Origin of the sequence: Streptomyces sp. 11-1-2 (genome assembly GCF_003595545.1) — a bacterium.
In the GTDB taxonomy this organism is placed as follows: Bacteria; Actinomycetota; Actinomycetes; order Streptomycetales; family Streptomycetaceae; genus Streptomyces; species Streptomyces hygroscopicus_B.
This window is the reverse complement of sequence record NZ_CP022545.1, coordinates 7,201,535-7,258,259: the sequence shown is the minus strand read 5'-3', so window position 1 is coordinate 7,258,259 and position 56,725 is coordinate 7,201,535. Positions and strand designations below refer to the sequence as shown.

Annotated in this window: 51 protein-coding genes, 2 tRNA genes and 1 riboswitch (2 of these 54 cut by a window edge); of the genes, 23 read left to right on the top strand and 30 right to left on the bottom strand. The window is 71.3% G+C overall.

Annotated elements, in window-relative coordinates; all coding sequences use genetic code 11:
* The 5 genes from CGL27_RS31250 to CGL27_RS31230 all read left to right on the top strand — a co-directional run.
* On the top strand, positions 1-547 hold the 3' portion of the coding sequence (locus CGL27_RS31250) for a helix-turn-helix transcriptional regulator (RefSeq protein WP_078643502.1). It extends 314 nt beyond the left edge of the window; the window shows 547 of its 861 coding nt (coding positions 315-861); its start codon lies off the left edge, out of view; its stop codon occupies positions 545-547.
* A gap of 1 nt (position 548) precedes the next feature.
* A complete protein-coding gene (locus CGL27_RS31245; RefSeq protein ID WP_119991406.1) occupies positions 549-749 on the top strand; it encodes a DUF397 domain-containing protein in 201 nt (66 codons plus the stop codon).
* A gap of 31 nt (positions 750-780) precedes the next feature.
* Positions 781-1,500 carry a DUF6333 family protein gene (locus CGL27_RS31240; RefSeq protein WP_119991405.1) on the top strand — a complete coding sequence of 240 codons (720 nt, stop codon included), beginning with the start codon at positions 781-783 and terminating at the stop codon, positions 1,498-1,500.
* A gap of 175 nt (positions 1,501-1,675) precedes the next feature.
* Positions 1,676-4,048, top strand: a complete 2,373-nt coding sequence (locus tag CGL27_RS31235; protein ID WP_119991404.1) for an LPXTG cell wall anchor domain-containing protein — start codon at positions 1,676-1,678, stop codon at positions 4,046-4,048.
* 434 nt (positions 4,049-4,482) lie between these two features.
* Positions 4,483-5,550 carry a serine hydrolase domain-containing protein gene (locus CGL27_RS31230; protein WP_240450699.1) on the top strand — a complete coding sequence of 356 codons (1,068 nt, stop codon included), beginning with the start codon at positions 4,483-4,485 and terminating at the stop codon, positions 5,548-5,550.
* Between the two features lie 227 nt (positions 5,551-5,777).
* Here CGL27_RS31230 and CGL27_RS31220 read toward each other — a convergent pair whose 3' ends face one another.
* On the bottom strand, positions 5,778-6,689 hold the full coding sequence (locus CGL27_RS31220; RefSeq protein ID WP_205587776.1) for an IPT/TIG domain-containing protein: 912 nt from the start codon (positions 6,687-6,689) through the stop codon (positions 5,778-5,780).
* 469 nt (positions 6,690-7,158) lie between these two features.
* Between CGL27_RS31220 and CGL27_RS31215 the strand changes: the two genes are divergently transcribed.
* From CGL27_RS31215 to CGL27_RS31200, 5 genes are all read left to right on the top strand, one after another.
* Entirely contained in the window at positions 7,159-7,446 is a 288-nt protein-coding gene (locus CGL27_RS31215) for a hypothetical protein (RefSeq protein WP_078643493.1), read from the top strand.
* A gap of 42 nt (positions 7,447-7,488) precedes the next feature.
* Complete coding sequence (locus CGL27_RS50280) at positions 7,489-7,656, top strand: hypothetical protein (protein WP_162953104.1); 168 nt, start codon at positions 7,489-7,491, stop codon at positions 7,654-7,656.
* Between the two features lie 84 nt (positions 7,657-7,740).
* Positions 7,741-8,247 (top strand): GNAT family N-acetyltransferase, encoded by a 507-nt coding sequence (locus CGL27_RS31210; RefSeq protein ID WP_119991402.1) that lies wholly within the window; start codon positions 7,741-7,743, stop codon positions 8,245-8,247.
* A gap of 196 nt (positions 8,248-8,443) precedes the next feature.
* Positions 8,444-8,587, top strand: a riboswitch (cobalamin riboswitch).
* Between the two features lie 137 nt (positions 8,588-8,724).
* Positions 8,725-11,139: a ribonucleoside-diphosphate reductase subunit alpha gene (locus CGL27_RS31205; protein WP_119991401.1), complete on the top strand. Its 2,415-nt coding sequence runs from the start codon at positions 8,725-8,727 to the stop codon at positions 11,137-11,139.
* Positions 11,139-12,155, top strand: a complete 1,017-nt coding sequence (locus CGL27_RS31200) for a ribonucleotide-diphosphate reductase subunit beta (RefSeq protein ID WP_203348521.1) — start codon at positions 11,139-11,141, stop codon at positions 12,153-12,155. The genes CGL27_RS31205 and CGL27_RS31200 overlap by 1 nt, the downstream gene beginning before the upstream one ends.
* A gap of 59 nt (positions 12,156-12,214) precedes the next feature.
* Here CGL27_RS31200 and def read toward each other — a convergent pair whose 3' ends face one another.
* The 8 genes from def to CGL27_RS31160 form a co-directional block, all read right to left on the bottom strand.
* Positions 12,215-12,844 carry a peptide deformylase gene (gene def, locus CGL27_RS31195; RefSeq protein WP_078643489.1) on the bottom strand — a complete coding sequence of 210 codons (630 nt, stop codon included), beginning with the start codon at positions 12,842-12,844 and terminating at the stop codon, positions 12,215-12,217.
* Positions 12,845-13,044: 200 nt separating this feature from the next.
* Complete coding sequence (locus tag CGL27_RS31190; RefSeq protein ID WP_119991400.1) at positions 13,045-14,031, bottom strand: hypothetical protein; 987 nt, start codon at positions 14,029-14,031, stop codon at positions 13,045-13,047.
* A gap of 233 nt (positions 14,032-14,264) precedes the next feature.
* The gene (locus tag CGL27_RS31185; RefSeq protein WP_162953332.1) at positions 14,265-15,500 is read right to left on the bottom strand and encodes an HD domain-containing protein; all 1,236 of its coding nucleotides are present in this window, start codon (positions 15,498-15,500) and stop codon (positions 14,265-14,267) included.
* An 833-nt stretch (positions 15,501-16,333) separates the two neighbouring features.
* The gene (locus tag CGL27_RS31180; RefSeq protein WP_119994630.1) at positions 16,334-17,794 is read right to left on the bottom strand and encodes an HD-GYP domain-containing protein; all 1,461 of its coding nucleotides are present in this window, start codon (positions 17,792-17,794) and stop codon (positions 16,334-16,336) included.
* A gap of 291 nt (positions 17,795-18,085) precedes the next feature.
* The gene (gene rsrA, locus CGL27_RS31175) at positions 18,086-18,403 is read right to left on the bottom strand and encodes a mycothiol system anti-sigma-R factor (RefSeq protein ID WP_078643487.1); all 318 of its coding nucleotides are present in this window, start codon (positions 18,401-18,403) and stop codon (positions 18,086-18,088) included.
* Positions 18,400-19,089 carry a sigma-70 family RNA polymerase sigma factor gene (locus CGL27_RS31170; protein ID WP_043235475.1) on the bottom strand — a complete coding sequence of 230 codons (690 nt, stop codon included), beginning with the start codon at positions 19,087-19,089 and terminating at the stop codon, positions 18,400-18,402. Before CGL27_RS31170 ends, rsrA begins: the two co-directional genes overlap by 4 nt.
* Positions 19,090-19,391: 302 nt before the next feature.
* Positions 19,392-20,060 (bottom strand): alpha/beta family hydrolase, encoded by a 669-nt coding sequence (locus CGL27_RS31165; RefSeq protein ID WP_119991398.1) that lies wholly within the window; start codon positions 20,058-20,060, stop codon positions 19,392-19,394.
* A complete protein-coding gene (locus CGL27_RS31160; RefSeq protein ID WP_119991397.1) occupies positions 20,060-20,878 on the bottom strand; it encodes an SOS response-associated peptidase in 819 nt (272 codons plus the stop codon). Before CGL27_RS31160 ends, CGL27_RS31165 begins: the two co-directional genes overlap by 1 nt.
* Positions 20,879-20,926: 48 nt before the next feature.
* Here CGL27_RS31160 and CGL27_RS31155 point away from each other — a divergent pair, with 48 nt between their 5' ends.
* From CGL27_RS31155 to CGL27_RS31140, 4 genes are all read left to right on the top strand, one after another.
* Positions 20,927-21,640, top strand: coding sequence for a M50 family metallopeptidase (locus CGL27_RS31155; protein WP_078643485.1), 714 nt, complete (start codon positions 20,927-20,929; stop codon positions 21,638-21,640).
* Positions 21,641-21,778: 138 nt separating this feature from the next.
* Positions 21,779-23,155, top strand: a complete 1,377-nt coding sequence (aroA, locus tag CGL27_RS31150; RefSeq protein ID WP_119991396.1) for a 3-phosphoshikimate 1-carboxyvinyltransferase — start codon at positions 21,779-21,781, stop codon at positions 23,153-23,155.
* Between the two features lie 12 nt (positions 23,156-23,167).
* Complete coding sequence (gene rsgA / locus CGL27_RS31145; protein ID WP_078643483.1) at positions 23,168-24,175, top strand: ribosome small subunit-dependent GTPase A; 1,008 nt, start codon at positions 23,168-23,170, stop codon at positions 24,173-24,175.
* A 213-nt stretch (positions 24,176-24,388) separates the two neighbouring features.
* A complete protein-coding gene (locus tag CGL27_RS31140; RefSeq protein WP_014054781.1) occupies positions 24,389-24,712 on the top strand; it encodes a multidrug efflux SMR transporter in 324 nt (107 codons plus the stop codon).
* Positions 24,713-24,735: 23 nt separating this feature from the next.
* Here the strand turns inward: CGL27_RS31140 and CGL27_RS31135 are convergent, their stop codons facing one another.
* Entirely contained in the window at positions 24,736-25,296 is a 561-nt protein-coding gene (locus CGL27_RS31135; protein WP_119991395.1) for a TetR/AcrR family transcriptional regulator, read from the bottom strand.
* 170 nt (positions 25,297-25,466) lie between these two features.
* Here CGL27_RS31135 and hisN point away from each other — a divergent pair, with 170 nt between their 5' ends.
* Both hisN and CGL27_RS31125 read left to right on the top strand, forming a co-directional pair.
* A complete protein-coding gene (gene hisN, locus CGL27_RS31130; protein ID WP_078643480.1) occupies positions 25,467-26,261 on the top strand; it encodes a histidinol-phosphatase in 795 nt (264 codons plus the stop codon).
* Between the two features lie 201 nt (positions 26,262-26,462).
* Positions 26,463-26,855 carry a CBS domain-containing protein gene (locus tag CGL27_RS31125; RefSeq protein ID WP_119994629.1) on the top strand — a complete coding sequence of 131 codons (393 nt, stop codon included), beginning with the start codon at positions 26,463-26,465 and terminating at the stop codon, positions 26,853-26,855.
* Positions 26,856-27,016: 161 nt separating this feature from the next.
* On the opposite strand, the gene CGL27_RS31120 is transcribed toward CGL27_RS31125, so the two are convergent.
* On the bottom strand, positions 27,017-28,483 hold the full coding sequence (locus CGL27_RS31120) for a catalase (RefSeq protein WP_119991394.1): 1,467 nt from the start codon (positions 28,481-28,483) through the stop codon (positions 27,017-27,019).
* Positions 28,484-28,645: 162 nt separating this feature from the next.
* Here CGL27_RS31120 and CGL27_RS31115 point away from each other — a divergent pair, with 162 nt between their 5' ends.
* Positions 28,646-29,059: a Fur family transcriptional regulator gene (locus CGL27_RS31115; protein ID WP_059149453.1), complete on the top strand. Its 414-nt coding sequence runs from the start codon at positions 28,646-28,648 to the stop codon at positions 29,057-29,059.
* A gap of 81 nt (positions 29,060-29,140) precedes the next feature.
* Here the strand turns inward: CGL27_RS31115 and CGL27_RS31110 are convergent.
* The 4 genes from CGL27_RS31110 to CGL27_RS31095 form a co-directional block, all read right to left on the bottom strand.
* A tRNA-Met gene (locus tag CGL27_RS31110) sits at positions 29,141-29,217 on the bottom strand.
* Between the two features lie 173 nt (positions 29,218-29,390).
* Complete coding sequence (locus CGL27_RS31105; protein WP_107439142.1) at positions 29,391-31,238, bottom strand: tetratricopeptide repeat protein; 1,848 nt, start codon at positions 31,236-31,238, stop codon at positions 29,391-29,393.
* Between the two features lie 181 nt (positions 31,239-31,419).
* Positions 31,420-31,493 (bottom strand) — tRNA-Met (locus CGL27_RS31100).
* A 70-nt stretch (positions 31,494-31,563) separates the two neighbouring features.
* Positions 31,564-34,509, bottom strand: coding sequence for a UPF0182 family protein (locus CGL27_RS31095; RefSeq protein WP_119994628.1), 2,946 nt, complete (start codon positions 34,507-34,509; stop codon positions 31,564-31,566).
* Positions 34,510-34,643: 134 nt separating this feature from the next.
* Between CGL27_RS31095 and CGL27_RS31090 the strand changes: the two genes are divergently transcribed.
* Positions 34,644-35,207, top strand: coding sequence for a PPA1309 family protein (locus CGL27_RS31090; protein WP_078643474.1), 564 nt, complete (start codon positions 34,644-34,646; stop codon positions 35,205-35,207).
* A gap of 21 nt (positions 35,208-35,228) precedes the next feature.
* Here the strand turns inward: CGL27_RS31090 and CGL27_RS31085 are convergent, their stop codons facing one another.
* From CGL27_RS31085 to CGL27_RS31070, 4 genes are all read right to left on the bottom strand, one after another.
* Positions 35,229-36,323, bottom strand: coding sequence for a PDZ domain-containing protein (locus CGL27_RS31085; RefSeq protein WP_119991393.1), 1,095 nt, complete (start codon positions 36,321-36,323; stop codon positions 35,229-35,231).
* 77 nt (positions 36,324-36,400) lie between these two features.
* On the bottom strand, positions 36,401-36,583 hold the full coding sequence (locus CGL27_RS52360; protein ID WP_078643471.1) for a hypothetical protein: 183 nt from the start codon (positions 36,581-36,583) through the stop codon (positions 36,401-36,403).
* A 225-nt stretch (positions 36,584-36,808) separates the two neighbouring features.
* Complete coding sequence (locus CGL27_RS31075) at positions 36,809-37,276, bottom strand: molybdenum cofactor biosynthesis protein MoaE (RefSeq protein ID WP_205587775.1); 468 nt, start codon at positions 37,274-37,276, stop codon at positions 36,809-36,811.
* Between the two features lie 111 nt (positions 37,277-37,387).
* Positions 37,388-38,497: an NAD-dependent epimerase/dehydratase family protein gene (locus CGL27_RS31070; RefSeq protein WP_119991392.1), complete on the bottom strand. Its 1,110-nt coding sequence runs from the start codon at positions 38,495-38,497 to the stop codon at positions 37,388-37,390.
* 192 nt (positions 38,498-38,689) lie between these two features.
* Here CGL27_RS31070 and CGL27_RS31065 point away from each other — a divergent pair, with 192 nt between their 5' ends.
* Positions 38,690-40,174: a zinc-dependent metalloprotease gene (locus tag CGL27_RS31065; RefSeq protein ID WP_119991391.1), complete on the top strand. Its 1,485-nt coding sequence runs from the start codon at positions 38,690-38,692 to the stop codon at positions 40,172-40,174.
* Positions 40,171-40,698 carry an NUDIX hydrolase gene (locus CGL27_RS31060; RefSeq protein ID WP_119991390.1) on the top strand — a complete coding sequence of 176 codons (528 nt, stop codon included), beginning with the start codon at positions 40,171-40,173 and terminating at the stop codon, positions 40,696-40,698. Before CGL27_RS31065 ends, CGL27_RS31060 begins: the two co-directional genes overlap by 4 nt.
* 62 nt (positions 40,699-40,760) lie before the next feature.
* On the opposite strand, the gene CGL27_RS31055 is transcribed toward CGL27_RS31060, so the two are convergent.
* The 4 genes from CGL27_RS31055 to CGL27_RS31040 all read right to left on the bottom strand — a co-directional run bounded on the left by CGL27_RS31055 (position 40,761) and on the right by CGL27_RS31040 (position 44,773).
* The gene (locus CGL27_RS31055; RefSeq protein ID WP_078643465.1) at positions 40,761-41,519 is read right to left on the bottom strand and encodes an AIM24 family protein; all 759 of its coding nucleotides are present in this window, start codon (positions 41,517-41,519) and stop codon (positions 40,761-40,763) included.
* Between the two features lie 16 nt (positions 41,520-41,535).
* Entirely contained in the window at positions 41,536-42,219 is a 684-nt protein-coding gene (locus tag CGL27_RS31050; protein ID WP_014054765.1) for an AIM24 family protein, read from the bottom strand.
* Between the two features lie 11 nt (positions 42,220-42,230).
* Positions 42,231-44,003 (bottom strand): TerD family protein, encoded by a 1,773-nt coding sequence (locus CGL27_RS31045; RefSeq protein ID WP_119991389.1) that lies wholly within the window; start codon positions 44,001-44,003, stop codon positions 42,231-42,233.
* Between the two features lie 146 nt (positions 44,004-44,149).
* The gene (locus tag CGL27_RS31040) at positions 44,150-44,773 is read right to left on the bottom strand and encodes a M48 family metallopeptidase (protein ID WP_119991388.1); all 624 of its coding nucleotides are present in this window, start codon (positions 44,771-44,773) and stop codon (positions 44,150-44,152) included.
* 266 nt (positions 44,774-45,039) lie between these two features.
* On the opposite strand from CGL27_RS31040, the gene CGL27_RS31035 reads away from it, so the two are divergent.
* Complete coding sequence (locus CGL27_RS31035; protein WP_119991387.1) at positions 45,040-46,179, top strand: ThiF family adenylyltransferase; 1,140 nt, start codon at positions 45,040-45,042, stop codon at positions 46,177-46,179.
* A gap of 75 nt (positions 46,180-46,254) precedes the next feature.
* Positions 46,255-47,661: an AarF/ABC1/UbiB kinase family protein gene (locus CGL27_RS31030; RefSeq protein ID WP_119991386.1), complete on the top strand. Its 1,407-nt coding sequence runs from the start codon at positions 46,255-46,257 to the stop codon at positions 47,659-47,661.
* Between the two features lie 229 nt (positions 47,662-47,890).
* Here the strand turns inward: CGL27_RS31030 and CGL27_RS31025 are convergent, their stop codons facing one another.
* The 4 genes from CGL27_RS31025 to CGL27_RS31010 form a co-directional block, all read right to left on the bottom strand.
* Positions 47,891-48,202, bottom strand: a complete 312-nt coding sequence (locus tag CGL27_RS31025) for a hypothetical protein (RefSeq protein WP_014054760.1) — start codon at positions 48,200-48,202, stop codon at positions 47,891-47,893.
* A complete protein-coding gene (locus CGL27_RS31020) occupies positions 48,199-48,561 on the bottom strand; it encodes a WhiB family transcriptional regulator (RefSeq protein ID WP_020868576.1) in 363 nt (120 codons plus the stop codon). The genes CGL27_RS31025 and CGL27_RS31020 overlap by 4 nt, the downstream gene beginning before the upstream one ends.
* Positions 48,562-48,676: 115 nt before the next feature.
* A complete protein-coding gene (locus CGL27_RS31015; protein ID WP_119991385.1) occupies positions 48,677-48,943 on the bottom strand; it encodes a hypothetical protein in 267 nt (88 codons plus the stop codon).
* A gap of 140 nt (positions 48,944-49,083) precedes the next feature.
* On the bottom strand, positions 49,084-51,378 hold the full coding sequence (locus CGL27_RS31010; RefSeq protein WP_119991384.1) for an ATP-dependent DNA helicase UvrD2: 2,295 nt from the start codon (positions 51,376-51,378) through the stop codon (positions 49,084-49,086).
* A 146-nt stretch (positions 51,379-51,524) separates the two neighbouring features.
* On the opposite strand from CGL27_RS31010, the gene CGL27_RS31005 reads away from it, so the two are divergent.
* Positions 51,525-51,767 carry a mycoredoxin gene (locus tag CGL27_RS31005; protein ID WP_014054756.1) on the top strand — a complete coding sequence of 81 codons (243 nt, stop codon included), beginning with the start codon at positions 51,525-51,527 and terminating at the stop codon, positions 51,765-51,767.
* Position 51,768: 1 nt separating this feature from the next.
* Here the strand turns inward: CGL27_RS31005 and nudC are convergent, their stop codons facing one another.
* The 3 genes in view from nudC to CGL27_RS30990 are tightly spaced (at most 54 nt apart) and all read right to left on the bottom strand, a layout consistent with a single transcriptional unit that may run on beyond the window.
* Positions 51,769-52,704, bottom strand: a complete 936-nt coding sequence (gene nudC / locus CGL27_RS31000; protein ID WP_014054755.1) for an NAD(+) diphosphatase — start codon at positions 52,702-52,704, stop codon at positions 51,769-51,771.
* A gap of 51 nt (positions 52,705-52,755) precedes the next feature.
* The gene (locus CGL27_RS30995; protein WP_119991383.1) at positions 52,756-54,165 is read right to left on the bottom strand and encodes a dipeptidase; all 1,410 of its coding nucleotides are present in this window, start codon (positions 54,163-54,165) and stop codon (positions 52,756-52,758) included.
* Between the two features lie 54 nt (positions 54,166-54,219).
* Positions 54,220-56,725, bottom strand: the 3' portion of a protein-coding gene (locus CGL27_RS30990; RefSeq protein ID WP_240450698.1) for an ATP-dependent DNA helicase. Its footprint extends 1,178 nt past the window's final position; 2,506 of the gene's 3,684 nt are visible here — the last part of the coding sequence; the start codon falls outside the window, past its right edge; its stop codon occupies positions 54,220-54,222.

The following is a 56,725-nucleotide window of genomic DNA, read 5'->3' as shown; positions in this document are numbered from 1 at the left end:
CGAACACCACGCCGTGGCATTGCGCACGGCGTACATCGCGCACGTCCCCGGTCTACTCCAGACCGCCGAGCATGCTCGTGAGATCTTCCGGCAGGTCGTACCCACACTGTCTCCGCCAGAGGTGGAGCACCGCGTCTCGCATCGCATCAAACGCCAGGCCATTCTGTACTGGGACAAGCCCACGCCCTACACGGCCATCGTCCATGAGGCCGCTTTGCGTATGCGCTTCGGAGGATCGGAGATGGCACGGGCGCAGTTGCAGCACATCCTCGACATGAGCGAGCACAGCCACATCAAGGTGGTCGTGATCCCCTTTGAGGCCGGATCGTTCCCCGGCTCGGGACAGTCGATCCTCTACGCCACTGGTCAGGTTCCACAGCTGGACACCGTGCAACTCGATACGGAGCATGGCTCGGAACTCCTGGACGCGTCGGCACAGTTGGAGAAGTACCGCGTCGTACTGGATCGTATGGAAACGGTCGCGCTCCCGACGAGCCGATCACGCGATCTCATCCAGAGCATCATCCGCACCTTGAAAGGTGAATGAGTTGTCCGCTCGCGATTGGCAAAAGTCCTCGTTCAGCGGGGAAGGCAACGCCTGCCTGTACGTCTCCGCACCCGACCACGCCACGATCCGACTCCGCGAGAGCGACGAACCCGACACCATCCTCACCACCACCCCCACCGCCCTGGACGCCCTCATACGCAGCGCCAAGGCAGGGCGACTCGACCACCTCGGCACAGCGTGAGGGCAGGGGACGGCCCGCTACCGTGTCGTCCATGTCTGACGAGACCCTGTGGGACTACCCCGCCGATGAACCGGTGGAGCGGCACGGCGAGTTCACCCTGACCGTCGTGCGCCCGCCGTTCCCCGGCCCGGAGGGCGTGCTGGAGGCCCACGACGAGGCGGGAGCGCGGTCGTTCGCGGAAGCGTTCGGCACCGTCGACCGGGTCCTGGACGGCCAAGGGACGATTCCCGTCACCGAACTCATCGACGTGGACACCCGCGCCGACCTGGATGTGATCCGGGTCGGCTGCTGGGGCGGCGTCATCCAGATCAACGATCCCGCCCTGATCAGCCTGTCCGAGAGCTTCCCCATCGAAGAGCAGGCGAATGCGCTCGCCGACCGCTACCCCGACGCGGTCATCGTCGCCGCCGGGGGCATGGACCTTCCCGGCGCCGACTACGGCACCTGGAAGATCGTGCACCCCGGCGGCGCCCGAATCTTCGCGGCCGGTTTCGCCGGTGAGGAGAACTGGGATGTCGCAGGCGAGGTGACCGCGATTCTCGACGCGTTCGGGATCACCCCGGAGCAGGCCGCCGCTGTCGGGGTCAACCCGGCCCACGCGCCGCGGAGCTTCGCGTGGGACGCCCTCGCGGGTCTTGCCCTCAAGGCGGTTTCGCCCACCGACCGGCGCGGCCTGATGGCCTCCGTCCTCCGGGTGCGGCGCACCGAGGATGCCGTCGTGTCGATGGAAGACACCTGGTTCGATCAGTAACGATTCGGGAACCAGGGAAAGTTGACGCGGACACGCCGACCAAAACCCCGGAACACCACGCGCCCCGCCCCTTAACGTGAGGCGTCGTCGGCGCAACCAACACCTGGACGCAGTCTCGGAGCCCTCTTGCGCCCCGCCGTCTTGAACGGGGGCTCTTAACGGGGGAGGGCACACGTTGAACAGCCTCATATCCAAACCCACGCATCCACGGCGCCTCTGGGCGCGCCTGGTGGTCGCGTTCACCGCGGCGAGCGCCGTGACGCTGACCGGCCTGCCCGGCATCCACACCGACGAGGCCGAGGCCAAGCCCCGCACGCAGCGCTGTGACGAGAAGTACCTGGGCCAGAAATTCGACCGCACTCCGGCGAACTCCGGACCCCCGGACAACCTGGAGTACGACGCCTGGCCCAACGACGAGACCTACACCTACGACAACCCGGCCAAGGCGTACGACGGCGTCCTCCCGCCCACGGAGAAGCAGCTCGAGAAGGCGGGCAAGGACTACCGCAAGTGGCAGCGGATCGCGAACAAGTCCGGCAAGCCGGCCGACCGTGTCATGGAGATCTACGCCCGCTACCAGGAGCAGCGCGACCGTGGCGGTTACACGGACTTCAGGCGCTATCTGGACGTGAAGTACATCGGCAAGCCCGGCAACAACTACCGCGGCGAAGCCTTCATGGGCCGCATGGTCAAGAAGTACAACATGGTCGGCCCCGACTGGTGGTGTGAGGACCCCGTCGACTACACCGACGAGAACGGCAACAAGAAGCGCCGCTGGGTCGACGCCCGTAACCGGCGAACCGACGTGCACGTCGAGGGCAAGTCCAACGGCGAGGTCCAGCAGAAGCAGGTCGACGCCGATCGGCAGATCGCCAAGCAGAACCAGAAGGTCACCAACCGGTATCTGACCGGTGCGCGCACCGACCAGGGCACCAAGGACCGGATCGCCCAGCTCAACAAGGACATCCAGCAGCACCGCAACACCACCCGCACGGTGGCCGGGATCAACGAGCGGCGGTCGAACGCGATCGAGCGCACCCAGAACCCGAACAACTACACGCGCTACGACCCGCGGTTCAACCCCGACCCGCGCAAGAACGGCATGCGCGGCCCGATCATCGACCAGGCCCTGCGGTCGGGGAAGTCCCTGGAAGAGGCCCAGAAGCTCCAGCGGATCTACAACGGGAACAACTCCCGCGGCTACTTCATGCGCGGCCCCGGCGGCATCGACTTCTCCAGCCTCGAACTCAGCTACGTGGGCGACCCGGTGAAGGGCAAGGGCTTCAACTACTCCATGAAGGCCGACTACGCCAAGAACCCCGACACCAATCCGGGTTACGGCGGGGACGCCAAGCTGACGATGTCCTCGGACGCCATGTTCACCTGGCTCGCGCTGACGCCGGACAAGTTCTGGGTCAACCTCAACCCGGACCAGCCCGAGACGATCATGGACAGCACGTTCGCGTCCACCGACGCCGGCCGCGTACTGCTGGAGGCCGACCTCCGCCTCAAGCACGACTTCTTCAAGGCCATGGACCCCAAGACCGAAACCGGCAAGGCCGCGTGGGACGGCCTGGTCAAGCGCAACGGCTGGCCTTGCCTGAACTCCGGCCGCAACTGGATCGAGCCCAAGACGGCCAAGGTCCGTGAGCAGGACGGCGGCGTCTACATCCTCGACGCCCCGCTGAAGCTCAAGTCGGAATACATGGACATCAACACCCCCGGCCCCGGCGGCGGCAACTCCTGCGCCGACGATCTCACCAAGGCCGAGATCGAGCAGAACGAACGCGTCCTCCACAACACCGTGGTCCCGCTCGTCGAGAAGTGGATCAACACCGAGCCGCAGTACGCCGACCTGCGCCGGGTCTACAACGCCCGCGTCGCGGCCGAGTACATCCGCCGTAAGGACGCGGTGTCGCCGACGGACTTCCACACCATCATCAACAGCAACGACGTCAAGCGGTGGCCGCTGCGCGCCCCCAACCAGGACTGGGACAAGCAGCAGGTCTTCGACAAGTACCGGAAGATCTTCACCGAGGGCGAGTTCAAGTACGAACTCACCAAGGGCCAGGAGGTCTGGGTGATCACCGTCGGCGGCGTGGACTTCTCCAAGGCCCCCAAGCGGAACATCAGCCGCACCCAGTTCAACCTCGAGCACCGCGGCCTGGACAAGACCACGAAGACCTCCACCGGCGCCGAGACGACCTACCAGGACACCGAGACCACCTACCTCGGAGGCACCTCCGGCAAGCTCCCCGGCGGCGACGACCCCACCCCGACACCCACTCCGACGCCGACTGACAAGCCCACGGACAAGCCCACGGACAAACCGACCGACCAGCCGACCACTCCGGCGCCCGACCCGTCCACCCCGGGCGGCGGCGACGCCAGTCAGCCCCCGGCCACCAAGGACCCGGACGGGAACCTCGCCGACACCGGATCCGACACCCCTGTGGGTCTGATCGCGGGCATCGCCGGGGCTCTCGCGGCGGTCGGCGGAACACTGGTGTGGTGGATGCGGCGCCGCAAGACCACCCAGGACGGCTAGTCGGTTTCGTTGGGATCGGTGGCTCGTTGATCCGGGGACGGCTCCTCGATCGGGCGAGCACATCAGCACGCGGCCGGGGCCCCGAAAAGGGGACCCGGCCGGCGAGCCGGCCGACAACCCGCGACCTGCCGCCGGCATCGCAGGTGAGGCGCGGACCGACCATGTGCCGGAGGCGGCCCGGGCGACCGTTTCCGACGTCGAGCCGGTACCGCCCCGGGGGCTGTCCCCACCACGTTCGTTACAGGCAGCCGGACGTTGATCCGGCGGGACAGCAGGATCGCCCCGAGCGGTCGTGATCGGAAAAGCTGAAGGCCGGTTTCGCGAGACTTCCCAGGAGTTCACTCGTGCGCAAACACGCAGGTCAAAAGGCTCGTTCGGCCCGATGCGGGCACGGTTGGCGCGGGGTCGGTGCCGCTGTCGCCGTGGGAGCCGTGATGATCGTCGCCCTGGCGCCGCAGGCGGCCTTCGCCGGCACCCGCCCGGACCGCGGCGTACAGCAGGGACTGAACGCGCTGGTACATGCCGATGGAGTCCCCGCCGCACTGGCGAGCGTGCGGGACCGGCACGGTCACACCCGTACCTACACCGCCGGGATCGGCGACCTGGCCACCGGCGCCGAGGTGCCCCGGGACGGACAGGTGCGCATCGGCAGCAACACCAAGACGTTCACCGCAGTGGTCGTGCTGCAGCTGGTCGCCGAGGGGAAGGTCGGCCTCGACACGCCGATCGAGACCTACCTGCCCGGCCTGGTGCGCGGCGAAGGCATCGACGGGCGTCGCATCACGGTTCGCCACCTACTGCAGCACACCAGCGGGTTGCCCAACTACGTCCCGTACCTCGACGACGAGCCCCGCTCCTACACCCCGCCCGAGCTGCTCGCCGCCGCCCTCCGGCACAAGGCCGACTTCGAACCCGGAACGAGCTGGCGGTACAGCAACACCAACTACGTCCTCGCCGGCATGCTGATCGAGAAGGTCACCGGGCACTCGTACGCCGAGGAGGTCGACCCGCGCGTCATCAAGCGCCTGGCGCTGCGCCACACCTACTTCCCGAAGCCCGGCGAGGTGGACATCCGCCAGCGCCACCCCCACGGCTACGACCGGAGTTCGGCCGACGCACCCTGGCAGGACGTCACGGAGCTCGACCCCTCCTGGGGCTGGGCGGCCGGGCAGATGGTGTCCACCAACTCCGACCTCAACCGCTTCTTCTCCGGGCTGCTGTCCGGGCGTCTCCTCCCGGAGGCCCAGCTCGCCCAGATGCGCACGACCGTCCCCGCCGAGTACTTCGGCCCCAGTGCCCGCTACGGGCTGGGCCTGGTGAGCAAGCCGCTGTCGTGCGGCGGCGTCTACTGGGGCCACGGCGGCAGCACCACGGGCTACGAGACCCGGGGCGGGGCCACCGACGACGGCCGCGCCGCCGAGCTCGCGGTGACCACGCAGCCGGGCGACCCGGCGGTCATGCGGCACGTGGACACGGTCGTGGACCGGGCGTTCTGCCGCTGAGCTGCTCAACGGACTCGCCGAGCGCCCACGCCATGTGTTGATCCTCTCGTGGGATGCCGAGCGCGGCGTGGCGCCGCTCGGCGGCCTCCGCATGGCGCTCGCGGTGCGGGCTGCTCAGCTCGGCCAAGGTGACGGTGAATCCTCAGCAGCTCGAACGGACGTCGCCGGTCACCGGGCCCTGGCGGAAGGGGGCCCGGTGACCGGCGCGGTTCGGCCGGATGTGCGCGTCAGACGTAGAGGAAGCCGCCGGGGACGGTGACGGTCCCGAAGGCCGTCACCAGCGTGACGGTCGCGGTGCCGGGCACCCCGGCCGGGGTGGTGCCGGTGACCGTGGTGGCGGTGGCGGTCACACCCGTGGCGGGAACGCCGTTGAACAGCACGCCCAGCACGCTGCCGAGGTTGGTGCCGGTGATGGTGAACGCGGTGCCGCCGGCGATGGGTCCGGTGGTGGGCGTGATGGTGGCGGGCACCGGGGCGGGCGGCGCGACGAGGTAGGTGAAACCGCCGGGGACGGCGGCGGTCCCGTTGGGGCCGCTCAGCGTGACGGCGACGTTGCCGCCCGCGGGCGGACCTGCCGGGGTGATGCCGACCAGGACGGTCCCGGCCGGGTTGATGGTCAGGATCGCCGAGGGGTTCGCGCCGAAGGTGATACTGGTGACACCGGTCAGGTTGGTGCCCGTGATCAAGTACAGGGTGCCGCCGGTGGTCGGCCCCACGGTCGGGGTGATGGAGACGGCGGTGGGCGGCGTCGGCGCCACGTAGGTGTACGGCTGGCTGTTGCTGGTGCCGACGGTGGTGGTGACCAGGACCTGGACAGACCCGGGCGCGTGCGGCGGGGCTATCACCACGACGATGTCGTTGGTGGTACTCCCCGGCCAGCCACCGCCACCCCAGCCGCCGCCCCAGTCACCATCCCAGCCGCCGCCACCGGAACTGCTCTGGCTGACGATCTGGGCGGGCACGCCGCCGAAGGTCACGCTGATGACATTGCGCAGGTTCTGCCCGTTGAGCTGGACGAGGTTCCCACCGGCGGCGGGGCCCGAGTTGGGCACCACCGACAGCAGCAACGGCGGCCCCGCCTGCGACGGGGGCCAGTTGGCCGCAGTGGGGGCGGCGGTCGCGGGAGCGGTCGAGGTCATGGTTGGTCCTCCCGGGGAAGGGTTCGGGTGATGTGCGCCGACGGCATGCCGGTGTCGTGGGCAAGCCGCTGGTCAACGCCTCGTCGTCGCCGCGCGGTCGAGGCAGGCCGGCACCGGAGGAACGGAAGGCCGCCGGGCGGCCGGTCAGGGCGCGGAAGCGAAGCGATGCGCCGGATGAGAGCGGAGCCACGGGACGAACGCCCGGCTCCTGTCTGGCCGACGAGGTATGGGGCACCCTCGGCGGCACGTCTCCAGTTATCCACGCCCACCCCCGTCGCTCAAGGTTCCGGGGCTGCCATCACTCGTTTGGCGCATCTGGGCGCGCCTGGCGGCGAGCTTGTATGACAAGCGCTCCGCTATTCGGGGGAAGGCGCGGCCGGAGTATGGCCTGCCGTCCTCCACCGTGCCTCTAATGAGTGACATCGGCAGTGCCAACCCGTGCGGGACCACCCGGGGAGGGAGCGATCCGATGAGCCTCGCCGCGTTCCTCCTCGCCCTCGGCACCACCTGCCGTATCACCCGCTTCATCACCAAGGACACGCTGGCGGCGGGGTTCAGAACCTGGGTCGCCGACCGCTTCGGCGACGACTCCCGGCCCTCCTACCTCGTCAACTGCGGCTGGTGCACCAGCACCTGGGTTGCCGCCGCCATCGCCGGCTACGCCTCCTTGCTGCACACCACCGCGTGGTTCCACCTCCCGGCCACCGCCCTGACGCTCTCCTACCTCGCCGGGGTCGCCTCGCGGTGGCTGGACTGACACACCGACCCGTACTGGACTCGAGGGAAAGGAACGGCAGCCATGGCCTGCAACTGCGGCGGAGGGGCACGTGGGGGCCCACAACCCGTTGTCGTCTACGAGTTGACGCTGCCGGACGGCACGGTCCGGCGATATTTCACCTATCAGGAGGCCGACGCCGCCAACAAGCGCGCGGGCTCCACCGGAGTGATCAACACCGCCGTCCAGTGACGGCGAAGAGCTGCGAGTGACGGCGCGGACCGGCGCCGGCGGCATGGCGGCCTCGCTGTCAGTGGTGTGCGGCAGACTGCGGCCATGGACATCACGATCAGGCACGCGCGGGACGAGGAGCTGGACGGGATCGGCGAGCTCACCGCGCAGGTGTATCTCGGGGACGGGCTCCTGGACTTCGGCGACAGTGATCCATATCTCACCACCCTGCGCGACGCCCGGCGCCGGGCCGCCGAGGCCGAGCTGCTGGTCGCGGCGGACGCGGCGAGTGACGAGGTGCTGGGGGCCGTGGCGTTCGCGGTTTACGGCGGGGCGTATGCGGAGCTGGCCCGGCCCGGCGAGGGCGAGTTCCGGATGCTGGCCGTGCGACCCGAGTCGCGGCGGCGCGGGGCGGCCGAGGCGCTGGTGCGCGCCTGCCTGGACCGGGGGCGCGCGCTGGCGCTGCGGCGGATCGTGATCAGCAGCCAGCAGTCCATGACCGCCGCCCACCGGCTGTACGAGCGGCTGGGGTTTGTACGGGCCCCGGAGCGGGACTGGTCGCCGATAGCCGAGTTGGACCTCACCCTGTGGGCGTTCACGGTGGAGCTGTGAGGCCGGCGGCGCGCGTCCTGGCCATGGGCTCGCGCGCGCCGGGTCACGGGCTCGCGTGCGCGCCGGGATACGGGCTCGCGTGCGCGCCCGGCTGCGGGCTGCCACGGGCCCCAGGTCACGGGCCACCTCCGGAACGCACTAGCACATTCATACGAAATTCCGCACCTCGCGACACAAGATATGGGGGTGCGTGCGTCGGCCGACACAAGATGTATGCTCGTCCTCGCTGTCGCCGCAGGGGAATCCGGTGGGAATCCGGAACTGTCCCGCAACGGTGTACGTGTGCGCTTATGCGGCGTACCCGTAAGTCCGAGCACCTGCCGACGGCCCTGTGTGAACACGTCCCCCGGCCTCGAGGGTTGGGCCGATGGACGCTGCGTGGTGTGCCTGGCGTACGAGGAGTGCGGCATCGGCATGCCCGTACGCGCCCATCGCGCCTCCCCTCGTGGCCCCGGCCGAGCGAGGGAGAGCACCTCAGTGACCATCGCGCCCGCAGATCCGGTTTCAGAGCAGGCGGTTTCTCAGGCAGCGCACGACGCGCCCGGAACCGCCCTGCTGCGGATCCTCACCGGACTCACCGCCGACCTGCCCGCCACCGACCCCGGTAAGGTCGCGGCCGCCGCCCTGCGCGGCCGTCATCCCGGCTCGGACGAGGCGGAGTTGCGCGGCCTGGCGACCGAGGCGGCGGCCGGGCTGATCGCCGAGGAGCCGGAGTACTCGCGGCTGGCCGCGCGGCTGCTGGCGCTCACCATCACGGAGGAGGCGGCCGGGCAGGGCGCGGTCTCCTTCTCCACCTCCGTCCAGGTGGGCCACCGTGAGGGCCTGCTCGCCGACTCCACCGCGGAGTTCGCCGCCGCCCACGCCGCACGGCTGGACGCGCTGGTGGAGCGGGCCCTGGCCGACGGCGCCGACAAGCGCTTCGGCTACTTCGGACTGCGCACCCTCTACAGCCGCTATCTGCTGCGCCACCCCATCACCCGTCAGGTGATCGAGACCCCCCAGCACTTCCTGCTGCGGGTGGCCTGCGGGCTCGCCGAGGACCTCTCGGAGCGGGCGCTGGACGATGTGGCCGAGCTGTACCGGCTGACCAGCACCCTGTCGTATCTGCCCAGCTCCCCCACGCTGTTCAACTCCGGCACCCGGCATCCGCAGATGTCGTCCTGCTATCTGCTGGACTCGCCGCTGGACGAGCTGGACTCGATCTACAACCGCTACCACCAGGTGGCGCGGCTGTCGAAGCACGCGGGCGGCATCGGCCTGTCCTACTCCCGTATCCGGGCGCGCGGTTCGCTGATCCGGGGCACCAACGGGCACTCCAACGGCATCGTGCCGTTCCTGCGCACGCTCGACGCCTCGGTGGCCGCCGTCAACCAGGGCGGCCGGCGCAAGGGCGCGGCCTGCGTCTATCTGGAGACCTGGCACGCGGACCTCGAGGAGTTCCTGGAGCTGCGAGACAACACGGGTGAGGAGGCCCGCCGCACCCACAACCTGAACATCGCCCACTGGATCCCGGACGAGTTCATGCGCCGGGTCGAGGCGGACGCCGACTGGTCGCTGTTCTCCCCGGTCGACGCGCCCGAGCTGGTGGACCTGTGGGGCGATGAGTTCGACGCCGCGTACCGGAAGGCCGAGGCCGAGGGGCGGGCGGTCAAGCAGGTCCCGGCGCGGCAGTTGTACGCCCGGATGATGCGCACCCTCGCGCAGACCGGCAACGGCTGGATGACGTTCAAGGACGCCGCCAACCGCACCGCCAACCAGACCGCCGAGCCCGGCAGGGTCGTCCACTCCTCGAATCTGTGCACCGAGATCCTGGAGGTCACCAACGACGGCGAGACCGCCGTGTGCAACCTCGGCTCGGTCAACCTCGCCGCACACCTGGACGAGGACGGGCAGCTGGACTGGGAGCGCCTCGACGCCACCGTCCACACGGCCGTGACCTTCCTCGACCGCGTGGTGGACATCAACTTCTACCCCACGGACGAGGCCGGGGCCTCCAACTCCCGCTGGCGCCCGGTGGGTCTGGGCCTGATGGGGCTGCAGGACGTCTTCTTCCGGCTGCGGCTGCCGTTCGACTCGCCCGAGGCCAAGGCGCTCTCCACGCGGATCTCCGAGCGCATCATGCTCGCCGCGTACGAGGCGTCCTGCGAGCTCGCCGAGCGCCACGGCCCGCACCCGGCCTGGTCCGAGACCCGCACCGCGCGCGGTGTGCTGCACCCGGACCACTACACGGACGCGGTGGCCACCTGGCCGGAGCGCTGGGAGGCGCTGCGCACCCGGATGACGAAGTCCGGAATGCGGAACTCGCTGCTGCTGGCGATCGCGCCGACCGCGACCATCGCCTCCATCGCGGGCGTCTACGAGTGCATCGAGCCGCAGGTCTCCAACCTCTTCAAGCGCGAAACGCTCAGCGGGGAGTTCCTGCAGGTCAACTCCTATCTGGTGGACGACCTCAAGAAGCTGGGCGTCTGGGACACCCAGACCCGCGAGGCGCTGCGCGAGTCCAACGGCTCGGTCCAGGAGTTCTCCTGGGTGCCCGCGGAGGTACGGGACCTGTACCGCACCGCGTGGGAGATCCCGCAGCGCGCCCTGATCGAGATGGCGGCGGCCCGCACCCCGTACCTCGACCAGAGCCAGTCGCTGAACCTCTTCATGGCCTCGCCGACCATCGGCAAGCTCAGCTCGATGTACGCGTACGCCTGGAAGCGCGGCATCAAGACCACGTACTACCTGCGCTCGCGTCCGGCCACCCGGATCGCCCAGAGCGCCCGTGGCGGCGGCGCCGCGGCCACCGCGCCCGCCCCTGCCCCCATCCCCGTACAGCAGGCTCCGGCCGAGGCCGACGCGATCGCCTGCTCCCTGGAAAACCCCGAGTCCTGCGAGGCCTGCCAGTAATGTCCCCCACGTCCCAGAAGAACCTGCTCGACCCGGGCTTCGAACTCACCCTGCGGCCGATGCGGTACCCGGAGTTCTACGACCGCTACCGCGACGCGATCAAGAACACCTGGACCGTGGAGGAGGTCGACCTCCACTCCGACGTCACCGACCTCGCCAAGCTCTCCCCCGGTGAGCAGCATCTGATCGGCCGTCTGGTCGCCTTCTTCGCGACCGGCGACTCGATCGTGGCCAACAACCTGGTGCTGACGCTCTACAAGCACATCAACTCCCCCGAGGCGCGGCTGTATCTGTCGCGGCAGCTCTTCGAGGAGGCGGTGCACGTCCAGTTCTATCTGACGCTGCTGGACACCTACCTCCCCGACCCGGACGACCGCGCCGCGGCCTTCGCCGCCGTCGAGAACATCCCCTCCATCAGGGAGAAGGCGGAGTTCTGCTTCCGCTGGATGGACTCGGTGGAGAAGATCGACCGGCTGGAGACCAAAGAGGACCGCCGCCGCTTCCTGCTCAACCTGATCTGCTTCGCGGCCTGTATCGAGGGGCTGTTCTTCTACGGCGCCTTCGCGTACGTGTACTGGCTGCGCTCGCGGGGGCTGCTGCACGGCCTGGCGACGGGCACCAACTGGGTCTTCCGCGATGAGTCGATGCACATGGAGTTCGCCTTCTCGGTCGTGGACACCGTCCGCGAGGAGGAGCCGGACCTCTTCGACGACGAGCTCCAGCAGCAGGTCACCGACATGCTCAAGGAGGCCGTCGAGGCGGAGCTGCAGTTCGCCCGCGACCTGTGCGGGGAGGGGCTGCCGGGCATGAACACCGCGTCGATGCAGGAGTATCTGCAGTGCGTGGCCGACCAGCGCCTGATGCGCCTCGGCTTCCCCGCGGTCTTCGGCTCGGAGAACCCGTTCTCCTTCATGGAGCTGCAGAACGTCCAGGAGCTGACCAACTTCTTCGAGCGCCGCGCCTCGGCCTACCAGGTCGCGGTCGAGGGCTCGGTCGCCTTCGACGACGACTTCTGATGCCACAGGGCGGGCCGGACCCCGCGTGGGTCCGGCCCGCCCTGTGAGGTACGGCACACTCAGTCGTTGGGCACCGTCTCATAGCGGGCGGTGCCCTCGGCCATCTGCTTCAGCACATCCTTACGGTCGCGCTTGGAGAGGCGGTCGATGTACAGGTAGCCGTACAGGTGGTCGGTCTCGTGCTGCAGACAGCGCGCGAAGTAGCCGGTGCCACGCACCGCGATCGGCTCGCCGTCGAGGTCCTGGCCGCGCACCACCGCGTAGTCGGGGCGGGCCAGCTCCATGTAGGCCGTGGGAACCGACAGACAGCCCTCATTGGAGTCGTCCAGCACCCGGCGATCGGCGGGCAGCTCCTCCAGCACCGGGTTGCACACCGCGCCCACATGGCGAACGCCCTCGTCGTCCATGCAGTCGTAGACGAAGACCTTGAGGTCGACACCGATCTGGTTGGCGGCCAGGCCCACGCCCTCCGCCGCCCGCTGGCTGGCGAACATGTCGTCGACGAGCCGCGCCAGCTCCTCGTCGAACACGGTCACGTCCCGGCACTCCTTGTGCAGGACCGGGTTGCCGTAAACGGTGATCGGGCGGGCGGTGCCGCGCTCGCGGAAGGCCCGCTCACGCTCCTCGCAGTCCTCCGTGTCCACGATGAAATCGTCGACCACCTGCTGTTTCGTCCCTTGCTGCGACATCGTCCGCCGTGTGCCTTCCCTCAACCGTGATGCGTCGCCCTACAGGGTACGGGCACGACGCGCCCGGGCGCGGTGTGCTCACGCGCTGTGAGCGGGCCTCCACGGGCCTCCGCGGGCCTCCACGGGCCTCCACGGGCCTTCCGGGGCCTACGGGGCGGGGTCCGGGGCGGAGCCCTGCCACCGGCGCGGCCGCCAGGCGGTCAGCAGACCTCTTCCAGGTCCCGCCACTCACGGGTGTCCGGGCTGTCGGCGACCCAGCCGTCCAGCAGCCCCCGCACCAGCCCGCCAGGCGCCGCGATCCCGCATTCGCGCTCGGGGACCCACAGCGAGCCCGAGCCCGCCATACGGTGGCCCAGCGGCCCGGGGTGGCCCGGTTCGCTGTGGTCGTGCGGGTCCAGATGCTCGCCCTCGCCCTCGTCGCTGGGCATCCGGCTCTCCGAGCAGGAGCGGCACAGCAGCCGCACCGACGACGACCAGTCCTCGGCCGCGAACCCCGCGTCGGCCGCGAGCCGCTCCAGGGCGTCCCGGTCGGCCTCGGTGGCCGCCTCCAGCAGCACCACCCAGGTCGGCACCGGGGACGGCGCCCACAGCTCGATCTCGTCGAAGACCGGGTACGAGGGGCCCGCGGAGGTCACGCGCTCACCGTGCGGTACGCCGTCGTGCAGCACCACCTCGCCCCAGCGCCGCCCGGACGACGGCAGCGGGATGGACAGCACCTCGATCCGGGCCGGGTCCAGCCGGCGGCCCCAGACGACCTCGGCCTCGCCCTCCGGGGACAGCCGCACCGCCGCGCTGCCCAGCTCCATGCCGAGCGGCTCCCCGGACGCGGACGCCTCTCCGGGCACCTTCAGCCCGTACGCCTGCCAGGCGCGGCGGGCCAGCGGCCAGTCCTGCAGCGCGGTGGCCGCGATTCCCACGTTCCACCAGTCCGGAGCGCCCGTCTCGCGGTCCAGCAGCGCGACCGCCCGCAGCCCCGCGGCGCGCGCCTGGTCCCAGTCGTGCCGGAACTTGTGCAGCAGCGCCAGGTTGAACCAGGACTCCGACAGCCACGGCTCCAGGTCGGCGGCGCGGGTCAGCAGCGCTCCCGCGTCCTCGTACCGGCCGTCGCCGATGAGCGTGAACGCACGGTCCGTGGCCTGCCGCCATGAGGCGGACGGCCGGTGCCGTACCTTGCCGAAGATCTTCACGATTCCCGCCTGCCGGTATCGAAGTCGTCCCGTACCAGATGCCTTCGCGGACGGCGTCGCCCTCCCTTGAAGACAACCTGCCACACATTCGCGGACATCTCAGCCCGGCCCCTCACCCTCCGGCCGGGATGCGAAGCCCTCCACACCTCCTTGCCACCGGCCATTCGGCCTGGCACCCCTCTCCTCGCATCCAACCATGCCCCTCGGGAGCCCCGCTTATTACCGGCGAGTTCTCACCGGGGCCGGCCGTACACCTGGCGCGACAGCACCGTGGCGAGCGTCTCGACCACGATGGGGTCGAAGTCGCGCGCCGTGGCCAGCCGCAGCCGCTCCAGGGCGCGCAGGGCGGCCGCCCCGGCCGTTCCCTCGGCCCCTGGCCCGCTGATCAGCTCGGTGTACGCGTTCACCGCGCGCACGATACGCGCGGCGAGCGGCTGCTCGCGGTACGGGTCCGCCTGGCGCTCCACGACCTGTGCCACCTCGGCGGGTACCCCGGTCTGGCGGACCACAGCGCCGCCGAGCAGCGCGATTTTGCGCTGCTCGGCGGCGGGCAGCGGCTCGGTGGCCCCGGCGGGCACCGGGTCCAGCAGCGAGAGCTGGCCGATGTCGTGCATCAGCGCCGCGTACTCCAGCACGGTCAGCCGCGGCTCGGAGAGCCCCAGCTCACGCCCGACCGCCCGGCTCAGCGCGGCCACCTCACGGGCGTGGCCCGTCAGGGTGTACCCGGCTATCTCGGTCGACCGGGCCAGGGAGGCGATGGTCTGGCGGTAGGTGGCCCGTATCCCCGCGTAGCGGCGGTAGGAGTACTGGATCAGCAGCAGCGGCACCGCCAGCACCGGCACCGGCCACAGCCCGGCGACGGCCACGGTGAGCGGCATCACCACCGCGGTCGCGCAGACCGCCGCCGCCACGCCGGGCAGCGACCGCAGCTCGTCGCGGAGCAGCGGTCCGTAAGGCCAGCCGGTACGGGCGCGGGCGAGGGCGGCGGCCAGGACCGCGTCGCACAGAGCGGTCAGGGCCAGCAGGGCGAGCAAATAGCCGACGAGATACGGGCTGTGGCCGAGCCAGGAGGCCAAGAGGCCGGTCCGGTGCAGCGGTTGGAAGCAGATGGCGGCGAACGCGACGGTCAGCACCCGGCGGGCGGTGTGGCCGGGATCGACCGGGCAGCCCAGCGCCAGCGGCGCCACCAGCCCGGCCAGGGAGGCGGCCACGACGACGGTGACCACCTGGAGGACACCGTGTGTGGTCGGCTCCCCGCCGAGCCGCCCGAGCAGGGCGTAGCCGAGGGCGCCCGCGGCGGCGACGGGCGCGGGCTCACCACGCGGATCGGGCACCCCACTGCCCCCCGGAAGCGCGGGCGGTGCCTCCACGCACCGGATCGCCTCCCCTACGGCGATGAGCGCCCCGAAGGCCAGCGCCGCCTCCGGCTGCCGCACCCCGTGCCACTCGGTCCACACAAGCGCGACCACGGCAAGCGCCCCGGCCGCGCCGTAGACGGCGACGACGGTAAGGCCGCCGCAACGGCGCCCCGATATGCGCTCCCGCTCCCGATCCCTCACGCCCCTTTCGCGGTAGCCCGGACCCCGACTCGCCCAACGGACGCCCATGCCGCCCTTACGGACACCCACGCCGCGGCCCGCCCGGCGGACGCCCGCACCGCCCCTACGGACGACGCCCACGCCGCCCCCACGGACACCCGCGCCGCGGCCCTCTCCGCGGACGCCTGCGCCCTGGTCTCCCTCGGGGACGCCCGCACCCTGGACCCCCTGGCGGGCGCCCGCGCCACGACTCCCCATACGGACGCCCGCGCCACGGCTCCCCTTACGGTCCGCGGCCGGACCATCGCCCTTGTCGGCGGCCGTGGGCCGGGTCTCCTCACGGGCGGGCGCGGTCTCGCCTTGCTGTCGGCGGGCGCGGTGGAGGGCTCGGTCGTGTCGTTCCGCGAGCCAGTCGAGGCTGCCGCGGAGGGCGTTCGGGAGGCGGGGTGCGGCCGGTGCCGGGGCGGGGCGGGCCGCCCTGGATGGCCACTGGGCCGCGCTCTCGTCCCGGTCGCGCGGTCCGGGGCTGGTCGTGCCACGGGCCGCGCCGCCGTCCGAGGCATTCGGGGCGCCCGGGGCACCTAAGGCGTCCGGCGCGTCCGTGGCACCCGGCGGGACGGGCTCTCCTCCGGCCCGTGCCGGGGCCGCCCCGGGGGCGGGGCCGTCCGGAGCGGCGCGGCGCGGGCGCCGGGCGGGCCGGGGGTCCCGGCTCGGGCCATCCGGGCCGTCCGGGACGGGTGCGGCGGGCGGGTCCTGGGTGGGGCTCATGGCGCACCGCCAGGGCCGTCGCGGCCGGGGCGGAGCTCTGGGTCGTCCGCCGGGCCGGAGGCCGCCGCGCGTACCAGGGGCGGCAGCTCCAGCGGCGGGCTCAGGGGATCTGGCGGGACGTTTCCGCGCTCCTCGGGGGCGTCCGCGGTGACCGCCGCATGCCAGCCGTGGCGGTCCAGTGCGGTGCTGAGGGCCCGCACCATCCGGGGGTCGAACTGCGATCCCGCGCACCGCTTCAGCTCCTCCACGGCCGTGTCCACCGGCCGGGCCCTGCGGTACGTACGCGTCGAGGTCATCGCGTCGAAGGCGTCCGCCACCGCGACCACCCGGGCGAACTCGGGGATCTGCGCCCCGGCGAGCCCGTACGGATAGCCGCTGCCGTCCAGCCGCTCATGGTGGTGGAGGATCGCGGCCCGCGCCTCGCCCAGGAAGCCGATGCCGCGCACCATCTCGTCGCCGTACTCGGGGTGGAGCTCGATCACCCGGCGCTCATCGGGGGTGAGCGGGCCGTTCTTCCGCAGCAGCCGGGTGGGCACGCCGAGCTTGCCCACGTCGTGGAGGATGCCCGCGATCCGCACCCCCTCCAGCCGGTCGCCACTCATGCCCAGTTCGCGGGCGATCATCGCGGAGGCGCGGCCGACGCGCTCGCTGTGGCCCCGGGTGTAGCGGTCCTTGATGTCGACCGCCTGGACCAGGGCCCGGATGGTGGCCTGATGGGCGGCGCTCTCGCGGCGGTAGAGCACGAAACCGCAGGCGCAGACGTACATCGGCAGCAGCACCAGCAGGGCCGCCGCCGGTCCGTAAGGGCTGCGCCAGAGCACCGCCATGGCGAGCCCGGCGGGCCCGTGCACCAGATACGGGGCGAGGGCGCCGGGCAGCCGGCCGCACCAGGCGGCGCGCGGGGAGTGGCGCTCGGCGGTGACCAGCACCCCGCCCTCCAGGGCGGTGGCGGTCAGCCCCAGGACGAGCGCGGCGGCTACGGCGACCGCCAGGGCGTACGCAAAGCCGGGCGTACCGGATGCCTCGGCGGCGGCAAGCTGCGCAGCGGGGGCCTGGGCGCCGCCACCGAGCGCCCACAGGGCGCTGAGGGCCCGAGGGCCGCCCAGAGCCGCGAAGGCGCACGAGGCGGCCCAGACGGCCAGCGAGAGCCGTGCGGCGCGCCAGGCCCGCCGTGCCCCGGCCGGTGGCCGCTCGACGCGGGCGAGCAGCGCACCGGGCACGGCGACCAGCGCCGCGGCGGCGGGCGGCAGCAGAAAGGCCCCGGCCAGAAGGACGGGGCTGCACCATTCGGGCCAGCGGGCGCGGACCCTGGAGCCCACCGCGTGCACCACGGCGAGCAGGGCGGCCGTGGCCCAGGGGACGGCCGCTCCGGGCCGTACGGCCGGGGCGGCGCAGAGCCCCCCGGCGAGCACGGCGCACAGGACATAGGCGCGCGCCTCGTGGGGAAGTGCCCGCACGGTGTCCTCCTCCCCATCCACGTCCGTTGCGCCGCCCCTCCAGGACGAGGCGGGTCAGGTGGTTGGGGAGCTTAGGCCGGACTGGGGCGGATGAGATCGGAGGGACTGTCCGATTACACCCCTTCGAGTGATGATCTGATCACCGAAGGTGGGGCCGGGAACACGCCCGGCTCGTTGACGATCACCCGGCCGGTTGAGGATCGGCGGACGGCCAATCGACGGACGGTCGAAGGACAGTCGATCAACGGACCGTCGATCGAGTGACGATCCACCGGCGCTCAAGGCCGGGGGTCACTCCTGGGCGGTGGTCGGAGCGTTCGTCTCCGCGGTGACCTCACGCTCGGGCACCACCTGCCCGGAGCGGATCAGCTCGATCCGCCCCATGACCTTCGAGCGGAGGTCGCTGGGCACGTCGTCCTGGCCGCAGCACCGCGCCACGAGCTTCTTCACGGCCTTCTCGAGGCCGTACTTCTCCAGGCACGGAGAGCACTCGTCGAAATGCACCTCGAACTTGGCGCAGTCGCCGTCCGGCATTTCGTGGTCGAGGAACTCGTAGAGATGATCGAGAACCTCGGAGCAGTCCGTCTCATGCGGCTCTCCGCAGCTCATGAGTCCGCGCCTTTCCGATCGTGCGACTCGTCCGCCCCGGCGGCCGCGCCCGCGGGGACCAGCCCGCGCCCACGGGCGTAGTCCTCCAGCAGATCGCGCAGCTGGCGGCGCCCACGGTGCAGTCGGGACATCACCGTACCGATGGGTGTACCCATGATGTCCGCGATCTCCTTGTAGGCAAAGCCCTCGACATCCGCGAGATAGACCGCGATGCGGAACTCCTCGGGGATGGCCTGAAGGGCTGCCTTGACATCGGAGTCGGGCAGGTGGTCGAGGGCCTGCGACTCGGCGGACCGCAGACCGGTCGACATATGCGACTCGGCGCGCGCGAGCTGCCAGTCCTCGATCTCCTCGGCCGCGCTGCGCTGGGGCTCCCGCTGCTTCTTGCGGTACGAGTTGATGAAGGTGTTGGTCAGGATGCGGTACAGCCACGCCTTGAGGTTGGTGCCCTCGCGGAACTGGTGGAAGGACCCGTACGCCTTGGCGTACATCTCCTGCACCAGGTCCTCGGCGTCGGCCGGGTTCCGCGTCATCCGCAGCGCGGCCGAGTACATCTGGTCCAGGAAGGCAAGGGCGTCCCGCTCAAAGCGCGCGTTGCGCTCCGAGGACGTCTCCTGCGACCGCTCGACCGGCTCTCCCTCGGTAACGCCGTCGGTCCCTGCGTCGGTCCCAGTGACCTGACCCACCTCCTCCAGCTTCGCGTCGGGTCCGGATGTGGACCCGCTCGAATCGGAGAATAGACGACGATCCGGTGCGCCCGCCGCTCCGATCTTCACAGCCTGTGCCGCCTGCAGCTGCGACCAGTCGAGGTCAGCGCCGTGCGGACGGGCCGGGCAAGCAAGCGAACCCATGCGGGGAACTCCCTTTCCTCGTATTCCGCGTATCGGTGCCTCTTACACGGTGAGCACCGACGGCCCTTTCAACACGGGACCCCTCCGTCGCATTCCCGCGCCCGGCGCCCGGCCCCGCCTCCCCCGGCCCGCGCAGGTCAGGCCAGGACGCGCGGCAGCCAGTCGGCGACGGCGCCGGTGATCAGGGCGAGCGCCGCAGGCTCATCGAGGTCCGCAGATTTCGGCAGACCGAAGACGTGATCGCCGTACGGCACCGTCACGAGCTCCATGTCCGCGGGCAGCTCCGGGAACTCCTCCGGCCGTCCGAAGGGGTCCCGGCCGCCCTGGACGATCAGCGTCGGCACCCCCGTGGCCAGCAGCTCATCGGCCCGGGACCGCTCCGGCTTGCCCGGTGAGTGCAGCGGGAACGACAGCGCCAGCACGGCCTTCGCGCCCAGCTCCCGGCCGGTCCGGCAGGCCACCCGCGCCCCGGCGCTGCGGCCGCCCGCCACGATCGGCAGCCCGGCCTTCTGCAGCGCGGGCCACAGGGCGCGCCATCCGGTGTCCAGGGTCGAGGGCGCGGGCGCGATCTTCTTGCCCGCCACCCGCCACGGCTGCTCGACCAGCGCGACGCTCACTCCGCGCCCGGGGAGCGCCGCGGCCAGCGCGCGCAGGTCGCGTGCCTCGATGCCCCCGCCGGCGCCGTGGCTCGCGGCGAGCAGGGCATGGGCGCCGGGCGCGTGGTGCCAGGTGATCCGGGCGTCCCCGGCCGGGGTCGGCACCGTCTCGGTCGTCACCTCGGGCGTATCCGTCTTCTCGGCGGCCATCAGAACAGCGTGCCCTCCTCCGGGGCCTCGAGCTCCTTCAGCAGCTCGGGGCCGTTGTTACGGACATCACTCACCCCGGTCGCCACCGGATAGGCCCGCAGCAGCCCGGAGGGCGGCGGCGCCAGCAGCGGCAGCAGGTCGTCGGGGTCGGTGCGGGCGGGATCCAGCCAGGAGGCCCAGCGGTCCTGGTTGAGAACCAGCGGCATCCGCGGATGGATCTCGGCCAGCGACCGCGGCCCCTCGTCGTGCCTCCCGCCCCCGAAGGGCTCCTTGTCCGCCTCGGTCGTGATCACCGTGCAGGTCACCCACCACGACCGCGGATGATCGTCCGGCAGCGTCCGGTCCCGCCAGAACTCGTACAGCCCGGCCATGGCCATCACCGAGCCGTCCACCGGGGTCACGAAGTACGGCTGCTTGCGGGGCCGCTTGCGCTTGCCCTTCTCCTCGAGCTGCCGCTCCTGCGCCGCGGTGACCCACTCGTAGTAGCCGTCGGCGGGCAGGATGCAGCGCCGGGAGGCGAACGGGCGCCGGTAGGAGGGCTTCTCGTGCACGGTCTCGGCCCGTGCGTTGATCATCTTCGCGCCGCCTTCGGGCGACTTCGCCCAGGAGGGCACGAGCCCCCACTTCAGTGCCCTCAGCTGGCGAACCGGGCGCGGCTCGTCGGCGTCTTTAAGAGGGCGTTCGAGCACCGCGTACACGTCCTTGGTGGGCGCGACGTTCCAGTCCGGCGCCAGAGTCTCCTCCGGTTCCCACTTCTCCACGCCGAAGATCCCGGCGAGATCCTCCGGCCTCCGGCTCGCTGCGTATCGACCGCACATAGGTGCCACACTGCCACGACCCCTACCGACGCGAGGAGCCGCCCGCACATGGACGCAACGAACGCCGCCGATCTGTGGGACCGAGTGACCGGCGCCCAGCCCGACCCCACCACCTGGCTGGTCGTCTCCACCGGTGTGGTCGCGCTCGCGGTCGTCGTCTTCCGTACCGCCTGGCGAATAGCCCGTAATGCCGTCACGATCGCCCATGAGGGCGGCCACGCCCTGGTCGCCCTGCTCAGCGGGCGGCGGCTGGACGGCATACGGCTGCACTCGGACACCTCGGGGCTGACCGTCTCCCGTGGCAAGCCCACGGGCCTGGGCATGATCCTCACGGCGGCGTCCGGCTACACCGCCCCCTCCCTGCTGGGCCTCGGCGGCGCCTGGCTGCTGGCGGCGAACCACATCACCTTGCTGCTGTGGGGGACGACGGCACTGCTGGTCGCGATGCTGGTGATGATCCGCAACGCGTATGGCGTCCTTACGGTCGTCATCAGCGGGGCCGCCTTCTTCCTCGTCTCCTGGCTGACCGGGCCGGACGTCCAGGCGGGGTTCGCGTATGCCGTGGTCTGGTTCCTCCTCCTGGGCGGTGTGCGTCCGCCCTTCGAGCTCCAGCGCAAGCGCCGGCACGGGGGCGCGTACGACTCCGACCCCGACCAACTGGCCCGGCTGACGGGCATTCCGGCCGGCGCCTGGCTGCTGCTCTTCCACGTGGTCTCGCTGTGTTCGCTGCTCGCCGGCGGGCGCTGGCTGCTGGGGCTGTGACCCGTACGCGCGTCCGGCGCGCCACCCCCGGCGCATAGTGCGCGACCCTCGGCGCCCGGTAGCAGCGCCGTGTTTCGACTGGGTTTCACCACTTTCGATCAAGATTGGCACTCCGGGCGAACCACTAAAGTGAGACCCATGACCGGCATTGAGACCTCCCCGGGCGATCACACCGCCCTCTGGCCCGCTCCGACCGCAGATGAAGCGGTGGACGCGACCGTCACCGTGCCCGGATCCAAGTCGGTTACCAACCGCGGTCTGATCCTGGCCGCGCTCGCCGCCGAACCCGGCTGGCTGCGCCGCCCGCTCCGCTCCCGCGACACCCTCCTGATGGCCGCCGCCCTGCGCGCCATGGGCGTCGGCATCGAGGAGACGGTGTCCGACGGCGCCCTCGGCTCGGGCGGCCCCTCCGGCGGCGGAGAGGCATGGCGGGTCATCCCGGCGGGGCTGCACGGCCCGGCCACCATCGACGTCGGCAACGCCGGCACCGTGATGCGCTTCCTGCCGCCGGTCGCCGCCCTGGCCGACGGCCCCGTCCACTTCGACGGCGACCCCCGCTCCCATGAGCGCCCGCTGCACGGCGTGATCGACGCGCTGCGCGCCCTCGGCGCCCGTATCGACGACGACGGCCGCGGCGCGCTGCCGATGACCGTGCACGGCGGCGGGGCGCTGGACGGCGGCCCGGTCCGCATCGACGCCTCGTCGTCCTCCCAGTTCGTGAGCGCGCTGCTGCTGTCCGCGCCGCGCTTCAACCAGGGCGTCGAGGTGCGCCACATCGGCGCCGCGCTGCCCTCCCTGCCGCACATCCGGATGACCGTCGACATGCTGCGCGCGGCGGGCGCGCGGGTGGACACCGCGGAGGCGGGCGGCGAGCGGGGCGTCTGGCGGGTGGCGCCGAGCGCGCTGCTCGGCCGCGACCTGGTCGTCGAGCCCGATCTGTCCAACGCGGCGCCGTTCCTGGCCGCCGCCCTGGTCACCGGTGGCCGGGTGACCATCCCCGACTGGCCGGAGCGCACCACCCAGCCCGGGGACGAACTGCGCCGGATCTTCACCGAGATGGGCGGTTCCTACGAGCTCACCGACGCCGGGCTGACCTTCACCGGAACGGGCCGGATCACCGGGATCGACGCCGATCTGCACGAGGTCGGCGAGCTCACCCCGGTGATCGCGGCGGTCGCGGCGCTGGCCGACTCCGAGTCGGTGCTGCGCGGCATCGCGCATCTGCGGCTCCATGAGACCGACCGGCTCGCCGCCCTCGCCAAGGAGATCAACGAACTCGGCGGGGACGTCGCCGAGACCGAGGACGGACTGCGGATCCGCCCCCGGCCGCTGCACGGCGGGATCTTCCACACCTACGAGGACCACCGGCTGGCCACCGCCGCCGCCGTACTCGGCCTCGCCGTCGACGGCGTACTGGTCGAGGACGTGGCCACCACCGCCAAGACCCTTCCCGACTTCCCCGGCCTGTGGTCCGGGATGCTCGACGCGACGACGACCTCGGCGCGGAGATCCTGAGAGCCTGGACTTATGCGCCGCTACGGCAAGCACACCGACGAGGATGACGTTCGGGTCCGCCCCAACCGCAAGGGCAACCGGCCGCGCACCAACATCCGCCCCAAGCACGAGGACGCCGCCGAGGGCTTCGTGCTGACGATCGACCGCGGCCGGCTCACGGTCCTGGTCGAGGATCGCACCATCACCGCCATGAAGGCCCGCGAGCTCGGCCGTAAGGGCGTCGTCGTCGGCGACCGGGTCGCGGTCGTCGGGGATCTCTCCGGCGACAAGGACACGCTCGCCCGGATCGTACGGGTCGAGAAGCGCTCCTCCGTCCTGCGCCGGACCGCCGACGACGACGATCCGTACGAGCGGGTCGTGGTCGCCAACGCCGACCAGCTCGCGATCGTGACCGCGCTCGCTGATCCGGAACCGCGCCCGCGCCTGATCGACCGGTGTCTCGTGGCCGCCTTCGACGCGGGACTCGAGCCGCTGCTCGTGCTCACCAAGTCCGATCTGGCGCCCGCCGAGGAGATGCTGAAGACCTATGAGCCGCTCGGCATCCCCTTCGTCGTCACCAGCCGCGACGAGCTGGCCGATGGCGACGCCGCCGACCGGGTGCGGGAGCGGCTGACGGACCGGATCACGGTCTTCGTCGGCCATTCGGGCGTGGGCAAGACGACGCTGGTGAACGCGCTGGTCCCGGACCACCAGCGGGCCACCGGCCGGGTGAACGCGGTCACCGGCCGCGGCCGCCACACCACCACCTCCGCGCTCGCGCTGCCCCTGCCGGACACCAAGGGGTGGGTGATCGACACCCCGGGCGTGCGGTCCTTCGGGCTGCACCATGTGGACCCGGCGCGGGTCATCAACGCCTTCCCGGACCTGGAGCCGGGCACCGAGGGCTGTCCGCGCGCCTGCAGCCACGACGAGCCGGACTGCGCGCTGGACCAGTGGGTGGCCGACGGCCACGCCGAACCGGCCCGGCTGTACTCCCTGCGACGGCTGCTGGCGACCCGGGAGCGGCGGGAGGGCGACTAGGGCCTGTCCGGCGGGTCTTTTCCCCTGCCCTTCCCCTCACCAGGGGCGGGGAGGGGAACGGCCCGCCGCAGGCGTCAAGATCCGCCGGACGCCTCCTGGGGAGCGTGTTTGCCGTCCACCCGGGACGGTAAATGGATAATCGCATCAAGGAGTCCAGGCGACCGGGCGGGTCCCGGGCGACGGCAGCCGACGGCGACACGGGAGGGCATGTCTATGGCGTGGCTGCTGGTCGTGGTCGCCGGGCTTCTCGAAACGGGCTTCGCCGTCTGTCTCAAGCTCTCGCACGGCTTCACCCGCCTCTGGCCGACGGTCGCGTTCTGCGCGTTCGCGCTCGGCAGTTTCGGGCTGCTGACGCTGTCGCTGAAGAAGCTCGACGTGGGGCCCGCGTACGCGGTGTGGACGGGGATCGGGGCCGCCGGGACCGCGATCTACGGCATGATCTTCCTCGACGACCTCGTCTCCATGCTCAAGATCGTCTCCATCAGCCTGGTGATCATCGGCGTGATAGGACTCCAGCTCTCCGGCTCGGCCCACTGAAACCCAGGCCGCCCGGGTCTGGCTCAGGCCAGCACCGTGCGCACCATACGGGCCACATCAGCCGCCGGGGCGGGCGCCACCACGTACGACAGGGCCAGCCTGGCGACCGCCTCGCAGGCCAGCGGCAGCTCGACCGCACCGGGCGGCCAGTCACCCGCCAGCAGCCGCACCGCCCGGTCCCGCGCCTGGCCGAGCAGCTCGCCCGGCGCGGGCAGCGGGCCGGGCGGTGACGTCCTTACGGGCGTCGGCAGCCGCTCGTTCCAGCAGCCCGTGAGCACCGCCCGCACCAGTGGGTTCTCGGTCGCCGAGCGGACCGTCCACACCGCCGCGGCGGCCAGCCGCTCCCTGGGGCCCGCCACGCCGGACACCCCGGACAGCGCCCGCTCGACCCCGCTCAGATACGCGTCGGCCTCGCGCCGCACCAGAGCGCGGGCGAGGCCCTCCTTGCTGCCGAACTCGTTGTAGAGGGTCTGCCGGGAGACCCCGGCCGCCGCCGCGACCTCGGCCATCTTGACCCTCGGCCACGGACGGCCCGCGAGCGCGGCGAAGGCCGCGTCGAGTAAGGAATCACGCGCTGCGGGCATCGTCGCCTCCCAGAGCGGGCATCGCCGCCTCCCAGCGGCATGTGCCCGACAGAATTGACGGGCCGCCAGATGAAGTCAAGAGCCCCGCACGGGCCGACCCGTACGGCCCGCGTCCCTGGTCATGTGGAGTCGCGTGGCCCCCGGTCTTTTCCGCTCGATACTGTTCGGCCATGCCCGACTACCACGATGACCTGCGTCTCGGCCATGTCCTCGCCGACGCCGCCGACTCGACCACCATGGAGCGGTTCAAGGCGCTCGACCTCAAGGTCGAGACAAAACCCGATATGACGCCGGTGAGCGAGGCCGACAAGGCGGCCGAGGAGCTGATCCGCAGCTCCCTCCAGCGCGCCCGGCCGCGCGACGCGGTGCTCGGCGAGGAGTTCGGCAGCGAGGGCAGCGGCCCGCGGCGCTGGGTGGTCGACCCGATCGACGGCACCAAGAACTATGTGCGCGGGGTCCCGGTCTGGGCCACCCTGATCGCCCTCATGGAGCGCGGTGAGGGCGGCGACCGCCCGGTGGTCGGGGTGGTCTCCGCGCCGGCGCTGGGACGCCGCTGGTGGGCCGCCGAGGGGCTGGGGGCGTACACCGGCCGCAGCCTGTCCTCCGCGTCGCGGCTGGCCGTCTCGAAGGTGAACAGCCTCTCCGATGCCTCGTTCGCGTACTCCTCGATCAGCGGCTGGGAGGAGCGCGGCAAGCTGAACGGCTTCCTCGATCTGACGCGCGCCTGCTGGCGCACCCGTGGCTACGGCGACTTCTGGCCGTACATGATGGTCGCCGAGGGCTCGGTGGACATCTGCGCCGAACCGGAATTGTCGCTGTGGGATATGGCGGCCAACGCGGTGATCGTCCAGGAGGCGGGCGGCCGCTTCACCGGCCTCGATGGCGTACCGGGCCCGAACAGCGGCGACGCGGCGGCGTCCAATGGGCTGCTGCACGGGGCGATGCTGGACTATCTGCGGGCGTGAGAACCGGAGGAACCGGAGTGTGAACCGGAGCGGCGGCGCGCGCTCAGCGGCCCGTCGGCTACCGCGCGCCCTTGTTGGATCCACCAAGGCATGTGAACATGAGAATTCAGGACCTTGTGAACTTGTGCATCCATTCACAGGCGCCTCCGGCGCCGGGCATTCTCGAATGGATTCTCCAAGGAGGTGGCTCCATCCATGCCCATGCACGTCCGTGATGCCATGAGCTCGGTGGTCCTCACCATCGGCCCCGCGCACACGCTCCGTCAGGCCGCCCGGCTGATGTCCGCACGCCGGGTCGGATCGGCCATCGTGCTCGATCCCGACACCTGCGGCCTGGGGATTCTCACCGAGCGCGACATCCTCAACTCAGTGGGGGCGGGCCAGGACCCCGACCAGGAGACCGCGCACGAACACACCACCGCCGATGTCGTCTTCGCCGCCCCCGGGTGGACGCTGGACGAGGCGGCCCGCACGATGACCCAGGGCGGCTTCCGCCATCTGGTCGTCCTCGACGCGGACGGCCCCGTCGGGGTGGTGTCGGTGCGCGACATCATCCGCTGCTGGGCCCCGATTCCCCAGCCCGTACCGGCCTGAGGCGCCCCGGCGGACCGGAACCGGAACCGGACTTCGCACCCGGCACCCCGCGTCCGGTGCGCCGCATCCGGCGCACCCGCCTACGGCACACCGCGCCCGGCGCCCGAAGAGGCCGGAGCCCAACGGCGTCCGGCCTCTTCGGTTGATACGGCAAGCGTCCGTCAGCCGCGCAGGGCCTGAACCGCGGCCTCCAGCCGCTTGCCGTAGTCGGCGTCCGCCTTGCGGAAGTTCTCGATCGCCCGCTGTGCGATGTCATCGCGGGAGACCTTGGCGATGAACTGCGCCAGATTCTCGATCAGGCGCGCCTTCTCGTCGTCCGACATCAGCCGGTAGAGGTTCCCCGCCTGGACGAAGTCGTCGTCCTCGGCATGCGAGGGGGCCTCATGGTCACCGGTCCGGCCGGAGACCGGGGACGGCTGCCACAGCGGCCGGCCGGTCTCCGCCGGGCCGCCGAAGCTGTTGGGCTCGTAGTTCTTCGCGCCCGTGTGACGGCCGTCGTACAGGAAGCCGTCCCGGCCGTAGGTGCGCGCCTCGGCCGCGTGCGGACTGTTCACCGGCAGGTGGTCGGCGTTGATGCCGACGCGGTAGCGGTGGGCGTCGCCGTACGCGAAGAGGCGGCCCTGGAGCATCTTGTCCGGCGACGGGCCGATGCCCGGCACGAAGTGGGCCGGCGAGAAGATCGACTGCTCGACCTCGGCGAAGATGTTCCGCGGGTTGCGGTTGAGCTCCAGCTTGCCGATCTCGATCGGCGGGTAGTCCTCGTGCGGCCAGATCTTGGTCAGGTCGAACGGGTTGAAGCGGTAGTTCGCCGCGTCGGCCGCCGGCATGATCTGCACCTGCACGGTCCAGGTCGGGAAGTCACCGCCCTCGATGGCCTCGCGCAGATCGCGCTGGTGGCTGTCCGCGTCCTGGCCCGCGATCACCGCGGCCTCTTCCGAGGTCAGGCTCTTGATCCCCTGGTCGGTCTTGAAGTGGTACTTCACCCAGAAGACCTCGCCCGCGGCGTTGTTCCACTGGTAGCTGTGCGACCCGTAGCCGTTCATGTGGCGGTACGAGGCGGGGATGCCACGGTCGCCGAACAGCCAGGTCACCTGGTGGGTGGCCTCGGGCGAGAGCCCCCAGAAGTCCCAGACGTTGTCCGCCTCCTGCGAGCCGGTGTACGGGTCGCGCTTCTGGGTGTGGATGAAGTCGGGGAACTTGATGGCGTCCTTGATGAAGAACACCGGCGTGTTGTTCCCGACCAGGTCGTAATTGCCGTCCTCGGTGTAGAACTTCAGCGCGAAGCCGCGCGGGTCGCGCACCGCGTCCGCCGAGCCGAGGTTGCCGGCGACCGTCGAGAAGCGCAGGAACGTCTCGGTCTGCTTGCCGACCTCGGAGAGGAACGACGCGCGGGTGTACTTGGTCACATCCGCGGTCACCGTGAAGGTGCCGTACGCACCGGCTCCGCGCGCGTGCACGATCCGCTCCGGGATCCGCTCGCGGTTGAAGTGGGCGAGCTTCTCGATCAGGTGCTGGTCCTGGATGAGGACCGGACCGCCGACGCCCGCCGTCTCGCTGTTCTGGTTGTCCGCCACCGGAGCCCCGGACTCCGTGGTCAGCGGACCAGTGATGTTGTCCTGGACCGTCACGTGCGCCTCCTGCGTACTCGCATTCCGTCCCTTGGTCTGGGGCTGTTCTCGATCCTACATTGGACAATGTCTAAGTCAAGAAGCGTTGGAAAGTCGTACTCGATCTGGTCAAGGACTCGTCCGCTGCTACCCTTGTCCTTATCTGACTGATAGGTGAATGGCATGAGTGACCTGCTGGAACGACTCAGGGGACGCGGCTGGAGGCTGACGGCGCAGCGGCGTGTCGTCGCCGAGGTCCTCGACGGGGACCATGTGCACTACACCGCCGACGAAGTCCACGCGGCGGCGGCCGAGCGCCTGCCCGAGATCTCCCGCGCGACCGTCTACAACACCCTGGGCGAGCTCGTCTCGCTCGGCGAGGTGATCGAGGTCACCACGGACGGCAGGGCCAAGCGCTACGACCCGAACGCACATCACGCGCATCAGCACCTGGTGTGCGCGAAGTGCGGCACGATCCGCGATGTCCACCCCTCCGGCGATCTGCTCGCCGACCTGCCCACGCAGGAGCGCTACGGCTTCGCGATCTCCGCGGTCGAGGTGACCTACCGGGGGCTCTGCCCCGACTGTGCGGCCTGAGAGCGACCGCGAGAGACGGCCACGACAGACCGCCACAACAGGCGAAAGGCCCGGATCCTGGAGGATCCGGGCCTTTCGTATTGGTAGCGGGGACAGGATTTGAACCTGCGACCTCTGGGTTATGAGCCCAGCGAGCTACCGAGCTGCTCCACCCCGCGTCGTTGTGTTGCAACCTTAACCCGGGGTGGACAGCAGGAGCAAACCGGTTGGCGGCGGGACGCCCGCCGGTGGCTCCGGGCCGGGGCTCCGGCCCGGAGCACAACGCCTTGAGCTACCCACTACGCCGCGAACTCCTGCTACGTGCGAGCTGCCGCTACTCCACGAGCTCCCGCTACGCCGTGAGCTCCTGCTGCAGCGCGTCCCGCAGCCGGGCCGCGCGCTCGGCGACCTCCGCGGGCCCCAGCTCGACCGCCCGCGCACACCACCGCTGCCCCTCGGTGAGCGCCCCGCGGCGGGCCGCGAGCAGCGCGAGCCGCAGCGCGGCCCGGCCGTGCCCCGCCTCTGCGGCACGCGTCCACCACAGGGCGGCCTCCGGCTCACTGCCCTCCCGGGCCAGCAGCAGCCCCAGGTTGAACGCGCCGTTGCTGCTGCCCGCCTCGGCCGCCGCCCGGTACCAGCGCGCGGCCTCGACCACGTCGCCGCGCGCGGCCGCGAACATGCCCACCCGCACCTGGGCCCGTCGGTGGCCCTGGCGCGCGGCGCGCTCGTACCACTCCTCGTACTCGGGGACGTGCGGCCCGGAGCCGTCGTCGGGCGGCGGGGTCGGGAAGCGCGTCCCGGACGAGCTGCCGAAACCGGTGCCGGTCGCCGGATCGCCGCCGACCGGCGAGCGGTCCAGCAGCGCGGCCAGCCGGAAGGCGCCCTCGGCGCTGCCGCCGCCCGCGGCGCAGCGCAGATGGCGCTCGGCGCCCTGGAGGTCGCCGTCCCGCTGCAGGGCGAGGCCGACCTGCAGCGCCGCCTCGGTGTGCCCGGCGGCGGCGGCCCGCTCGTACCACTGCCGGGCCGCCCGGCCCTCGCCCCGGCCCGCGTACAGGATCCCCAGGTTGAACGCGGCGTCGACGCTGCCCGCCTCGGCCGCCTTGGAGAACCACGGCTCGGCGCCCGCCGCGTCGCCGCGCTGCAGCAGCATCACGGCGACCGCGTTGGCGGCCTCGCGGTGGCCGGCGTAGGCGGCGCGGCGGTACCACTGCTCGGCCTGTGCGGTGCGGCCCTGCTCGGCGCAGAGCAGCCCGAGGTTGTAGGCGCCGTTGATGTCCCCGGCGTCGAGCGCGGCGCGGTACCAGCGCTCGGCGGTCTGGGTCTCGCCCCGGTCGGCGTGCAGCGCGCCGAGCGCGTTGGCGGCGTTGCCGTCGCCGTCCTGGGCCGCCCGGTGCCACCAGACCGCCGCGCTGTCCGTGTCGCCCGCGTCGCGCAGCAGGAAGCCCAGCGCGCAGGCGGCGCGGGACTCACCGTCCTTGGCGGACATCAGGTACCAGCGGCCGGCCTCCTTGGTCTCACCGCGCTTCTCCAGCAGCGTGCCGAGGTGGAGGGCGGCGCGCCGGTGGCCGCGCGCGGCGGCCTGCCGGTACCACTGCTCGGCCTCCTCCCGCCCGGCCCCGTCGGCGCCGCGGCGGCGCTCGGCCACCGGCTCGTCGCCCTCGTCGCCACGGTCGTCCAGGATGCGGGCGAGCCGGTACGCGGCCTCGCGGTGGCCGCGCTCGGCCGCGGTGCGGAACCAGCGCTCGGCGCCGATGTCGCTGCGGTGCTCCAGCAGATCGCCCAGCGCGTACGCGCCCAGGGTGTGGCCGGATTCGGCGGACTGGCGCAGCCAGTACTCGGCGGCGGGCTCATCGCCCCGCTCACGGTGGTGCCGGCCCAGGGCGTGGGCCGCGGCGGCGGATCCGGCGACGGCGGCTATGCGCCACCAGCCGGCCGCCTCGTCGGCGTAGCCGCGCTGGTGCAGCAGGACGCCGAGGTTGTTGGCGGCGGCGCGATCGCCCGCCGCGGTGGCTCCCCGCAGATGCGGTTCCGCGCCGTCGACGTCGCCACGGCGCAGCAGCAGCGCGCCCAGTGCGCTCATCGCGGCGGTGTCACCGGCCTCGGCGGCACGACGGTGCCGGGTCTCCTCCTCGGCATCGTCGTGCGTGTGCGCAAAACGCCCTGTCTCCAACAGACTGACCCTGTCCCCCATAAATCCCATCGTGGCATCACCCGCATCCGGCGTACACCTGGTATACCGCAGCCGAGGAGGTCACTTCAGCGTTTTGTCGACATGCCCACAGAGAGACAACCCAAACGCTTGTATCCGCATTCCCCGAGTGGACGCTCGCAGAACACACAACAAGGCCCGGATCCTTGCGGATCCGGGCCGTGTCTGTCAGTAGCGGGGACAGGATTTGAACCTGCGACCTCTGGGTTATGAGCCCAGCGAGCTACCGAGCTGCTCCACCCCGCGCTGTGTTGTCACCACCGTATCACGGTGCGCGGGGTCGGCCGCCCGGCCGTTCTCGCAGGTCGTCAGAGGGTCAGCCGCCCTTCTTGCCGGAGCCGTCACCGGCGCTCTGGCTCTGTGGCTGGTTCTGCTTCTGCCCCGGCTTGCCGCCCGCCTTCTCCTCCGCCTTGGCGGCGCGGTTCAGAGCGTTCCTCAGATCGTCCTGGGCCCTGCCGTACGCCTCCCAGTCCTGCGGCTGCTTCTGGAGCGCGTCCTGGCCGTCCTGATACGCCTCCTGGGCGTCCTTGAGGGCTTCCTTCACCGTGGGGTTGGCGCTGGACGGCGGTTCCTGCCCGCCGTCGCCCGGTGGCTGATGCTCCTCGGACGACTCGCCGAAGACGGCGTCCAGGGCCTCGCCCAGGGTGTCCTTGAAGACGGTCTCCTTGCCGTAGGAGACGCCCACCTTCTTCAGCAGCGGGTAGTTGGCGCTGCCACCGCGGGCGTAGACCGGCTCGATATAGAGGAAGCCGTCGTCCAGTGGCACGGTGAGCAGATTGCCGTACTCGATGTCGGAGTCGGTGCCTCTGAGGTTCCGGACGAACTCGGCGACCTCCGGATCACCGTTGAGCTCGCTCTGCACCTGCTGTGGCCCTGGCACGTTGGAGGTGACCTTCAGCAGTCTTATCGTGCCGTAGTCCTTGCTGTTGGCATCCGCGTCGATCGACATGAACGCGCCCAGGTTGGGACGCCCGTTGGGGGTGAAGGTCGTCGTCAGCGAGAACGTCTGCCCCTTCTGATCGGGCATCTTCATGCTCAGGTAGTACGGCGGCACCGCGTTCCCGTCCTTGTGGGTCGGGTCCTCGGGAACCTGCCAGGCGTCACTGCCGCTGTAGAACTGCGTCGGGTCGGTGACGTGGTAGCGGGTCAGCAGCTCGCGCTGGACCTTGAAGAGATCCTGCGGATACCGCAGATGCTCCATCAGGTCCTTGCTGATCTTCTCCTTGGGCTCGACCGTGCCCGGGAACGCCTTCTCCCAGGTCTTCAGGACCGGGTCCTTGGTGTCCCACTCGTAGAGCTTGACCGTGCCGTCGTAGGCGTCCACGGTCGCCTTGACCGAGTTGCGGATGTAGTTGACCTTGTTCTGCTGCGCGACCACCGAGCGGTCTCCGTCGCTCAGCGAGTCGGCCGTGCTGTCGCCCAGGGTCGTCCGCGAGGCGTACGGATAGCCGTTGGTCGTGGTGTAGGCGTCGACGACCCACTTGATCCGGCCGCCGACCACCGCCGGATAGGCGTCGCCGTCGATGGTCAGCCAGGGGGCGACCTTCTCGACGCGCTCCTTGGGGGTGCGGTTGTACAGGATCCGCGAACCGTCGCCGATCGCGCCAGAGTAGAGGATCTGGGGCTCGCCGAACGCCACCGCGTAGGCGGCGCGGTTGACCGGGTTGGAGAGGCTGACCCCGCTCTTGCCCTTGTAGCTGGTGGTCTTCTCGCCGTTCTTCTCGTAGTCGAGCTCCTTCTGGGGGCCACCGACTATCGAGTACTGATCGGTCTTCTCGCCGTAGTAGACCTGCTGCTTGTAGGTGCCGACCCCGCCGCCGCTGGAGCTCTTGGTGGGCAGCCCGGACTCGGTGAAGTCCGGCGAGCCGGCCGGGTCCGCGTTGGGATCGGTCGTGGTGCCCTTCGCCGCCACCATGCCGTAGCCATGGGTGTAGGTGAAGTGGTCGTTGATCCAGTTCCGCTTGGGGATGCCGTTGAGGTTCAGCTCGCGCACACCGACGACGGTGTCCTGGTCCTTGCCGTCGGCTCCCTTGTAGCGGTCGACGTCGAGCGTCGAGGGGAACTGGTAGTACTTCCGCTCCTGCTGGAGCTGCTGGAACGTCGGCGAGATGACGCTGGGGTCGATCAGCCGGTAACTGGCCGTCGTATTGGCGTCCTTACGGAGCTTCTCGCCGCCCTCACTGTCGTTCTTGCCGGAGTAGTCCGCCACCTTGGAGTCATCGATGCCGTACGCCTGGCGCGTGGCCTCGATGTTCTTCTGGATGTACGGCGCCTCCTTGGCCTGCTCGTTCGGCTGGACCTGGAACTTCTGCACGATCGCCGGATAGAGCCCGCCGATGAGGATCGCCGACAGCACCATCAGCCCGAAGCCGATGACCGGCAGCTGCCAGGTGCGGCGCCACAGCGTCGCGAAGAAGAGCACCGCGCAGATGGCCGCGATGCAGAACAGGATCGTCTTGGCGGGCAGATAGGCATTGGCGTCCACATAGCGCAGACCCGTCCAGTTGCCCGTCGCCTTGAAGTCGCTGGACTTCACCGCGAGGCCGTAGCGATCCAGCCAGTACGCCACCGCCTTGAGCGCGACGAAGACACCCAGCAGCACCGACAGATGGCCGGTGGCCGCGGCGGTCGCGCGGGCGCCCGGGCTGGTGACCCGCAGCCCTCCGTAGAGGTAGTGCACCAGGGCGGCGGCGATGAGCGAGAGCACCGTGGCCGCGAAGCCGAAGCTCAGCAGGAAGCGGTACCAGGGCAGATCGAAGGCGTAGAAGGCCACGTCCTTGTGGAACTGCGGGTCCTTCTGGCCGAACGGCACTCCATTGACCCACAGCAGCCAGATCCGCCACTGGCCGGCCGCCGAGGCGCCCGCGATCAGCCCGACCAGGGCGGTGACCGCGAGCAGCACCCACTTCTTGAACGGGGCGATGCCCATCCGGTAGCGGTCCAGGCTCTGCTGCTCCACGGACATCGCGCTGAGCGGCGGCCGCAGCCGGTGCGCCAGCCAGATGTTGATCCCCACCGCCGTGGCCATCAGCACGCCGAAGACGAAGAACAGCCCGATCTTCGTCTTCAGGGTGGTACTGAAGACGGACGAGTAATGGAGCGAGCGATACCAGAGCCAATCCGTCCAAAACCCGGCAAACATGACAAAGAGCATGGCCAATACGGCCAGCACGCCCAAGGTCATGAGCAGAGTTCTGGCACGCCGGGACGGTCGGCCGACTCTCATCCGCGGCCCCGTCGGGCCTCCGCCGCGGTCCGGCATCTGGAAAGCCAAGGTGCGCACCTCGAAGTTCGCTGTCGATTGAGGGACCCTGAACTCCAGGGCCCACCTGATGCAACTTACTCAGGCTTTACTCAGTTCCCGTTTCCGGGTCCGAACAGGGCACGATATGAACCATGTCCAACGCAACCCCCGGCACCGACCCGCTGGCCTCGAATCCTCTGACCCGAGCCGTCCTCGAGATTGACGAGTACGCCTCAGGGCTCGGCTGGGACCAGCCCGCCCGGCTCTTCGCCCTCGTCGACACCGCCCGGCTGCGCGCCGAGGAGCCCGGCCTCGCCTCCCAGCTCGGCCTTGACGAGGGCGGCGAGGAGACCGCCTCCCTGACCCCCATCGAGCAGGACGAGCTGCCCTCCGGCGCCCCGCTGGACGAGTTCCTCGCCACCATCGCCTGGCCCGACGCCGTGACCGGCTGCGCCCTGACCGTCGAGCGGCAGATGCTGCCGCCGTCCGCCGAGGGCTCCGTACCCAAGGGCCTGGCCGACACCGAGCTGGCCAAGTGGGTCGCCGAGCACCCGGACCGCCAGGAGGTCCGGATGACCGTCGCCGTGCTGCGGGACGGCACGCGTGAGTCTGCCCTGCGGCTGCGGGAGAAGGACTCCCCGACCGAGGTACTCACCGGCGCCGGCCTGGTGCCGGGCCTGGCGGAGGCGCTCACCGCCACCTTCGCCACCGACTGACCGCTGAGAGGGGGGCGCCGCTCAGCCCGTCGCGCACTTCGGCAGACCGGCGGTGTCCCCCTTACGGATCTTCTCGAGCGCCTTGAGGGCGTCGTCGATCGTGTGCACCTTGACCAGCCGCAGCCCGCCCGGCACGTCCTTGGCGGCTGCCGCGCAGTTCTCCTTGGGCGTGAGGAAGTAGCGGGCGCCCGCGTCACGCGCGCCGATCGTCTTCATCTCGATCCCGCCGATCGGACCGACCGTGCCCTTGTCGTCGATGGTGCCGGTACCCGCGATGTACTTCCCGCCGGTGAGATCGCCGGGCGACAGCCGGTCCACGATCCCCAGCGCGAACATCAGACCCGCGCTGGGCCCGCCCACGTCCGCCAGCTTGATATCGATCCGGAACGGGAAGGTGTAGTCGACCCCGGCCTGGATGCCCACGATGGCGCGGGAGGGGCCCTGGTCCGCCTTCGCGGTGGTGATCGTGACGCGCTCCTCGCCGGTGGGCTGCTTACCGCGCTTCTCCGCCGCGGCCACGTCCTTGGCCGGCACGACCGAGAAGACCACCTTCTGGCCCGGCTTGTGCTTGGTGACCAGCTTGGCGACGTCATCGGGCTCACGCACCGCCGTGCCGTCCACCGACTTGATCACATCGCCCGCGTGCAGCTTGCCCTGTGCCGGGGCGCCCTTCTGGACCGCTCCCACGATGACATGCGCGGTGACCGGCTTCTTCAGCGCCCGCAACGCGGCGACCTTGGCGGACTCCTGGGACTGGGTGAACTCCTCGGCGTTCTGCTGGTCGACCTGGTCCGGGGTCTTGTCGTCCGGGTAGAGGGTGCTGTGCGGCACGACCACGTCATCGTGCGCCAGCCAGCCGTAGACGGCCTCCACGAGGTTCATCCGGTACTCGGAGCCGGTGACGCGGACCGTGGTCATGTTCAGATGGCCACCCGTGGTCTCACAGCTCTTGCGGCCCGAGATCTGCAGCACGCACTCCCCGTTGTGCTCGCCCAGGGTGTTGTACGTCGGCCCGGGAGACATCTCCGCATACGGCACCGGGATGAGCACTCCGGCGCAGAGCAGCGCGATCAGCATCAGAAGGGAAGCGAGCATCGTCGCGGTGCGGCGTGGCATGGAACGACAGTACGGGACCCGTCCGTAAGTCCACCGTCGGGGCCGTCCGTACGAGGGGCGGCACGGACGGGGCGCGGTCAGGCCGCGGCGTCCGAATCGGAGGGCCGGCGCTCCATCGCCTCGCGGAAGCGGGCGTATCCGGCCAACTCAGCTACATCCCCCCCGGACTTCCGTTTTACGGCTCGGGCGGCTATGCCCGCGTATATCGCCGCGGCTATCGCCGCGAACAGCGGAATCAGCAACCAGAGAAGCGCACTCACAGCAGCCTCCCGACCCCTGGAAAAATCGCGGCTCACGACCGCGACTGACAGATGAGCAGATTAGTCCTCTGCCAGGTCAACGCTCACGGCAGGGTGGGGGTTACGCAAGTGGAGTACACCCTTCCGTGCCCAACCGCATTCCCGCTACGCGCCCACCACCCCTCAACGAGGCGCTACGCGCCCACCCGCCCTCCCGTCACCCGACCACCGCCCCTCCACGAGGCGCTACGCGCCCACCCATTCTTCGGTCCCATCCGTGAATGACTGGTGCTTCCAGATCGGCACCTCGCGCTTGAGGTCGTCGATCAGGCGGCGGCAGGCGGCGAACGCCTCCGCGCGGTGCGGGCAGGAGACGGCCACCACCACGGCCAGATCGCCGATCACCAGATCGCCCACCCGGTGCACGGCGGCCAGCGCGCGCACGGGGAAGTCGGCCACGACCTTCTCGGCCACCCGGCGCATCTCGGCCTCGGCGGTCGGATGCGCGGAGTAGCCGAGGGCGCCGACCTCCGCGCCTCCGTCGTGATTGCGCACGGTGCCCACGAACAGCGCCGTACCGCCCGCCGCGGCATCGCCCACCGCCCCGAACACCTCGTCCACGGACAGGGGCGTGTCACGGACGGCGAGCAGCCGGATGGGGTTGGCGGCCGCGAGTTCGCCGGGGTGATCGTACGAATGTGCCATGCCGTCCATCGTGCCGCACCGTCCCGTCCTCGCGTAATACCGGATCCCGGAAGGCGCCTTCCGGACCAGACCCGTGCCAGGCGCGTCGCAGGCCCTGGGCAAGCCCCTGCCAGGCCCGTCTCAGACCCGGCGGCGTGCCTTACGGGCGCGGCGCACGATCGCCGCGGTGCCCACCAGGGCCACGGTCGCGCCCGCGGCGCCGAGTGTCGTGGCGTCCTTACGGCCCAGGCGCCGGCCGGCGACCGTATGGCGGCCGGAGACCTCCTCCAGCAGCTCCGCCAGGACCTCCTCGTTGGTCCAGCGCGGCCGCCAGCCCGCCGCGTGCAGCCTGCTGCCGCTGATCGCCCACGGGTGCATCGTGTACGCGAGATCGCCGGCCGGGGACGGCGTCAGACCGAGCCGGTGCAGCCGGGAGGCGGCGCCCAGGGCGACCGCCGAGGGCAGCTCCATGCGCCGGATTCCGGACAGCTCCTCGACCTCCTCCTGCTCCAGCCAGCCCTCGCAACCGACCGCCAGCTCACCCTCGACCTTCTCCAGAGCGGCGTACTCCAGCGCGCCGACCAGGTCCTCCACATGGCAGAACTGCCAGGTGGGACGGGATCCGGCGACGACCAGCAGACGCGGTGACTCGAAGTAGCGGGTGAGCGCGGTGTCCGTGCCGCCGACCAGGATCGCCGGGCGCACGATGGTCACATTCAGCCCCGGATGCGCCCGGGGCGCACGCTCCCCGAGCCGCTCGATCTCCAGGAGATCGCCGACGCCGGTGGCCTCGGCGGTCGCCCGCAGCTCCGCGTCCTCGGCGAGCGGCACGGCGTTGTCCGGGAGCGCCCCGTAGACCATCGCGGAGGTGCACAGCACCACCCGGCGCACCCCGGCCGCCGCGGCGGCCGTAAGGACGGTCTGGGTGCCGCGCACGTTGTAGGCCGTGCGGGCGGCGGAGTCGGTGCCCAGGTCCAGGTCGACAGCGAGGTGCACCACCACGTCCGCGCCGCGCAGCTTCTCGGCGATGGCCGGATCGCGGACGTCCAGCACATGCCACTGCGCCTCGGTCACCTCACCGCGGCGTTCATCGATGGCCAGGACCTGCTTGACCTCTTCGGACTCCGCGAGCCGCTGCGTGAGCAGGGCACCTGGGCCCGAGGCGGCACCGGTCACCGCCACGACGGGTCGTCGTGCGGTGCGAGCCGTATCGTTTCGCGCAGCGCGAACTTCTCGGTCTGGGGAACTCACCGGGCGTCTCCAGCGGTTGTCTTCAGTACGGAGCGCATGCACGCATACGTACCAGGTGACGTCCATCCTGCCGCAGGGCGGCGATCAGCGAAGCACCGAGCCCGGAAACCGGCGAGGTGTCTAGGCTGGGTGGTGATGTCGGGCATCCGCCACCGGCCCGGGAGCCGGTGGCCCAACGAGCCGAGGAAACCCGTGAGTGACACCCCATTCGGATTCGGCCTTCCGCCGGAGGAGCCGGAGGACGGCGACGACGGCAAGAAGAAGGGCGGCCAGGGCGGCGAGCAGGGCCCCGCGAATCCCTTCGGGTTCGGCGGCGGACCCGGCGGAGCGGGCGGCGCGGACAATCCGTTCGCCGCGATGTTCGGTTCGCTGAACCCGGGCGACCTGGGCGCCGCCTTCCAGCAGCTCGGGCAGATGCTCTCCTACGAGGGCGGCCCCGTGAACTGGGACATGGCCAAGGACATCGCGCGCCAGACCGTGGCGCGCGGCACCGCCGACGGCAGTAAGGACGAGAGCGTCGGCCCCGCCGACCGTGCCGCGGTCCAGGAGGCCGTTCGCCTGGCGGACCTGTGGCTGGACGGCGTCACCTCGCTGCCCTCGGGCTCCGGGAGCGCCGTGGCCTGGAGCCGCGCCGAATGGGTCGAGGCGACCCTGCCGGTGTGGAAGGACCTGGTGGACCCGGTCGCCGAGCGGGTCGGTGCCGCCATGGGCGATGTGCTGCCCGAGGAGATGCAGGCCATGGCCGGCCCGCTGCTCGGGATGATGCGCTCGATGGGCGGCGCCATGTTCGGCACCCAGATCGGGCAGGCGCTGGGCGTGCTGGCCGGCGAGGTGGTCGGCTCGACCGATATCGGGCTGCCGCTGGGCCCGGCGGGCAAGGCGGCCCTGCTGCCGGTCAACATCGCGGCGCTCGGCTCCGGCCTCGGCGTGCCCAAGGAAGAGGTCCGGCTGTATCTGGCCCTGCGCGAGGCGGCCCACCAGCGGCTCTTCGCCCATGTGCCGTGGCTGCGCTCGCACCTCTTCGGCGCGGTCGAGGGGTACGCCCGCGGCATCAAGGTCGACACCGCCAAGCTGGAGGACGCGGTCGGCCAGCTCGACCCGACCCACCCCGAACAGCTGCAGGAGGCACTGCAGCAGGGCATGTTCCAGCCCGAGGACACCCCCGAGCAGAAGGCCGCGCTGGCGCGTCTGGAGACCGCTCTCGCGCTGGTCGAGGGCTGGGTGGACGCGGTGGTGCACGCCGCCGCCAAGCCGCATCTGCCGTCCGCCGACGCCCTGCGCGAGACGCTGCGGCGGCGCCGGGCGAGCGGCGGCCCCGCCGAGCAGACCTTCGCCACGCTGATCGGCCTGGAGCTGCGGCCGCGCCGGCTGCGGGACGCCTCCCGGCTGTGGGCCTCGCTGACCGACGCCCGCGGCCTGGAGGGACGCGACGGGCTGTGGGCGCATCCGGACATGCTGCCGACGGCGCAGGACCTCGACGACCCGGACGGCTTCGTCCACGGCGAGCAGCTGGACTTCTCCGAGCTGGACAAGATGCTCGGCGAGGCGGCGAGCGGTGAGGACCGTAAGGACGGCCCCGAGCGCCCCGACCTCCGGAAGGAGGACCCCGACCGTCCCGACCTCCGCAAGGACAGCGATGGCGGCGAGGACGACGACCGGGGCGACGGCGAGAAGTGAGTCTGCACCAGGACGCGGCGCGGGTGCTCACCGAGTGGCCCGCGCCCGATGCCGCCCAGGAGCGGCTGCGGCGGCATTACGGCGACCATCTGGCCGCGTATCCGGACGGCATGTGGAGGGCGTGCGGGGACGGCCACATCACGGCGAGCGCCCTGGTGGTCGACCCGGACCGGAAGCGCGTGCTGCTCACCCTGCACCGGAAGCTGCGAATGTGGCTGCAGATGGGCGGCCACTGCGAGCCGGATGACACCACGCTCGCGGGCGCGGCGCTGCGCGAGGCCACCGAGGAGTCCGGGATCGAGGGGCTGACGCTGCTGCCGGGCGGCCCGGTGCGGCTCGACCGGCACCACACCCCCTGCGCCTGGCACCTGGATGTCCAGTACGCGGCGGTCGCGCCCCAAGGCGCGGTGGCGGCGATCAGCGACGAGTCACTGGATCTGCGCTGGTTCGGCTACGACGAGGTGGCGGATGTGGCCGATGAGTCGGTGCGGCACCTGGTGACGCGCACCCGCGCGCTGTTGTGAGGAGCGCGTCGGCCGCGAACCGGGGAGTCCGCGGCCGCCGTGCTCCATCGACGTGACCTCGGTCAGTTGCTGAAGATGTTGCCCTGGTTCTGACCGCGGGCGCCTTGCTGGCCCATGCCGAACTGGGCGGCCATGCCGCCCCCGGCCACCGCGTTCTGCGGCGGGAGCAACTCACTGGGCTGCACCAGGGCGTAGCCCTGGCCGAGGAAGCTGAGCTCCCAGCCCTCGCCGGTGTTGCCGCGCCGCCGCCAGACGCCCGAGGAGTGCGTCTGCGCCTGCATCTGGACCCGCAGCGAGCTGGACCAGGCGACGATGGCGTCCGCGTCGACGTTGACGTACTTGTCGGGGGTGACCTGGAGCAGCAGCGGCTGCCCCGAGGTCATCAGCGCGACCTTGCCGTGGCCGGAGATGTTGAGGTTGTACTTGCCGGAGCCGGAGATCCCGTACTGGCTGTCCACCGCGATCGTCTCCCAGTGCAGCGTGGAGTCGAGCGCGAGCACATAGGAGCTGTCGACGGTCAGCCCGTCGTGGTCCACGTCCATCACATGGATGTGCTGGGCGAGGTTGGCGAGGTAGACCGTGCCCTGCCCGGAGCAGCGCATCAGGTCCAGGCCCTCACCGGCGCGGCTGCGGGTCATGCGCTGCCCCGGCGTCTGGTACTCGCCGTCGAACTCGATGAGCCCCTGATAGGCGACCATGCTGCCCTTACGGGCGAGCACATCCTCATGGCCGCTCAGGGCGACCCGCAGCAGCTGCGGGTTCTGCAGCGCGTAGCGGTCCTGCGTCTGGGCCTCGGTGAAGGCGAAAAGCGGGCTCTGCATCTGGTGTCCCTCCCCCTCAGCCCCGGGCCCGGAGCCGGTCGGTGCTGTCCTCACTGGGCTGTACGACGACGAAGCCCTGCCCGGAGAAGCCGAGCTGATATGCCTCGCCGCTGCCCCGGCCGATCAGGGACGACGCCTTGAAGCTGCGCTTGCCCTTCACCTTGAGCCCCGAGGACCAGGCGACGAGTGCGTCCGGGTCCACATAGGTCTCGTCCTCACCGCGGCCGCAGTCGACCACGATGGGGGTGCCGCGGGAGGTCAGGGCGACCCAGCCGGTGCCGGAGACGCCCACGTTGAACAGGCCCTGCCCGGCGAACTTGGCGATGCCCTTGACCCGTTCGACGCCCCACTGGAGATGCGCGTCGAAGGCGAGGAGGTTGGTGCCGTTGACCGACAGCGCGTCGCCGTTGAGATTGATGCAGACGACGTTGGCCCCGTAGTCGGCCAAGTAGAGCAGTCCGTCGCCGCTGCACCGCATCAGCGGGGCGCCCTCGCCGGTCAGCCACTGGGAGGCCATCTGACGTACCGCGGGCGGGTTGGGCTCGTACTGGACGAAGCCCTCGTAGGCCACCATCGAGCCGGTGCGGGCGAAGAGGTCCTGGCCGCTCTGCATGGCGACCTTGAGCATGCTGGCGCCGTGGTTCTCCATACGAGCGGCGACCGGGGCGGGTGCGAAGCCCGAGATCATTTGCTGGTCCATGACGGGCTCCTTCAGACCTCGTAGGGCTGGACGACGATGAAGTTGCCGGGCGCGCCACGGAACTGGAGGTTCACGGTCTCCCCGCTGTGGCCGGGGTAGGCGCTGCGGCGCAGCCGCACCTGGCTGGAGATGATCACCTGGGATCCGGCGGACCACGCCACGATGGCGTTGCTGTCGGCGAAGGTGGTCGGGGTGACGGGGAGGACGACGGGCGTGCCCTCGGTCTTCACCACGACGGTGCCGGTGCCCTGGAACTGCATGGTGAACAGCGCGCCGCCGGGGATGCCGTGGCCCTCGATCCGGCGCACCTCGTGGTGCAGCGACTCGTCGAAGGCGAGCACGTTCTCGGCGGCGACACAGATGGCGTCGCCCTGGAGCTCGATCGGGTGGAGTTCGGCGGCGTTCTCGGCGAGGAAGACCTGGCCCTGGCCGGTGCAGCGCATCAGCTGCATCTCCTGGCCGGTCGCGTTGCCGACGATCCGGCCGCGGAAGCCGGCGCCCTTGTAGCTGAAGTCGACCTTGCCCTGGTAGAGCACCATCGTGCCCTGGCGGGCGAGCACGGGCTGCCCGCCGACGCCGAGGTCGACCCGCATCAGCCGGGGGTTCTGCGGCGTCCAGCGCTGGCCGGTGGGCGCCTCGCGGTACTGGGCGAGCGCGGCCTGGAGCCCGGGCGCGCCACCGCCCTGGGGGACGCCCATGGCCTGCGGCTGACCGTAAGGAGCGGGCTGACCGGGGTGGCCGGGCTGACCGGCCTGGCCGGGGTACGGCTGCGCGGACGGCTGGCCGTACGGCGCCGGGGCGGGCGGGGTCTGGCCCGGCGGCTGTCCGAAGGGGGCCTGCTGGCCCGGGAACTGGCCCGGAGGCGGGGGCGGCGGCACCTGGCCGGGCGGGGGCACCTGCCCAGGGGGCGGCATCTGCCCGGGCGGCGCGATGGGTGCGGCGATGGTCGGGGCGCCGTGCATCTGCGGGGTGCCGGGGGCAGGCGGCTGAACGCCCTGAGGGGGCGTGCCCTGCGGAGGCGTACCCGGGGCGGGCATCCCTTGGGGCGGCATCCCTTGGGGCGGCATCCCCTGCGGCGGCGTTCCCTGGGGCGGCGTTCCCTGGGGAGCGCCGAAGGCGGGGGCGGGCTGCGGTGCGGGCGGTGCCGGGGCGGTCGGGGCAGCGGTCGCGGCCGGGGCCGCGAAGCCCGGGGCCGCCTGGCCGGGCGGCGCGAAACCGGGCGCGGCGCCCTGAGCGGGCGCGGGGGCGGGCTCCTCCTCGGCCACTTCACCGCCGAAGTTCTTGAGCAGCGCGTCCAGCCCCCCGTCGAAGCCCTGCCCGACGGCGGCGAACCGCCAGACGTCCTTGAGGTAGAAGTCGCCCAGCATCACCGCGCGTTCGGTGCTGAACTCCGAACCGGTGAAGGAATACCGGGCCACCTCCTCGCCGCCCGCGACGATCCGGATATAGCCGGGGCCGATCTGCGACATCTGCCCGGCCCCGTCGAGGGTCGCGGTGAAGGAGAGCTTCTGGATCGCGGAGGGGATGCTGTCGAGCGTGACGCGGAACGAATCCGTGTCACCGGCCTGCGCCCCGAGTTGCTGTATCGCTTCTTCAGGGGACTTCGGCTGGTTGAAGAAGATGAAGTAGCGGTCGTCCGACAGCCGCTCGTCCGCGTCGAGCCCGAAGCAGCTGATGTCGAACGTCAGACCGGGCCCGGCGATCTGCACCCCGACGTACAGATCCCTCCCGGCCGTCAGATCACTGATCCTGGCCTTGTGGCCGCGCTGGAATTCCCTGGCCATACGTTAGGACCGTCCCCCATCGCCGTACCGGTGAGTGCATTGCGCGCCAGGCTAGCCGCTGCCGCCGACTATGAGCGACGCCAAGGAGCACGGGTGTGGTTCCGTTACGGCACGGGGGTGGTTCCGTTACGGCACGCGCGTGGCCCCTACGGCTGGTCCTCCGGCCCGGAGAGATGCGGCAACCGTCCGGCGGCGACCACTCCTTCGAGATAGCCCCGCGCCCGTTCGGTCCGCGGATACGCCTCCAGGAGCTGCCAGAAGCGCCGACCGTGCCCTGGCACCAGCAGATGGGCCAGCTCGTGGAGGAGCACATAGTCCACGACGTACTCGGGCATGCCCTGGAGCCGGTGCGAGAGCCGGATGCTGCCTTCGGCGGGGGTGCACGACCCCCAGCGGGTGTTCTGGTTGGTGACCCAGCGGACGGAGGCGGGCCGGGCTCGCCCGCCCAGGTACTGGCCGGAGAGCAGCTCGGCGCGGGCGGCCAGCTCCGCGTCGCCCAGCATCCGCTTGCTCTCCTGCGCGGCCAGCTTGTCCAGCATGACGCCCACCCAGCGCTGTTCCTCGGCCTCGGACATCCGGGCGGGGATGAGGACGACGGTGCGGTCGCCCTCCCGATAGGCGGAGACCGTCCTGCGCCGCCGGGTGCTCCGGCGGACCTCGACCGCGCTCGTGCCCGAGCCTCGGCTCTGCGGGCTCGGGACGGTGCGCGGTGCGCTCGCGGCGCTGCGGGGATTCTCCCCCGCGGTGCGAGAGGTCGGATCGGCGGGCACGCCCCGACGTTACCCGGTGGCCGCCGGGGAAGTCCCGCCCCGCACCTTGTTGCGGACCGAACCACTCCACGGTGTGCACGGCTTGTACGACCGGTGTTCGTACGACTTATTCCGCCGCCTGTGGATAACGCTCCGCGGGCTCCGGGCGCCGGCCCGCATGCTGAGGGCGGTGCAACGGAAGCGAACCGGTACAACTCAACGCGAAAAGTCATGAATAGGTAAGTACAGACACGAAGATACACAGAACATCTAACGGGGGGGCGGCGATGCATCCGATGCTCAAGCCCGCGCTGCGGCGCGGCTGGCGGAGCCGGGACACGATCCAGTTCGGGGTGGCCCGGGCGCATGCGGTGGTGATGGGACCGGTGGACACGGCCACGGGCAGCTTTCTGGAGCTGCTGGACGGCACACGCGGGCTGCCGCTGCTGCGGCAGGAGGCCCGGGCCATCGGGCTGCCGGAGGGGCGGGCCGACGCACTGGTGGACCGGCTGGCGGCGGCCGGTCTGCTGGACGAGCCGAGGGACGGCGGTGAGCCCGCCGCGGCCCTGGACCGGCTGCGGCCCGACGCGGGGACGCTGTCGGTGCTGCATCCCGAGCCCGGGGCGGCGGCGCGGCTGCTTGCCGCACGGCGGGCGATGCGGGTTCAGGTGCGGGGCGCCGGCCGGGTCGGGGCAGCGGTCGCGGCCGCGCTGTCGGGCTCGGGGATCGGCCGGGTCGATGTGGTGGACGGAGGCCGCGTCGAGCCCTGGGATGTGGCTCCCGGCGGGCTGTCGGCCGAGCAGATCGGGGAGCGCCGGGATGTGGCCGCGCGCCGCGTGGTGCGACAGACCGCGCCCGGCCCGCTCCCGCGCCGGTCGGTGCGGGAGCGGACCTGCGCAGAGGAGCGGGCCCCCTCGGGAGAGCCCGGTCTGGCACTTGTGGTGATCGCCCCGCGTGACGGCCTCGCCGCGTACGCACCGGATCCGGAGCCGGCCCAGCCACTGCTCGCCTCCGGTACACCCCATCTCTATGCGGGAGTCATCGAAGCGACGGGGGTGGTGGGGCCGCTGGTGGTGCCGGGCATGACGCCCTGCGCGGGCTGTGCCGCGGCGGGCCGTGCCGAGCGGGAGCCCGTCTGGCCGCGGATGCTCGCGCAGTGGCGGTCCGGGCGCCGGCGGACCGCCCCGGCCTGTGACGCGGCGCTGGCGATGGTGGTGGCGGGGCTCACCGCGGTGCAGGCGCTGGCCTTCCTCGACGGCCGGCCCTCCGGGGGCGCGGGTGTCCGGTGGGAGTTGGCGCTTCCCTCCCTCGTCTGGGAGGCGCGTCCGGTCGTAGCACATCCCGGATGCGGCTGCGGAGCGGCCGGGGAGGAGGATGCCGTATATGCCTCGGCCGCAGAGGCACCGCACGCGACAATGTCCGGGTGACCCACGTCCGTGGAGTGGGCGACGGGGGCTCGGGGGCCACCCTCCGGGATGGCACGGCTGTAGTTGGAGGGGCGCATGACCGATCTGCCGCGCAAGGCGATCACCCGTACCGCCAAACTGGCGGCGCTGCCCTTGGGATTCGCGGGGCGTGCCACGTGGGGGCTCGGGAAGCGGATAGGGGGACGGCCGGCGGAGATGGTCGCGCGCGAGGTACAGCAGCGCACCGCCGAGCAGATGTTCAAGGTCCTCGGTGAGCTCAAGGGCGGGGCCATGAAGCTCGGGCAGGCCATGTCGGTCTTCGAGTCGGCGCTGCCCGAGGAGATAGCCAGGCCCTACCGGGCGGCCCTGACCAAGCTCCAGGAAGCTGCCCCTCCCATGCCCAGCCGCACGGTCCACGCGGCGCTGGAGGAGCGGCTGGGCCCGGACTGGCCGGAGCTGTTCCAGGAGTTCGAGGACAAGCCGGCGGCTGCCGCCTCGATCGGGCAGGTGCATCGGGCGGTCTGGCACGACGGGCGCACAGTGGCGGTCAAGGTGCAGTACCCGGGCGCGGGCGAGGCGCTGCTGTCCGACCTCAACCAACTGAGCCGGTTCGCCCGGGTGCTGGGGCCGCTGGTGCCGGGGCTGGACATCAAGCCGCTGATCGCGGAGTTGCGCGAGCGGGTCGCCGAGGAGCTGGACTACGAACTGGAGGCGGCGTCCCAGCGGGCCCATGCGGAGGAGTACGCACAGGACGCGGAGATCGTGGTGCCCGAGGTGGTGCACCAGAGCGATCAGATACTGATCACCGAATGGCTGGAGGGGATACCGCTCTCCGAGGTGATCGCCGACGGCACCCAGCAGGAGCGGGACCGCGCCGGGCAACTGCTGGCCCGCTTCCTGTTCTCGGGGGCGTCCCGCACCGGGCTGCTGCACGCCGATCCGCATCCGGGAAACTTCCGGCTGCTGACCGGTGACGCCCCGGACGGACCGCCGGAGCGGTGGAAGCTGGGGGTGCTGGACTTCGGTTCGGTGAACCGGCTCCCGGAAGGGCTTCCGGAGCCCATCGGCATCGCACTGCGCATGGCGCTCCAGGGCGACGCCATGGGGGTCTACGAGCTGATGCGCGGGGAGGGCTTCGTCAAGCCGACCATTGAGATGGACCCGGACGACTTGCTGGACTTTCTGCTGCCGATGCTCGAACCGGCCCAGGTCGACGCTTTCGTCTTCGACCGGCAGTGGCTGCGCAGCCAGGCGGCGCGGATGGCCGACCGTCACTCCCCCGTCTATGAGCTGGGCAATCAGCTGAATCTGCCGCCCGCCTATCTGCTGATCCACCGGGTGACCCTGAGCACCATCGGGGTGCTGTGCCAACTGGGCGCCACGGTGCGGCTGCGGGATGAGCTCGAGGCGTGGGTCCCCGGCTTCGCCGAGGACCAGGAGTCCGAGGACCGCGCTGAAGAAGGCGCCGAGGAGAAGTCCGAGGCCGCGGAGACCTCGGCCTGAGCACGCGCGCCACCCGGCCGGGCCTCTGCGCGCTTCACCGGCGAGAACTTCCAGCGCAATCTGCGTCTCGCGGGCCGGGTGGTGTCGCCCCGGAGCGCGGGCGCTTCGGGGTAGCCAAAGGGCCGGTCCGATCGGACCGGCCCCTTTGTGGTCACGTGACGGGTCGGCGTATGACCCGTCGGCGTGTAGTGATGTCAGCCCCGGCTCCGACCGGTACCGCACCTGGTGGTCACTGCATGAGCGCCATGGCCAGGGCGCGGCGGGCGCGGAGCGAGGCACGCTCCGCGCGGCGCTGCATCCGGCGGGCGGCGGCGAGCCGAGCGGCGGGCCGTTCGGACTCTGCCTCCTGAAGCCGGTCGTGCATATGCGCACGCGCCAGGGCTTCTTGGATGAGTTGCATCTCTCGGTTCCTGTTCTGGCGCGACTCGGGCGCGCCGGAGGTTTCGGGTGCTGGGGTGTCGGAGACCGGTGGGGTCATCGTCGGGACCTGCTTCATGGGGTCGTGCGTCGCTGGGCGATCGATGGTGCCGGTGGTGCTCATGCCGCAACCGGGTTCTTACGCGGGCGGCCACGCGGCCGCTTGCGGGCGACCACCACGCCCTGGACGAAGAGCTCCCCGCCCCAGACGCCCCAGGGCTCGCGACGGTCTTTGGCACCGGCGAGGCATGCCTCACGCAGCGGGCAGGTCTGGCACAGCGACTTCGCGTACTCGACGTCGGCCGGGGACTCGGCGAAGAAGACCTCCGGGTCGTACGAACGGCACGGAACAGCTACACCCAGGTTCTCGATGGCCTCATCGAGTTCGGTGAGGGCGGTGAGCGGGGTCAAGGAGTCCTCCGAGGAGTCAGGCGGTCGGTTCAGGTCGGTCGATGCGGACGGGGCGTGTGCGTTGAGTTGCACGGTGTGTGGTCCTCGTCTCTTTGGTCCGGCTGGTGGCCGGGCTCTGGCAAATCAAAAGGGCCGCGGATCCCGGTGTGGGTTCCGCGGCCCTGGAAGGTGCCGACCTGATCCTGGATCAGGCTGGATAACTCCAGGGTTCGAGCCTGCGGAAGGCCCACGTCTTGTGGTGCTGCTGCGTCGTCCGGGATTCGGCACCATTGGCCGCAAAGGCATAGTCCATTGCCTGTGCCACTGCCGTTACCGCAGGTGCCTGGATCGGTCGCTCACTGAGGCGTGCCTCATCGACGCCGGGCATACCGGTGCCAGGAAGCGCGGAGCCGAGCAGGCAGGTGGCGACGACCGATCGATCGGCCTTTTTGATGGTGTTGATGAAGCTGATCACTGGTCTTCGCCTCCTCTCGGCGTCTCAGGGACCGATCGAAACCAGTCCGGGTGTTCAGTACAACACGGAATCCTCGGCTCCTGGAAGGGCCGTTGTCTCCGTGCTCGGAAGGCTATGGGTATGGCCTCCGCGCGCGCAAACTATTTTTCCGTCGAGTTTTGCCAAGGGTCACCCGAATGGCTTCCCCCGGCACCGTCGTCCCCCTCGCCGTCGACTGCCGAGGGCAGTTCCCGCCCCTCGCACAGCGCGAGAACGTCGGCTCCGAACCGGTCGAGCTTGCGTCGTCCGACACCGGCGATGCGGGCGAGCTCCGATTCGGTTTCCGGAACGGCCTCGGCGATCGCGAGCAGTGTCTTGTCGGTGAACACGCAGTAGGCCGGCTGCCCCAGCAAGCCCGCCTGCTCCGCCCGCCAGTCGCGCAGCCGCTCGTAGAGCGCCTCGTCCAGCTCGGACGGGCAGCCCTCGCAGCGCATCAGCTTCATCTCGCCCGCGTCGGTCAGCGCCCGGCCGCACACCCGGCAGTGGACCGGACCGCGCCGCCTGCGCACCCCGCCGCCCCCGCCCGGGGCCGCCGCCCCGCGTTCGATCCCGCCGATCCCGCCGAGGGTGCGGGCACCCACGGCCTGGGAGCCGGGCCGCAGCCCATTGAGAAAGCGGGTGGGGCGACGCGAGGCCCGGCCGCCCGGAGCCCTCGAGAGCGCCCAGGACAGCGTCAGATGGTGACGGGCGCGGGTGACCCCCACATAGAGCAGCCGGCGCTCCTCCTCGATCTGCTGGTCCGTCTTGGCGTAGGTGATCGGCACCATCCCCTCGGTGAGACCGACCAGGAAGACGGCGTCCCATTCGAGGCCCTTGGCCGCGTGGAGTGAGGCGAGGGTCACACCCTCGACGGTCGGGGCGTGCTGTGCCGCCGCCCGCTCGTCGAGCTCCGCCACCAGATCGGAGAGCGTGGCCCCGGGGCGGCTGCCCGCGAAGTCCTCGGCGAGCCGCACCAGGGCGGCCAGGGACTCCCAGCGGTCCCGCACCGCGCCCGACCCCGCCGGGGGTTCGGGCGTCCAGCCACGGGTGCCCAGCACGGCCCGCACCTGGGACGGGATGTCCGCGTCCGCGAGGGCCGGGTCGGCACTTCTCCCGCGGGCCGCGCCGCGCAGCAGGAGCCCCGCCTCGCGCACCTCGGGCCGCTCGAAGAACCGCTCGGCGCCGCGGAGCTGATAGGGCACCTGGGCATCGGCCAGCGCCTGCTCATAGAGCTCCGACTGGGCGTTGACCCGGTAGAGGACCGCGATCTGGCTTGCCGGGACGCCCCCGCCCCCCTGCTCGACCGGGGTGATCAGCTCACGGATCCGGCGGGCGGTGCCCTCGGCCTCGGCCGGCTCGTCCGCATAGGCGGCGTAGACCGGGTCGGGGCCCGCCTCCCGCTGGGAGACCAGCTCCAGCCGGTGCTCGGCGGCCCGGCCACGGGCCTGGGAGAGCAGCCCGTTGGCCAGATGGACCACCTGCGGGGTGGAGCGGTAGTCCCGGATCAGCTTGACCACCGTGGCCCCGGGGTGGCGGGTGCGGAAGTCCAGCAGATGGTCGGGGGTGGCGCCGGTGAAGGAGTAGATGGTCTGGCTGGCGTCGCCGACCACGCACAGGCTGTCCCGGTCGCCCAGCCACAGCTCCAGCAGCCGCTGCTGCAGCGGGCTGACGTCCTGGTACTCGTCGACCACGAAGTGCTGGTACTGACGGCGCACCTGATCCGCGATGTCGTGCCGCTCCTGGAGCACCCCGACCGTGAGGAGCAGCACATCCTCGAAGTCGATGACGCCGCGATCGCGCTTCAACTGCTCATAGGCGGCGTAGATCCGGCCGATCTCGGCGGCGTCGCGGGGGGCCTCCCGGCCGGATTTGGCGGCCACGGCCGGATAGTCCTCGGGCACGGTCTGGGTGACCTTCGACCATTCGATCTCGCCGGTCACGTCCCGCAGCTCATTGCGGTCCAGCCGGACCCGGCACCGCGCGGCGGCCTCGGCCACGAGCTGCACCTTGCGCTCGACCAGCCGCGGCACCTCACCGCCGACCGCCTTGGGCCAGAAGTACTGCAACTGCCGCAGGGCCGCCGAGTGGAAGGTGCGCGCCTGCACCCCGCCCACGCCGAGCTGCCGCAGCCGGCCGCGCATCTCCCCCGCCGCCCGGTTGGTGAAGGTGACGGCCAGCACGCTGGCGGGCTGGAGCATGCCCGCGCGCACCCCATAGGCGATCCGGTGGGTGATGGCGCGGGTCTTGCCGGTGCCGGCCCCGGCCAGCACGCACACCGCGCCGTGCAGGGACGTCGCCACCTCGCGCTGCTCGGGGTCGAGCCCGTCGAGCACCGCGTCGGCGTCACGCGGCGTGGCCGCGTAGGAACCCGGCGTGGAGCCCTGCGGGAACAGAGTGGAGGACGTTGCTGCAGTCACCCCGCCATGCTGCCAGGTCCCCTGGGACCCCCGTGCCGGTTGTCCACAGCCATGGCCTTCCGGTCATATGAATCCGGGAATGACCGGCGGAGGGTGAGCGTTCACCTTCTGCCCACCCACCACGACCCCGAGGAGAGCGAAGACCGATGTCCGGCACTGTGACGATGTACAGCACCACCTGGTGCGGCTACTGCCGCCGCCTGAAGGGGCAGATGGACCGCGAGGGCATCGCCTACACCGAGATCAACATCGAGCAGGACCCGGAGTCCGCGGCCTTCGTCGAGAAGGCGAACGGCGGCAACCAGACGGTGCCGACCGTTCTCTTCCCCGATGGGTCGACCCTGACCAACCCGTCCTTGGCTCAGGTCAAGGCCAAGGTCGGCGGCTGAGTCAGCCTCGCGGCAGCGGCTCGCCGTACCAGAGCTCGATCAGCCGGGCCGCGATCGAGATACCGGACGGAGGCAGGACCTCCCCGGACTCGATCGCGGCCCGCAGGTCGTCCCGGGAGAACCAGCGCGCTTCGTGGATCTCCTCCCCGTCCACCTGGATCAGGGAGGACGTGGCCTGCGCCATGAAGCCGAGCATCAGGCTGGACGGGAACGGCCACGGCTGGCTGGCCACGTACTCGACCTCGCCGACCGTGACGCCCGCCTCCTCCGCCACCTCGCGGACCACGGCCTGCTCGATCGACTCGCCCGGCTCCACGAAGCCCGCCAGCGTCGAGAAGCGCCCCTCCGGCCAGTGCACCTGGCGTCCCAGCAGCGCGCGGTCCTGCTCGTCCCGCACCAGCATGATCACGGCGGGGTCGGTCCGCGGGTAGTGCTCGGCCCCGCACGCGGGGCAGCGGCGGATATGGCCCGCCGCCGCGATCATCGTGCGCTCACCGCAGCGTGAGCAGAAGCGGTGCAGCCGCTGCCAGTTCTCCAGCGCGACCGCGTGCACCAGCAGCCCGGCGTCGCGCTCGGACAGCAGCGCGCCCGCCTCGCGCAGACCGGCGGGGCGTGCCGACTGGTCCATCCGCCCCGGCAGGGAGTCCTTCTGCAGCGCGAAGTAGCGCACGCCCTCCTGGTCGGTGCCCAGGAAGTAGCGGTGGTTCTCGGTGGGCGGGGCCTCGAAGGACGGGGTCATGACGAGCTCGGTGCGGCCGTCCGGGGTGTCGTCGACCAGGGCCTGGCCGCCGGAGACCACGAAGACACGCGTCGTCGGGTGACTCCACGCCGCCGCCAGCCACGCCTCGTCCAGGCGGTGATGTGCGGAGCGGTCGATGCCGCTCGGGGCAGCGAGCGTGATCGGCCGGTCGGTGGCGTGGTCGGTCCAGGTGGTCACGGTTGCTTCCAACTCCCCCAGCGAAATGGGTGGTTTACGTACATAAGCGAGCTATTTCCGTCCACTCTCGCTCTCGGCGAGATCGTCCCAGAGATGGGCGGCCGTCTCGGCACCCTTCATGAGCAGGCCGAGCTCGACCTTCTCGTTGGGCGCGTGCCAGCCGTCGGACGGCACCGAGATGCCCAGGAAGAGCACCGGAGCGCCGAGGACGTTCTGGAGATCGGCGGCGGGGCCCGATCCGCCCTCGCGGGTGAAGCGGATCTCCTGGCCGAAGGCGCGCCCCATGGCCCGGACGACCGACTGGAGCGCGGGGTGGTCCAGCGGGGTCAGACAGGGGCGGGTGGCGCCCCAATAGGTGATCTCATGGCGGATACCGGCCGGGAGCTGGGCGGCGACCCAGTCCCCTACGGCCGACTGGACCTTCTCCACGTCCTGCCCGGCCACCAGCCGGAAGGACAGCTTCAGCTGGGCGGCCGAGGGCACGATGGTCTTTCCGCCCGGCCCCTGGTAGCCCCCGCCGATGCCGTTGACCTCGGCGGTCGGACGGGCCCAGATGCGCTCCAGGGTGGAGTACCCCGCCTCGCCGAGCGAGGCCCGGGAATGCGCGGTCCGCAGCCAGCCCGCCTCGTCGAAGGGCAGTTCGGCGAAAAGCTCGCGCTCACGGTCGGTCAGTTCCACGACGCCGTCGTAGAAGCCGGGGATGGCCACCTTACGGTCGGCGTCGTGCAGCGCGGCGGCCAGACGGGCGGCCTCGGTGGCCGGGTTGGGGACCGCGCCGCCGAAGGAGCCGGAGTGGATGTCCTGGGCGGGTCCGTGGAGATCGATCTGGCATTCGACGAGGCCCCGCATGCCGGTGCAGACGGTCGGGGTGTCCTCGGACCACATCCCGGTGTCGGAGACGATCACGGTGTCGCAGGCCAGCCGGTCGGCGTGCGCGCGGACCAGTTCGGGGAAGTGCGGGGAGCCGGACTCCTCCTCGCCCTCGATCAGCAGCTTGAGGTTCACCGCGGGCGCGCTGCGGCCGGTCACGGCCAGATGTGCCCGTATCCCCAGGGTGTGGAAAAGGACCTGCCCCTTGTCGTCGGCGGCACCGCGGGCGTAGAGCCTGCCGTCCTCGATGACGGGCTCGAAGGGGTCGGTGCGCCAGCCGTCCGCGCGGTCGGCGGGCTGGACGTCGTGGTGGCCGTAGACGAGCACCGTAAGGGCGTCGGGATCGCCGGACGGCCATTCGGCGAACACGGCCGGGGCGCCCGGTGTGTCCCATATCTCAGCCACCGGGAAGCCCGTCGCGGCCAGGTGGTCCCTCAACCACTGGGCGCTGCGCCGGACGTCGTCGGCGCGGGCCGGGTCGGCGGATACGGACGGGATGCGCAGCCACTCGGAGAGTTCGGCGAGAAAGGCGGCGCGATGGTCGTCCACATAGGCGCGGACGGCGTTGTCCGTGTCCGGGGTGTTGCTCATGCATGTGAGCCTATCCGGCCCGCGGCGGGACGAGGGCGGGGGGCTCCGGGCCGCTCATGAGCGGTCGCTCTCGGTGACGGTTTCGGTGTCGATACGGTCACTTCCGGTCGCGCCCCCGGCGCCATCCCCGGCCGCGTCCGCCGCCGCGCCCCCATCCACGTCCTCCGGCTCGCCGAGCGTTCCGCCGCCGGTCCCGCCGCCCGGCTCCCCGAGCAGGACGCGCTCGAGCCCGGCCCGGCCGGGCAGCCCGGCGGGGCGCACGACCTCACCGCTGCGCACGTAGACGAACGCCGCCGTGACCGCCGACAGGGGCAGTCCGTGCTGCTCGGCCCAGGCGAGGCGGTAGATGGCCAGCTGGAGCGGGTCGGCGTCCTGGGAGCGGCCGGTCTTCCAGTCGACGATCTCGTAGCGCGGGCCGCCGTCGGGGCCGCTTCCGGACGCGCGGTACACCGCGTCGATCCGGCCGCGGATGATGCGGCCCGCCAGGGTCAGCTGGACCGGCACCTCCACGCGGTAAGGGGTGCGACGGGCGTACGGCGTACGTGCGAACGCCTCCTTGAGCGCGGTCAGATCCCGCTCGTCGGCGATCTCCGCCTCGTCTTCCTCGCCGCCCGGCAGCTCGTCGGGGCCGAGGAAGGGCAGCGACAGCGCCTCGAAGCGCGCTTCGACCCAGGCGTGGAAGCGGGTGCCGCGCCGCGCGGCGGGGCGCGGCGGCCGGGGCATCGGGCGGGCCAGCTCCCGTGCGAAGCCGTCCGGGTCGGCGGCGAGGCGCAGCAGCTGGGAGGCGGTGAGCGTCCCCGGCAGCGGCACCTCGTGCACGGTCTCGCGGGCGCGGCGCAGCTCCCCGGCGAGCGCGTCCAGATCGCGGTCCCAGGAACCCGCCAGCCGGGCCTCCTCGGGCGCCAGCTCATCCTCGGCCGGTTCTCGCGTGATATCCGGCACACCGGGTTCCGGTGCGCCGTAAGGATCGGCCTGTGGCCCGTCGCCGTACGGCTCGTCCTCATTTGGCTCGTACGGGTCGTCGGCAGCCTCGCCGTACGCGTCCGCGTCCGCGTCCGCGTCCGCGTAAGGGTCCTCCGGAGGCTCGGGCCACTCCGGGTCCTCCGGGGGCTCAGGCTCCTCCGGTGGCCGCAGGTCGTCCGGAGGCTCCGGGAACGGGTCTCCGTCAGCCGAGGGGTGCCCCCCGTCATGCGCGGTCGGCCCCTCCCCCGCCGTCTCGATGCGCGCCAGATGGGCGAGCACCACATCGGCGGCGCGCCGCCGATGGCGCAGCGCGGCCGGGTCCAGCGGAAGCGGCCAGGCCCGGTCGGCCGCCGACTCCCGCAGGGCCGGGTTCTCCGCGCCCTCCTCCGGCGGCTCGGCCCATGCCTCGACCTCGCCGTAACCGGCCTCACAGTGCTCGCGCAGCGCGTCCAGGAAGGCCGACGGGCCGCGCGGCCGCTTCTGGGTGGGACCCCACCAGTGGCCGGAGCCCAGCAGCAGCGACCGCGGCCGGGTGAAGGTCACATAGCCCAGCCGGAGCTCCTCGGTCCGCTGATGCTCCTTCATGGCGTCCTTGAAGGCCGCGATCCCCTTGCTGTCCCACGCGGTGACATCCGGGAGGGTCCGCGCGTCCCCGCGCAGCGCATGCGGCAGGACCTTCGCGTTCGCCGTCCAGGACTCGCGGGACTGTTCGCTCGGGAACTGCTTGGCGACCAGCCCCGGCACCGCCACCACGTCCCACTCCAGCCCCTTGGACTTGTGGGCGGTGAGCACCTTGACCGTGTTCTCGCCGCCGGGGAGGGCGTTGTCGAGCCCCTTCTCGTACTGCGCGGCGGTGCGCAGAAAGCCGAGGAAGCCCTGCAGGGTGGCCTCGCCCTCCACGGCCGCGCCGCCCTCCCGGCCCGCGAAGGCGGCCGCGACGTCCAGGAAGTTGCCGAGCGTCTCGCGGCGGCGCGCGGCCAGGGCGTGGGGTGAGGCGGACAGCTCGACCTCGAGGCCCGTGGTGGCCAGAACCCGGTGGAGCACGTCCATCAGCGGATCGGCCAGCGAGCGGCGCAGTTCGCGGAGTTCGGCGGCGAGCCGGGCGAACCGGATCCGTGCCTCGGCCGAGAAGGGCAGCCCGTCGTCCGGGCCGCCGCCCGCCTCCAGGAAGGTGTCGAGGGCGTCGGCGAGGGAGATCACCTCGGAGGGGTCGGTGCCCTCGACGGCCCCGGCGAGCCGTAGGTCCGGATCGTCCTCCGCCCCGTCCGGCCCGCCGTGGGAGACCAGTGCACGGGCGCGGCGGCCGAGCAGCGCGAGGTCGCGGGGGCCGATCCGCCAGCGCGGCCCGGTGAGCAGACGGACCAGCGCCGCGTTGGCCCCCGGATCCTGGAGGACCTCGCAGACGGCCACCAGATCGGCCACCTCCGGCAGATGCAGCAGCCCCGACAGCCCCACCACCTCCACCGGAATGTCCCGCTCCACCAGGGCGCCCTGGATCTGCGCGAAGTCACCCGCCGTACGGCACAGGACCGCGATCTCACCGGGCGGGGTGCCGGTGCGCACCAGGTGGGCGATGGAGTCGGCGAGCCAGGCCAGC

Excerpts from the sequence above, each read along its gene's own strand:
- CGL27_RS31075 (WP_205587775.1), bottom strand. The coding sequence starts at position 37,276 with ATGGACGGCATGGCACATTCGTACGATCACCCCGGCGAACTCGCGGCC.
- CGL27_RS31005 (WP_014054756.1), top strand. The coding sequence starts at position 51,525 with ATGTCCGGCACTGTGACGATGTACAGCACCACCTGGTGCGGCTACTGC.
- aroA (WP_119991396.1), top strand. The coding sequence starts at position 21,779 with ATGACCGGCATTGAGACCTCCCCGGGCGATCACACCGCCCTCTGGCCC.
- CGL27_RS31215 (WP_078643493.1), top strand. The coding sequence starts at position 7,159 with ATGAGCCTCGCCGCGTTCCTCCTCGCCCTCGGCACCACCTGCCGTATC.
- CGL27_RS31165 (WP_119991398.1), bottom strand. The coding sequence starts at position 20,060 with ATGGCCGCCGAGAAGACGGATACGCCCGAGGTGACGACCGAGACGGTG.
- rsgA (WP_078643483.1), top strand. The coding sequence starts at position 23,168 with ATGCGCCGCTACGGCAAGCACACCGACGAGGATGACGTTCGGGTCCGC.
- CGL27_RS31140 (WP_014054781.1), top strand. The coding sequence starts at position 24,389 with ATGGCGTGGCTGCTGGTCGTGGTCGCCGGGCTTCTCGAAACGGGCTTC.
- CGL27_RS31230 (WP_240450699.1), top strand. The coding sequence starts at position 4,483 with ATGATCGTCGCCCTGGCGCCGCAGGCGGCCTTCGCCGGCACCCGCCCG.
- CGL27_RS31025 (WP_014054760.1), bottom strand. The coding sequence starts at position 48,202 with ATGAGCACCACCGGCACCATCGATCGCCCAGCGACGCACGACCCCATG.
- CGL27_RS31050 (WP_014054765.1), bottom strand. The coding sequence starts at position 42,219 with ATGGACCAGCAAATGATCTCGGGCTTCGCACCCGCCCCGGTCGCCGCT.
- CGL27_RS31160 (WP_119991397.1), bottom strand. The coding sequence starts at position 20,878 with ATGTGCGGTCGATACGCAGCGAGCCGGAGGCCGGAGGATCTCGCCGGG.
- CGL27_RS31055 (WP_078643465.1), bottom strand. The coding sequence starts at position 41,519 with ATGCAGAGCCCGCTTTTCGCCTTCACCGAGGCCCAGACGCAGGACCGC.
- CGL27_RS31210 (WP_119991402.1), top strand. The coding sequence starts at position 7,741 with ATGGACATCACGATCAGGCACGCGCGGGACGAGGAGCTGGACGGGATC.
- CGL27_RS31135 (WP_119991395.1), bottom strand. The coding sequence starts at position 25,296 with ATGCCCGCAGCGCGTGATTCCTTACTCGACGCGGCCTTCGCCGCGCTC.
- CGL27_RS50280 (WP_162953104.1), top strand. The coding sequence starts at position 7,489 with ATGGCCTGCAACTGCGGCGGAGGGGCACGTGGGGGCCCACAACCCGTT.
- CGL27_RS31125 (WP_119994629.1), top strand. The coding sequence starts at position 26,463 with ATGCACGTCCGTGATGCCATGAGCTCGGTGGTCCTCACCATCGGCCCC.
- CGL27_RS31155 (WP_078643485.1), top strand. The coding sequence starts at position 20,927 with ATGGACGCAACGAACGCCGCCGATCTGTGGGACCGAGTGACCGGCGCC.
- CGL27_RS31035 (WP_119991387.1), top strand. The coding sequence starts at position 45,040 with ATGCATCCGATGCTCAAGCCCGCGCTGCGGCGCGGCTGGCGGAGCCGG.
- CGL27_RS31045 (WP_119991389.1), bottom strand. The coding sequence starts at position 44,003 with ATGGCCAGGGAATTCCAGCGCGGCCACAAGGCCAGGATCAGTGATCTG.
- CGL27_RS31200 (WP_203348521.1), top strand. The coding sequence starts at position 11,139 with ATGTCCCCCACGTCCCAGAAGAACCTGCTCGACCCGGGCTTCGAACTC.
- CGL27_RS31090 (WP_078643474.1), top strand. The coding sequence starts at position 34,644 with ATGTCCAACGCAACCCCCGGCACCGACCCGCTGGCCTCGAATCCTCTG.
- CGL27_RS31220 (WP_205587776.1), bottom strand. The coding sequence starts at position 6,689 with ATGACCTCGACCGCTCCCGCGACCGCCGCCCCCACTGCGGCCAACTGG.
- def (WP_078643489.1), bottom strand. The coding sequence starts at position 12,844 with ATGTCGCAGCAAGGGACGAAACAGCAGGTGGTCGACGATTTCATCGTG.
- CGL27_RS31030 (WP_119991386.1), top strand. The coding sequence starts at position 46,255 with ATGACCGATCTGCCGCGCAAGGCGATCACCCGTACCGCCAAACTGGCG.
- CGL27_RS31085 (WP_119991393.1), bottom strand. The coding sequence starts at position 36,323 with ATGCCACGCCGCACCGCGACGATGCTCGCTTCCCTTCTGATGCTGATC.
- CGL27_RS31095 (WP_119994628.1), bottom strand. The coding sequence starts at position 34,509 with ATGCCGGACCGCGGCGGAGGCCCGACGGGGCCGCGGATGAGAGTCGGC.
- rsrA (WP_078643487.1), bottom strand. The coding sequence starts at position 18,403 with ATGAGCTGCGGAGAGCCGCATGAGACGGACTGCTCCGAGGTTCTCGAT.
- CGL27_RS31240 (WP_119991405.1), top strand. The coding sequence starts at position 781 with ATGTCTGACGAGACCCTGTGGGACTACCCCGCCGATGAACCGGTGGAG.
- CGL27_RS31105 (WP_107439142.1), bottom strand. The coding sequence starts at position 31,238 with ATGGGATTTATGGGGGACAGGGTCAGTCTGTTGGAGACAGGGCGTTTT.
- hisN (WP_078643480.1), top strand. The coding sequence starts at position 25,467 with ATGCCCGACTACCACGATGACCTGCGTCTCGGCCATGTCCTCGCCGAC.
- CGL27_RS31115 (WP_059149453.1), top strand. The coding sequence starts at position 28,646 with ATGAGTGACCTGCTGGAACGACTCAGGGGACGCGGCTGGAGGCTGACG.
- CGL27_RS30995 (WP_119991383.1), bottom strand. The coding sequence starts at position 54,165 with ATGAGCAACACCCCGGACACGGACAACGCCGTCCGCGCCTATGTGGAC.